This window comes from Ensifer sp. ENS06, from assembly GCF_014852205.1.
Classification (GTDB): domain Bacteria; phylum Pseudomonadota; class Alphaproteobacteria; order Rhizobiales; family Rhizobiaceae; genus Ensifer; species Ensifer adhaerens.
Genome location: NZ_JACVBC010000006.1, coordinates 54,840 through 109,950, shown reverse-complemented (window position 1 = coordinate 109,950; position 55,111 = coordinate 54,840). Strand labels below are relative to the sequence as shown.

At 63.3% G+C, this 55,111-nt stretch carries 55 protein-coding genes (2 of these 55 only partly in view); 28 read left to right on the top strand and 27 right to left on the bottom strand.

The genetic code is table 11. The features are described from left to right. Both IB279_RS21490 and IB279_RS21485 read left to right on the top strand, forming a co-directional pair. Window positions 1-369, top strand: the 3' end of a protein-coding gene (locus IB279_RS21490) for a glycoside hydrolase family 9 protein (RefSeq protein WP_112772285.1). The gene continues 1,884 nt to the left of window position 1, outside the view; 369 of the gene's 2,253 nt are visible here — the last part of the coding sequence; its start codon lies beyond the left edge, outside the window; its stop codon occupies window positions 367-369. A gap of 12 nt (window positions 370-381) precedes the next feature. Continuing rightward, a complete protein-coding gene (locus IB279_RS21485) occupies window positions 382-1,518 on the top strand; it encodes a Gfo/Idh/MocA family protein (RefSeq protein WP_082566321.1) in 1,137 nt (378 codons plus the stop codon). A 44-nt stretch (window positions 1,519-1,562) separates the two neighbouring features. Here IB279_RS21485 and IB279_RS21480 read toward each other — a convergent pair whose 3' ends face one another. The 6 genes from IB279_RS21480 to IB279_RS21455 form a co-directional block, all read right to left on the bottom strand. Beyond that, window positions 1,563-2,600, bottom strand: coding sequence for a Gfo/Idh/MocA family protein (locus tag IB279_RS21480; RefSeq protein ID WP_112772284.1), 1,038 nt, complete (start codon window positions 2,598-2,600; stop codon window positions 1,563-1,565). A 190-nt stretch (window positions 2,601-2,790) separates the two neighbouring features. Further along, window positions 2,791-3,135: a helix-turn-helix transcriptional regulator gene (locus IB279_RS21475; RefSeq protein ID WP_034788940.1), complete on the bottom strand. Its 345-nt coding sequence runs from the start codon at window positions 3,133-3,135 to the stop codon at window positions 2,791-2,793. 119 nt (window positions 3,136-3,254) lie between these two features. Next, window positions 3,255-3,998 (bottom strand): HugZ family protein, encoded by a 744-nt coding sequence (locus tag IB279_RS21470; protein ID WP_060518950.1) that lies wholly within the window; start codon window positions 3,996-3,998, stop codon window positions 3,255-3,257. Between the two features lie 93 nt (window positions 3,999-4,091). Beyond that, on the bottom strand, window positions 4,092-5,141 hold the full coding sequence (choV, locus tag IB279_RS21465; RefSeq protein WP_034788932.1) for a choline ABC transporter ATP-binding protein: 1,050 nt from the start codon (window positions 5,139-5,141) through the stop codon (window positions 4,092-4,094). Then, window positions 5,138-5,983: a choline ABC transporter permease subunit gene (gene choW / locus IB279_RS21460; RefSeq protein ID WP_034788930.1), complete on the bottom strand. Its 846-nt coding sequence runs from the start codon at window positions 5,981-5,983 to the stop codon at window positions 5,138-5,140. Before choW ends, choV begins: the two co-directional genes overlap by 4 nt. 82 nt (window positions 5,984-6,065) lie before the next feature. Next, window positions 6,066-7,022 (bottom strand): choline ABC transporter substrate-binding protein, encoded by a 957-nt coding sequence (locus IB279_RS21455; RefSeq protein ID WP_034788927.1) that lies wholly within the window; start codon window positions 7,020-7,022, stop codon window positions 6,066-6,068. Window positions 7,023-7,271: 249 nt separating this feature from the next. Between IB279_RS21455 and IB279_RS21450 the strand changes: the two genes are divergently transcribed. The 8 genes from IB279_RS21450 (at window position 7,272) to IB279_RS21415 (ending at window position 17,144) form a co-directional block, all read left to right on the top strand. Beyond that, window positions 7,272-7,859 carry a thymidine kinase gene (locus IB279_RS21450; RefSeq protein WP_034788924.1) on the top strand — a complete coding sequence of 196 codons (588 nt, stop codon included), beginning with the start codon at window positions 7,272-7,274 and terminating at the stop codon, window positions 7,857-7,859. 77 nt (window positions 7,860-7,936) lie between these two features. Continuing rightward, window positions 7,937-8,323: a cytochrome c family protein gene (locus IB279_RS21445; protein WP_112772313.1), complete on the top strand. Its 387-nt coding sequence runs from the start codon at window positions 7,937-7,939 to the stop codon at window positions 8,321-8,323. A 221-nt stretch (window positions 8,324-8,544) separates the two neighbouring features. Beyond that, window positions 8,545-9,633: a hypothetical protein gene (locus IB279_RS21440; RefSeq protein ID WP_060606673.1), complete on the top strand. Its 1,089-nt coding sequence runs from the start codon at window positions 8,545-8,547 to the stop codon at window positions 9,631-9,633. A 58-nt stretch (window positions 9,634-9,691) separates the two neighbouring features. Beyond that, window positions 9,692-10,840 carry a hypothetical protein gene (locus IB279_RS21435; protein ID WP_034788914.1) on the top strand — a complete coding sequence of 383 codons (1,149 nt, stop codon included), beginning with the start codon at window positions 9,692-9,694 and terminating at the stop codon, window positions 10,838-10,840. A 2-nt stretch (window positions 10,841-10,842) separates the two neighbouring features. After that, complete coding sequence (locus IB279_RS21430) at window positions 10,843-12,759, top strand: AAA family ATPase (protein ID WP_192339792.1); 1,917 nt, start codon at window positions 10,843-10,845, stop codon at window positions 12,757-12,759. Between the two features lie 19 nt (window positions 12,760-12,778). Continuing rightward, the gene (locus IB279_RS21425) at window positions 12,779-14,068 is read left to right on the top strand and encodes a DUF6638 family protein (protein WP_112772282.1); all 1,290 of its coding nucleotides are present in this window, start codon (window positions 12,779-12,781) and stop codon (window positions 14,066-14,068) included. A gap of 3 nt (window positions 14,069-14,071) precedes the next feature. After that, window positions 14,072-15,298, top strand: a complete 1,227-nt coding sequence (locus IB279_RS21420; protein ID WP_034788906.1) for a DUF2333 family protein — start codon at window positions 14,072-14,074, stop codon at window positions 15,296-15,298. Window positions 15,299-15,464: 166 nt separating this feature from the next. Further along, window positions 15,465-17,144, top strand: coding sequence for a formate--tetrahydrofolate ligase (locus tag IB279_RS21415; protein ID WP_112772281.1), 1,680 nt, complete (start codon window positions 15,465-15,467; stop codon window positions 17,142-17,144). An 85-nt stretch (window positions 17,145-17,229) separates the two neighbouring features. On the opposite strand, the gene IB279_RS21410 is transcribed toward IB279_RS21415, so the two are convergent. Further along, a complete protein-coding gene (locus tag IB279_RS21410) occupies window positions 17,230-17,739 on the bottom strand; it encodes a DUF1993 family protein (protein ID WP_089045023.1) in 510 nt (169 codons plus the stop codon). 210 nt (window positions 17,740-17,949) lie between these two features. Between IB279_RS21410 and IB279_RS21405 the strand changes: the two genes are divergently transcribed. Further along, the gene (locus IB279_RS21405; RefSeq protein WP_090298418.1) at window positions 17,950-18,432 is read left to right on the top strand and encodes a thioesterase domain-containing protein; all 483 of its coding nucleotides are present in this window, start codon (window positions 17,950-17,952) and stop codon (window positions 18,430-18,432) included. On the opposite strand, the gene IB279_RS21400 is transcribed toward IB279_RS21405, so the two are convergent. After that, complete coding sequence (locus IB279_RS21400; protein WP_090298421.1) at window positions 18,429-19,337, bottom strand: extensin family protein; 909 nt, start codon at window positions 19,335-19,337, stop codon at window positions 18,429-18,431. The genes IB279_RS21405 and IB279_RS21400 overlap by 4 nt on opposite strands. A 296-nt stretch (window positions 19,338-19,633) precedes the next feature. Here IB279_RS21400 and IB279_RS21395 point away from each other — a divergent pair, with 296 nt between their 5' ends. The 3 genes from IB279_RS21395 (at window position 19,634) to IB279_RS21385 (ending at window position 24,206) form a co-directional block, all read left to right on the top strand. Next, on the top strand, window positions 19,634-21,736 hold the full coding sequence (locus IB279_RS21395; RefSeq protein ID WP_112772280.1) for a TonB-dependent hemoglobin/transferrin/lactoferrin family receptor: 2,103 nt from the start codon (window positions 19,634-19,636) through the stop codon (window positions 21,734-21,736). 124 nt (window positions 21,737-21,860) lie between these two features. Next, entirely contained in the window at window positions 21,861-21,905 is a 45-nt protein-coding gene (gene trpLE, locus IB279_RS21390; protein WP_178385070.1) for a trpE operon leader peptide TrpLE, read from the top strand. A gap of 111 nt (window positions 21,906-22,016) precedes the next feature. Further along, window positions 22,017-24,206: an anthranilate synthase gene (locus tag IB279_RS21385; RefSeq protein WP_060518756.1), complete on the top strand. Its 2,190-nt coding sequence runs from the start codon at window positions 22,017-22,019 to the stop codon at window positions 24,204-24,206. Between the two features lie 88 nt (window positions 24,207-24,294). Here IB279_RS21385 and IB279_RS21380 read toward each other — a convergent pair whose 3' ends face one another. Continuing rightward, window positions 24,295-25,221 (bottom strand): LysR substrate-binding domain-containing protein, encoded by a 927-nt coding sequence (locus IB279_RS21380; protein ID WP_060581726.1) that lies wholly within the window; start codon window positions 25,219-25,221, stop codon window positions 24,295-24,297. Between the two features lie 179 nt (window positions 25,222-25,400). Here IB279_RS21380 and IB279_RS21375 point away from each other — a divergent pair, with 179 nt between their 5' ends. The 3 genes from IB279_RS21375 to queF all read left to right on the top strand — a co-directional run bounded on the left by IB279_RS21375 (window position 25,401) and on the right by queF (window position 28,630). After that, the gene (locus IB279_RS21375) at window positions 25,401-26,975 is read left to right on the top strand and encodes an MFS transporter (RefSeq protein ID WP_112772279.1); all 1,575 of its coding nucleotides are present in this window, start codon (window positions 25,401-25,403) and stop codon (window positions 26,973-26,975) included. A 123-nt stretch (window positions 26,976-27,098) separates the two neighbouring features. Continuing rightward, the gene (locus IB279_RS21370; RefSeq protein WP_370689595.1) at window positions 27,099-28,019 is read left to right on the top strand and encodes a cation diffusion facilitator family transporter; all 921 of its coding nucleotides are present in this window, start codon (window positions 27,099-27,101) and stop codon (window positions 28,017-28,019) included. A gap of 146 nt (window positions 28,020-28,165) precedes the next feature. After that, window positions 28,166-28,630, top strand: coding sequence for a preQ(1) synthase (queF, locus tag IB279_RS21365; protein WP_034788869.1), 465 nt, complete (start codon window positions 28,166-28,168; stop codon window positions 28,628-28,630). A gap of 16 nt (window positions 28,631-28,646) precedes the next feature. On the opposite strand, the gene IB279_RS21360 is transcribed toward queF, so the two are convergent. Together IB279_RS21360 and IB279_RS21355 are read right to left on the bottom strand one after the other, a co-directional pair. After that, on the bottom strand, window positions 28,647-29,168 hold the full coding sequence (locus IB279_RS21360; RefSeq protein WP_034788866.1) for a chloramphenicol phosphotransferase CPT family protein: 522 nt from the start codon (window positions 29,166-29,168) through the stop codon (window positions 28,647-28,649). Window positions 29,169-29,180: 12 nt separating this feature from the next. Further along, window positions 29,181-29,759, bottom strand: a complete 579-nt coding sequence (locus tag IB279_RS21355) for a HupE/UreJ family protein (protein ID WP_112772278.1) — start codon at window positions 29,757-29,759, stop codon at window positions 29,181-29,183. A 239-nt stretch (window positions 29,760-29,998) separates the two neighbouring features. Between IB279_RS21355 and IB279_RS21350 the strand changes: the two genes are divergently transcribed. Further along, the gene (locus IB279_RS21350) at window positions 29,999-30,583 is read left to right on the top strand and encodes an ATP-dependent Clp protease proteolytic subunit (RefSeq protein WP_034788862.1); all 585 of its coding nucleotides are present in this window, start codon (window positions 29,999-30,001) and stop codon (window positions 30,581-30,583) included. Between the two features lie 410 nt (window positions 30,584-30,993). After that, window positions 30,994-32,703: a 2-isopropylmalate synthase gene (gene leuA, locus IB279_RS21345; protein ID WP_060518745.1), complete on the top strand. Its 1,710-nt coding sequence runs from the start codon at window positions 30,994-30,996 to the stop codon at window positions 32,701-32,703. A gap of 83 nt (window positions 32,704-32,786) precedes the next feature. Here the strand turns inward: leuA and IB279_RS21340 are convergent, their stop codons facing one another. Together IB279_RS21340 and IB279_RS21335 are read right to left on the bottom strand one after the other, a co-directional pair. After that, complete coding sequence (locus IB279_RS21340; protein WP_112772276.1) at window positions 32,787-33,614, bottom strand: anti-sigma factor; 828 nt, start codon at window positions 33,612-33,614, stop codon at window positions 32,787-32,789. Between the two features lie 3 nt (window positions 33,615-33,617). Then, window positions 33,618-34,136: an RNA polymerase sigma factor gene (locus tag IB279_RS21335; protein ID WP_034788854.1), complete on the bottom strand. Its 519-nt coding sequence runs from the start codon at window positions 34,134-34,136 to the stop codon at window positions 33,618-33,620. 285 nt (window positions 34,137-34,421) lie between these two features. On the opposite strand from IB279_RS21335, the gene IB279_RS21330 reads away from it, so the two are divergent. Next, window positions 34,422-35,441, top strand: a complete 1,020-nt coding sequence (locus tag IB279_RS21330; RefSeq protein ID WP_112772275.1) for a DUF3313 domain-containing protein — start codon at window positions 34,422-34,424, stop codon at window positions 35,439-35,441. Window positions 35,442-35,513: 72 nt separating this feature from the next. Here the strand turns inward: IB279_RS21330 and IB279_RS21325 are convergent, their stop codons facing one another. Together IB279_RS21325 and IB279_RS21320 are read right to left on the bottom strand one after the other, a co-directional pair. Next, window positions 35,514-36,062 carry a tetratricopeptide repeat protein gene (locus IB279_RS21325; RefSeq protein WP_082566327.1) on the bottom strand — a complete coding sequence of 183 codons (549 nt, stop codon included), beginning with the start codon at window positions 36,060-36,062 and terminating at the stop codon, window positions 35,514-35,516. 183 nt (window positions 36,063-36,245) lie between these two features. Further along, window positions 36,246-37,148 (bottom strand): metallophosphoesterase, encoded by a 903-nt coding sequence (locus IB279_RS21320; RefSeq protein WP_034788848.1) that lies wholly within the window; start codon window positions 37,146-37,148, stop codon window positions 36,246-36,248. 110 nt (window positions 37,149-37,258) lie between these two features. On the opposite strand from IB279_RS21320, the gene IB279_RS21315 reads away from it, so the two are divergent. Then, entirely contained in the window at window positions 37,259-37,726 is a 468-nt protein-coding gene (locus IB279_RS21315) for an NUDIX domain-containing protein (RefSeq protein ID WP_112772274.1), read from the top strand. Between the two features lie 26 nt (window positions 37,727-37,752). Here IB279_RS21315 and IB279_RS21310 read toward each other — a convergent pair whose 3' ends face one another. Continuing rightward, window positions 37,753-38,730 carry a glutathione S-transferase family protein gene (locus tag IB279_RS21310; RefSeq protein ID WP_112772273.1) on the bottom strand — a complete coding sequence of 326 codons (978 nt, stop codon included), beginning with the start codon at window positions 38,728-38,730 and terminating at the stop codon, window positions 37,753-37,755. A 260-nt stretch (window positions 38,731-38,990) separates the two neighbouring features. Here IB279_RS21310 and IB279_RS21305 point away from each other — a divergent pair, with 260 nt between their 5' ends. Beyond that, window positions 38,991-39,536: a GNAT family N-acetyltransferase gene (locus IB279_RS21305; RefSeq protein WP_060518737.1), complete on the top strand. Its 546-nt coding sequence runs from the start codon at window positions 38,991-38,993 to the stop codon at window positions 39,534-39,536. Between the two features lie 9 nt (window positions 39,537-39,545). On the opposite strand, the gene IB279_RS21300 is transcribed toward IB279_RS21305, so the two are convergent. From IB279_RS21300 to IB279_RS21275, 6 genes are read right to left on the bottom strand one after another with little or no spacing between them, the layout of a single operon-like run. Beyond that, on the bottom strand, window positions 39,546-39,968 hold the full coding sequence (locus IB279_RS21300) for an N-acetyltransferase (RefSeq protein ID WP_090298447.1): 423 nt from the start codon (window positions 39,966-39,968) through the stop codon (window positions 39,546-39,548). Further along, a complete protein-coding gene (locus tag IB279_RS21295; RefSeq protein WP_375292957.1) occupies window positions 39,968-40,453 on the bottom strand; it encodes a GNAT family N-acetyltransferase in 486 nt (161 codons plus the stop codon). The genes IB279_RS21300 and IB279_RS21295 overlap by 1 nt, the downstream gene beginning before the upstream one ends. Beyond that, a complete protein-coding gene (locus IB279_RS21290; RefSeq protein WP_112772271.1) occupies window positions 40,450-42,519 on the bottom strand; it encodes a hypothetical protein in 2,070 nt (689 codons plus the stop codon). The genes IB279_RS21295 and IB279_RS21290 overlap by 4 nt, the downstream gene beginning before the upstream one ends. A gap of 10 nt (window positions 42,520-42,529) precedes the next feature. Continuing rightward, window positions 42,530-45,358, bottom strand: a complete 2,829-nt coding sequence (locus tag IB279_RS21285; RefSeq protein ID WP_192339790.1) for a DUF4159 domain-containing protein — start codon at window positions 45,356-45,358, stop codon at window positions 42,530-42,532. After that, window positions 45,355-46,275 carry a DUF58 domain-containing protein gene (locus IB279_RS21280; RefSeq protein WP_034788827.1) on the bottom strand — a complete coding sequence of 307 codons (921 nt, stop codon included), beginning with the start codon at window positions 46,273-46,275 and terminating at the stop codon, window positions 45,355-45,357. The genes IB279_RS21285 and IB279_RS21280 overlap by 4 nt, the downstream gene beginning before the upstream one ends. Window positions 46,276-46,278: 3 nt before the next feature. Next, complete coding sequence (locus IB279_RS21275) at window positions 46,279-47,292, bottom strand: MoxR family ATPase (RefSeq protein ID WP_112772269.1); 1,014 nt, start codon at window positions 47,290-47,292, stop codon at window positions 46,279-46,281. A 273-nt stretch (window positions 47,293-47,565) separates the two neighbouring features. Between IB279_RS21275 and IB279_RS21270 the strand changes: the two genes are divergently transcribed. The 3 genes from IB279_RS21270 to IB279_RS21260 are packed head-to-tail and all read left to right on the top strand — an operon-like array spanning window position 47,566 to window position 50,074. Continuing rightward, window positions 47,566-48,189: a DUF1285 domain-containing protein gene (locus tag IB279_RS21270; protein WP_034788824.1), complete on the top strand. Its 624-nt coding sequence runs from the start codon at window positions 47,566-47,568 to the stop codon at window positions 48,187-48,189. Further along, window positions 48,186-48,818 carry a CoA pyrophosphatase gene (locus IB279_RS21265; protein WP_034788821.1) on the top strand — a complete coding sequence of 211 codons (633 nt, stop codon included), beginning with the start codon at window positions 48,186-48,188 and terminating at the stop codon, window positions 48,816-48,818. Before IB279_RS21270 ends, IB279_RS21265 begins: the two co-directional genes overlap by 4 nt. Next, window positions 48,815-50,074 (top strand): CCA tRNA nucleotidyltransferase, encoded by a 1,260-nt coding sequence (locus IB279_RS21260; RefSeq protein ID WP_060581746.1) that lies wholly within the window; start codon window positions 48,815-48,817, stop codon window positions 50,072-50,074. The genes IB279_RS21265 and IB279_RS21260 overlap by 4 nt, the downstream gene beginning before the upstream one ends. Window positions 50,075-50,119: 45 nt before the next feature. On the opposite strand, the gene IB279_RS21255 is transcribed toward IB279_RS21260, so the two are convergent. Beyond that, window positions 50,120-50,305: a DUF1059 domain-containing protein gene (locus tag IB279_RS21255; protein WP_034788815.1), complete on the bottom strand. Its 186-nt coding sequence runs from the start codon at window positions 50,303-50,305 to the stop codon at window positions 50,120-50,122. Between the two features lie 194 nt (window positions 50,306-50,499). Between IB279_RS21255 and IB279_RS21250 the strand changes: the two genes are divergently transcribed. Continuing rightward, window positions 50,500-51,045, top strand: a complete 546-nt coding sequence (locus IB279_RS21250; protein WP_034788812.1) for an adenine phosphoribosyltransferase — start codon at window positions 50,500-50,502, stop codon at window positions 51,043-51,045. Window positions 51,046-51,090: 45 nt separating this feature from the next. Here IB279_RS21250 and IB279_RS21245 read toward each other — a convergent pair whose 3' ends face one another. The 3 genes from IB279_RS21245 to IB279_RS21235 all read right to left on the bottom strand — a co-directional run bounded on the left by IB279_RS21245 (window position 51,091) and on the right by IB279_RS21235 (window position 52,364). Further along, window positions 51,091-51,303, bottom strand: a complete 213-nt coding sequence (locus tag IB279_RS21245) for a hypothetical protein (RefSeq protein WP_060518722.1) — start codon at window positions 51,301-51,303, stop codon at window positions 51,091-51,093. A 138-nt stretch (window positions 51,304-51,441) separates the two neighbouring features. Then, on the bottom strand, window positions 51,442-51,912 hold the full coding sequence (locus IB279_RS21240; protein WP_089045006.1) for a MaoC family dehydratase: 471 nt from the start codon (window positions 51,910-51,912) through the stop codon (window positions 51,442-51,444). Continuing rightward, entirely contained in the window at window positions 51,912-52,364 is a 453-nt protein-coding gene (locus tag IB279_RS21235) for a MaoC family dehydratase (protein ID WP_034789044.1), read from the bottom strand. Before IB279_RS21235 ends, IB279_RS21240 begins: the two co-directional genes overlap by 1 nt. A gap of 188 nt (window positions 52,365-52,552) precedes the next feature. On the opposite strand from IB279_RS21235, the gene IB279_RS21230 reads away from it, so the two are divergent. Continuing rightward, entirely contained in the window at window positions 52,553-53,659 is a 1,107-nt protein-coding gene (locus IB279_RS21230) for a hypothetical protein (RefSeq protein ID WP_226020611.1), read from the top strand. A gap of 59 nt (window positions 53,660-53,718) precedes the next feature. Here the strand turns inward: IB279_RS21230 and ychF are convergent, their stop codons facing one another. Further along, window positions 53,719-54,822 carry a redox-regulated ATPase YchF gene (ychF, locus tag IB279_RS21225; protein ID WP_112772268.1) on the bottom strand — a complete coding sequence of 368 codons (1,104 nt, stop codon included), beginning with the start codon at window positions 54,820-54,822 and terminating at the stop codon, window positions 53,719-53,721. Between the two features lie 189 nt (window positions 54,823-55,011). Between ychF and IB279_RS21220 the strand changes: the two genes are divergently transcribed. Continuing rightward, window positions 55,012-55,111: the start of a hypothetical protein gene (locus IB279_RS21220; RefSeq protein ID WP_112772267.1), read on the top strand. It continues 467 nt past the right edge of the window; the window shows 100 of its 567 coding nt (coding positions 1-100); its start codon is at window positions 55,012-55,014; its stop codon lies off the right edge, out of view.

The window sequence follows — 55,111 nt, the reverse complement described above, 5'->3', positions numbered from 1 at the left end:
GCCGCCTACGATCTCTCCGGCGACAGGGTCTTTCTTGACGGCGCGCGCGAGGGCATGGACTACATCCTCGGGCGCAATGCGATGGGGCTTTCCTACATAACCGGCTATGGCAGCCGCTCGCCGCAGAACCAGCACAGCCGCTGGTATGCCCGTCAGCGCGATCCGCAGCTGCCAAATCCGCCCGTCGGTTCGCTTGCCGGCGGTCCGAACTCGACCTTTGTCGACGACATCGCCAGGGAGCGGCTGCGCGGTTGCGCGCCGCAAACCTGCTATGTCGACGATATCGAAGCCTATGGGTCCAACGAAATCGCCATCAACTGGAATGCGCCGCTCGTTTACGTCGCGTCGTTCCTGGCCGACGCGCGATAGGAGACTGAAAGCGTGACCGGGATTGCCTTTGTCGGAACCGGCTTCGTCGCCGACTATTACATGACGACGCTTGCCAACCATCCGGAGCTGCGGCTCACCGGCGTCTGGGACCGCGATGCCGAGCGCCTCGACGCGTTCGCACGCTACTGGAAGGTTTCGCCCTACGCCTCGCTCGACGCCGTGCTTGCCGATCCCGCGGTGTCGATCGTCGTCAATCTGACGACGCCGGAGAGCCACTATACCGTAAATTTCCGGGCGCTTTCGGCCGGAAAGCACGTCTATTGCGAAAAGCCCCTGGCGATGACGGTGGAGCAGGCGAGCGAACTCGTCGACCTGGCAAGGGCCAAGGGGCTTGTTCTGGCCGGTGCACCGGCCAATGGGCTCAGCGACGCGCAGGCGCTCTGCGCCCGTCTGCTTGCGGACGGTGCCATTGGCACGCCGCGGCTTGTTTATGCCGAGATGGAAGATGGTCCGGTGTTCAAGGCCAACTGGCGCGCCTGGCGCAGCCGCTCGGGCGCCCGCTGGCCGGGCGTGCATGAGTTCGAGGTCGGCTGCACGCTCGAACATGCGGGTTATGCAGCAAGCTGGCTTGTCTCGCTCTTCGGCCCGGTCGCCGAAGTCAGTGCCGTCTCGGCGCTGACCTTTCCGGACAAGGGGCCGGGAACCGAGACGCTGGCGCTCGGGCCCGATTTTTCCGTGGGTTGCCTGACGTTCCGCTCCGGCCTGACGGCGCGGGTCACCTGCGGCCTGGCGGCGCCGCGCGACCGCTCGCTGACGATCATCGGCGAAAAGGGCATGATCGCCGTTCGCGATCTTTGGGACAATCGCTCGCCGATCCATCTGGAGATCTTCGGGGCGAAGCGGCCGCTCCTGCATCGCGGGCTCGACTGGCTGGAGTGGAAACTCGGCCGCAAGCTTCCGCTTCGGCTCTATCCCGGAACCAAGATGCGCTATCCGACGGCGCCATCGGCAAGTGCGCTTCCGGCCTTTCCGTCGCAGATCGATTTCGTGCGCGGCATTGCCGTGCAGGCGCAGGCGCTCAAAGGCGGTGAAACACCGTTCTTCTCCGGCGCGACCGCGCGACATCTGACGGAGGTGGTGTTGGCACTCAACGGCGGCTGGCGGGACTACCGTCCGCTCGACCTCTAGAGGCGCAGCGTCGGCCACGTTTTGCGTTCCGTTTCGAGGTAGAACTAGCCTGCCTCAGGTGTCCTTGAGCGGACCGTCTCGATGATTTCCAGGGCCTTTATGCTGGCCGATAGCGGCATCAACGGATGTTCGCTGCGGCCCTCGAGAATCGCCGCGCTTGCTGCCTCGATCTCGAATTGCAGGCCGCTCCCGGGGAAGTGATGATCGTGGCGGGTAAGGCCGGGCAGTGGGATATGCCGGGCCAGCCGGTAGGCCGTTTTTCCGTTGAAAGCCAGTAGCTTGCGCGCCGCGCCGCCGGTGGAAACGAAGAGGCGGCTTGCCTTCAGAAACGGTGTGTCGATAACCAGCGTGCCGCGCTCGCCCTCGATAACGAAGCGATTGTGCCCGTTTCGATCGAAGCCGCAGCCGAGTTCAGCGTCAAAGCCGTCATAGGCCAGCTTGATCTTGGCTGAACTGTCGACGCCGGTCGGCGCGCGCTTCCATGTGCCATCGACGGACCCGGGGTGCCCGAACAGATTGAGGCAAAGGGCGATCGGATAAATGCCGAGGTCGAGCATCGACCCGCCGCCGAGCGCCGGATCGAAGAACCGGCTGCCGGCATCGAAGGGTTTCTCGTAGGCGAGGTTCGCCCGGACATGGCGGATCGCGCCGAGCGTTCCGGCCGCGAGCAGTTCGCGAACCCTGGAAATCGCCGGAAGGAAACAGGTCCACAGTGCCTCCATGGCGAAGGTGCTGCCGGCGGCAGCGGCGTTTGCAAGCGTGCGCGCGTCGGCCGACGACGTCGTCAGCGGCTTTTCGACGAGAACGGCTTTGCCGGCGGCCAAGGCGAGGGTGGCCTGTTGAAAGTGCTCAGCATTGGGTGAGGCGACGTAGATCGCGTCGATATCGGGAGAGGCCGCCAGTGCCTCGATGCCCTGATAGCCGCGGATGCCGCCGAAACGCCCAGCGAAGCTCTCGGCCTTCTGCGCGCTGCGGGACGAGACGGCGACGAGGCTCGCATGGGTTGCGAAGCGGAAGTCCGAGGCAAAACTGTTTGCGATCGTGCCGGTTCCGGCGATGCCCCAGCGGACCTTGTCACGCATATCCCGATGTCCGCTTTCCGGCTGATTCTGTCGCGGCGCATCGTGCCCCGGAAGTCTCAAGGCTCGGTAAATGCCAGCAAGCGCCGGCACCTTTCGCGTGCAAACTGGGAAGACTATCCGCCAAAGAATAAGCCCCGCGCGATTTCTCGTGTGGGGCTGTTCGAACGGGTCCGCAGATGCGGACCGAATATCAGGCCGATTTACGGACCGGAGTCTTTTCTGCAGTGGCGCTCTGGTCGTCACCGTAGATTTGATTGAGCGTGCCTAGAATCCGCATGACCGCGTCGGATGAGCTCGAATAGTAAATCGTCTGCGCATCGCGACGGGTGCTGACGAGATTCTGAGCACGGAGCTTAGAAAGATGCTGGGAGAGAGCCGACTGGCTCAGCCCAACCTTGTTGGCCAATGCGCCGACTGCCATCTCTTCCTTCACGAGGGAATCGAGGATGAGGAGGCGCTTAGGATTTGCCATGGCCGAGAGGAAACCGGCTGCTACCTCGGCTTCATCGTGTTTTTCAGGCGAAAGTGGCTGCATTGCGTGCTCCATGCGAAAATTACATCACACGTAGTTATGGTTGACGAAGCAAGATAATTAGTCGTGATGCATAAAAGGGCAACCACCTACTGCAAGAAATGGGGGTAGCTCTCCAGCGATTAACCGTTAAGTTCACGCAAAATTGCCCGTAAATTGGAACTATCTTCGATAGGTGTCGGGAACTCAAGGCGTTTTAGCTGATCGCCATCTGCAAGATCGAGCCCCGCGGCGTCGATACCCACGACTTTCCAGTTGCCTTCCGGTGCCTTGCAGAGCTTCACCGCATAGCGCTGAACTGCGTCAGAATGATCCGTATTCATGTGATCGATCGCGTTCGCCTCCATCGCGGCGAGCGAGGCGATGGCAGGCGTGTCGATCAGAAGGTCTTCGGCGGTCAAAACATAGGCGCGGCCGAAGCCGCCGTTGAGACTGGCACGCAGCGGCGACAGCCGGAAGAAGCCGAAATCGGGAAAATCGACGTAGAGTTTCGACTTGGGGTGGCGGCGGACGAATCGCTCGCGGATGCGGATATGTGCTTCGCTGTCGCGCGCAACCTGTTCGGCGGTGCATTGCACGGTCAGGCGAGGATGGGCGAGGGGGTCGCCCTTGCCAGGCTCGCCGGTCAGGAGCGAGGCCCTGGCGTCGGCCAGCAGCGCCTGCGTGTGTGTCGACAGTTTCGAGATCAGGATGACAGGCACCCCGTCGACATCCATGCCGACGAGCACGCGGCTGACGAAGGGGAAGCCGCCGCTCTCCGGCTCGATCGCCGCAAGCGATGCGCTGCGCGCGCCCCGCAGAAGCGTGCGGGCCAGCGTGCGGGCTTCGTTATCGGTGTCGCGCAGAACGTTCGGCTTGTCGCTCATGGTCTTTCCCTTTTCCTGCCATGCGGTCGTTGCCGGGACGAAAAAAGCCCGGAACGACGCTCCGGGCTTTTATTGGCTTGTTGAGCGGCTTCGTCAACTTTTGTTGCGGTGGCGCGTCAGTCCCTGGACGATATCCTGGGCGTCGATCGTACCGACCACGGAACCGTTGTCGACGACCCCGATGCTGCCCGGCTGGCGGGACATGGCGTCGAGGATGTCGACGAGCGGTGTCGTGGGCTTGGCCGTCGCGGTCACGCCGGCAACAGTCACTCCGCGCTGGACGCCGGTCTGCATCACGTCTTTCGCCGTCAGCATGGTGATCGGGTTCATGTGCTGGACGAAATCGGCGACATACTGGTTGGCCGGGTTCTTGACGATATCTTGCGGCGTGCCGCACTGGATGATGCGCCCGCCCTCCATGATGGCGATGCGGTTGCCGATGCGGAAGGCCTCGTCGAGATCGTGGCTGACGAAGATGATGGTCTTCTTCAGCCGCCGCTGGAACTCCAGCAACTCGTCCTGCAGGCGGGTGCGGATCAAGGGGTCGAGGGCCGAGAACGGCTCGTCCATCAACAGGATCGGTGCACCGGTCGCAAAGGCGCGGGCAAGCCCGACGCGCTGCTGCATGCCGCCTGAAAGCTCGTTGACCTTGCGACCCGCCCATTTCGAGAGATTGACGAGTTCGAGCTGTTCGCCGACGCGCGCCTTGCGTTCGGCGTCCGGCATGCCGGCAAGCTCAAGCCCGAAGCCGACATTGTCGGCGACGGTGCGCCAGGGCAGAAGCGCGAACTGCTGAAACACCATCGAGACCGTGTGCATGCGGAAGTCGCGCAGCGACTTCGGATTGGTTCGATAGGGATTGAGCGCACCATTTGCGGTCTTCACCTCGACGTCGCCCCGCACGACCGGGGCAAGGCCGTTGACCGCGCGAAGCAGCGTCGACTTGCCGGAGCCCGAAAGCCCCATCAGCACGAGGATCTCGCCCTCGGTGATTTCGAGCGAGGCGCCGGCGACGCCGAGCACGAGGCCGGTTTCGGCGCCGATCTCGTCGCGGGTCTTGCCCTGGTCGACCATCTGCAGCGCGACTTGAGGGTTGTTGCCGAAGATGATGTCGACATTCTTGAAAACGACGGCGTTGGTCATGCGCCTTCTCCTTCGTCGGACGAGCGGAAAAGGCGGTCGAGAATGATCGCCAGGATGACGATGCAAAGGCCAGCTTCGAAGCCCTTGGCGATGTTGACCGTGTTCAAGGCTCTCACGACCGGAACGCCGAGGCCGCTGGCGCCGACGAGCGCGGCGATAACCACCATCGACAGCGACAGCATGATGGTCTGGGTGAGGCCAGCCATGATCTGCGGCATGGCAAAGGGCAGCTCCACCTTGCGCAATACCTGGCCGGGCGTCGCGCCGAAGGCCTGTGCGGCTTCCACCAGCGACGGCGGCGTCGAGATGATGCCGAGGCGCGTCAGCCGGATCGGTGCGGGAATGGCGAAGATCACGGTCGCGATCAGACCCGGAACCATGCCGAGGCCGAAGAGGATCAGCGCCGGGATCAGATAAACGAAGGTCGGGATCGTCTGCATCAGGTCGAGGATCGGCCGCATGACGGCGTAGACCCATGGGCGACGGGCGGCTGCGATGCCGAGCGGCACGCCGACGGCCATGCTCACGGCGGTGGCAGCGAGCACAAGCGCCAGGGTTTCCGTCGTTTCCTTCCAGTAGCCCTGGTTGATGATCAGGAGCAGGCCCAGGCCGGTGAACAGCGTTATGCCGATCGAACGGCGGAACCACCAGGCGAGCCCGGTGATGACGGCGACGACGATCAGCGGGTGCGGGGCATAAAGCACCCAGAGCAGCGAGTCGGCGACGGCCTGAAGGAAGCGGGCGAGCTGGTCGAAGAAGAAATCGAAATTCGTCGTCAGCCAGTCGACGAATGCCTTGGCCCAGCCGCCGATGGGGATGCGGTTATCGGTCAGATATTCCACGAAGGTAATCCGTCTCGTCAGGTCAAAAAGGAGCGCATGACGCGGTGAAAAAAGGCGGGGTCATTCCCCGCCTTGATGCCGATCAGAGGCCGAGCGCGGCCTTGACTGCGGCCAAGCCGTCGCCGCCATCCTTGGCGGTCACGCCGGCGAGCCACGGGTCGACGGCAGTCGGGTTGGCCTTCAGCCATTCCTCGGCCGCCTTGTCCGGCTCCTGGCCGTCGTTCAGGATCTTGCCCATGATCTCGTTTTCCATCTGGAGCGAGAACTTGAGGTTGGTCAAAAGCTTGCCGACGTTGGGGCACTCGGTGGTGTAGCCGGCACGCACATTGGTGAAGACTTCCGCGCCGCCGAAATTGGCGCCGAAGATGTCGTCGCCACCCGAAAGGTAGGTCAGCTTGAAGTTGGCGTTCATCGGATGCGGTTCCCAGCCGAGGAAGACGACCGGCGCGCCGTCCTTTTCGGCACGGGCGACCTGCGCCAGCATGCCCTGCTCGGAGGATTCGACCACTTCGAAGCCCTTGAGGCCGAAGGTATCCTTGTCGACCATGTCGATGATCAGGCGGTTGCCGTCATTACCCGGCTCGATGCCGTAGATCTTGCCGTCGAGTTCGGTCTTCTTGGTGGCGATATCCTTGAAGTCCTTGATGCCGAGCTCGGCGCCCTTGGCGTTGGTCGCCAGCGTGTACTTGGCACCGACCAGGTTCGGCCCGAAGGATTCGACCGACTTGTCGTCGAGGAAGGGACGAACATCGTTTTCCTGGGTCGGCATCCAGTTGCCGAGGAAGACGTCGATGTCCTTGTTCTTGAGCGAGGTGTAGGTGACCGGAACCGAGAGAACCTTGATGTCGGTCTGGTAGCCGAGGCCCTTTAGAACGGTGGAAACGGTGGCAGTGGTCGCGGTGATATCCGTCCATCCGACGTCGGAGAAACGGACGGTGCCACAGCTTTCCGGCTCGGCAGCTGCAGCCTGCTGAGCGGTGATGGCGACGACCGAAACGGCGCCTGCCAGTATCAGTTTGAGAGAGAGTCGTTTTTTCATCGTTGTCGTTCCCCTGCCTCGATTATTGTTTTAGCCAAACACCATTGGATAGCGAATTCAAGCGCTTTGATGTCGGAGGAAGTGTATTGCGTCAATATGCTGGCGGGGTGCACGATGCGACGCTCGATGTCGCAATGTCCACGAAATAGTCTAGTCCGCCGAAAAACTGTGGGTGCTGCAAACGGGCTCTGGCCTTCCCGGCCAAGCCTCGTCATTACCCAAAAAACGGAAAAACCGGACGCGGTGACTATGGCCAAACTCTATTTCAGCTATGCGACGATGAATGCGGGCAAGAGCACGATGCTCCTGCAAGCCTCCTACAACTACCAGGAGCGCGGCATGCGCGTGGTGATGCTGATCGCCGCCCATGACGACCGGGGCGGCGTCGGCCGCATTTCCTCGCGCATTGGTCTTGGTGCGGACGCCATTCCCTTTCACGGCGACGACGATCTCTATGGGCTGATCGATCGGTTGCACTCGGATGGCGAAGGCGAGATCGCCTGCATCTTCGTCGACGAGGCGCAGTTCCTCAATGAGGGGCAGGTCTGGCAGCTCGCCCGCGTCGCCGACCGCATCGGCATTCCGGTCATGGCCTATGGTCTGCGTACGGATTTCCAGGGCAAGCTGTTTCCGGGCTCGATGGCGCTGCTGGCGATTGCCGACGAGCTGCGCGAGGTGCGCACCATCTGCCATTGCGGCCGCAAGGCGACGATGGTCGTGCGCCTGGACGGTGAGGGCAAGGTCGCGCGCGAGGGCGCCCAGGTCGAGGTTGGCGGCAACGAGAAATATGTCTCCTATTGCCGGCGCCATTGGGACGACCTGATGCGCTGCGAGTGAGTGCGGCGTCGTGGCGGCTTGAAACCGCAACGCGCGCGATGCCATTCTTCGCCTCTATCGCACGCCAGGGGTCTTCGATGTTGCGTCTCGTCACCAGCCTTTCCATCACGCTCTGTCTTGGCGCAACGGTCGCCCATGCCGGCGGCGACGCTACGGCTGGCGCTGCCGTCTTTCGCAAATGCGCGGCCTGTCACACGGCAAGCGAGCCGACAAACCGCGTCGGCCCAAGCCTCATGGGTGTCGTCGGACGCCCGGCCGCATCCGTCGCCGACTACAACTACTCCGATGCAATGAAGGCCTTCGGCGCTGAGGGGCGCGTCTGGGACGAGGCGACGCTGAGCGAATATCTGCTGAGCCCCAAGGCAATGGTCGGTGCCACCAAGATGGCTTTTGCCGGTCTGAAGAAGCCGCAGGACATCGCCGACGTGATTGCCTACCTGAAGGCGCCGCCGGCTGCCAAATAGGGACGACGCAAACCCCGGACGGAAAGCCGTTTCCCATCTTTCCTGGACCTGCGCGCGGCAATGCCGTCGATATCTCAAGCACTTCGCTGTGGTGGCTGATCAAAAAGCTGCCGGGAAAGGCTTGTTCTCTTTCGGTAAACACCCTTTATATAACTGCAATCGAAGGCTGAATAATTCAGCCGGGCTGGCGGATATCGCCGCGGTGGACCGAGGGGCAGGACATGGCGACTCTTCAGAATTTTGACGCGGAGATCGAAAAGACGAAGGGCGTCGTTGAGCAGATGCGCGGCAAGCTCGAACAATCAGGTGTCGTGCTCGAACAGTTCGCCAAGGCCGAAACCAAGCTCGGCGACGTCAACTTCGACATCGAGAATGCCCGCATCCAGGACGTGATCAACCAGCAAAAGGTGATGGAAGCCAACATCGCCGACCTGATCATCGGCCTTGAGGACGCGACCAATGTCTTCGGCTCCGAATTCGAGAGCATGAAGAACTATACGGGCTACGAGAAGTTCATCGGCATCTTCTCCAAGCAGAAGATGCAGCGCATGCGCACCGACCGCGTGCGCAACATGTCGCTTGCCGGCAACCTGCAGGAACTGCTTTCCAAGTCCGACATGATCGTCGGCATCCTCAAGGAACAGAAGTCGATCCTCGACCAGCGCTACAAGACTTCGGAGCAGAGCCTGATCCAGGTGATCGAGCGCCGCAAGGGCACGATGGCGAACCTCGAAGCGGTGCAGAAGCGCATCGAGGAACTGAACCCGCTGCTGCTCGACATCGAAAACCGCATCGCCGCCTCGACCGAGCAGAAGGTGCGCACCGAGCTCGAAGGCGAGCGCTCCGCGCTTGCGACCGAATATAACGAGAAGCAGGCCAAGGAGCAGGAACTGCTGGCCGAGAGCCAGACGCTCGAGCGCTATACCTCGATGTTCCAGACCTTCGTCGATTCGCTCAACAACCAGATCGCCGCGCAGAACACGCTGATCAACAAGCTGACGATCGATACGGAGCAGCGCATCGTCCTCTACAAGGCGCTGGAAGATTCGCTGAAGACCGCCGCCCAGCAGGACGTCGCGCACAAGATCAACACGCTCGGCAGCCAGGTCGACACGGCCGCCGAGGAGACGATGGCCGGCATCGGTGCCGCAGCGCAACGCCACATCGGCGATCTCCTGGAAATGCATGAAAAGAACATGCTTTCAACGCAGGATATCCAGCGCCGCAAGAAGCTGGCAGACGATGCCTTTGCCCGCCGCTTCCAGGCTGTCATGGACAAGCACAACACTGCCAATTACGTGAAGCAGTGAACGGGCGGCGCATGATCCGAACCGAGTTTGCCTTTCGGCACGCGCCACGGGGATTTGCATGAAGGTCGCGGCTTCATCCGCTGTCGCACAGTATTTCGCGTCGATCCACGCGGCACTCGCCGGGCTTGAGCTCTTTCTCGGCGACCGCAACTCGCCGCTCTATCGCAACACCGTCGTCGGCGAAGTGATCGTTCCCTATCTTGGCCGGCTGAAGGCCTCGATCGACTGCTGGGAGAACCGGATCGGCTTCGTCGACCAGTTCCGGATTTCGCGCGCCGAAAGCGGCTTTCCGGTCTTTCAGAACGTGCTGGAACTGGAGAACGATCGCCAGACGGCGACGAAGCGCCTGGCCGATATTCCATCGGCCGATGCGCTGCGTGACGAAATGGTCGACTTCATCTTGAGGCAGAAGGCTTTTCCAGAAGCGCTGCAGACGCGCATGGCCGAGCGGCTCTATCTGGAGCAGATTGGCAAGGGCGAGATCTTTTCACCCTTCATCCTGCCGGAGACCATCCGTGTCGCCGTCAATTCCAAGACGATGCGGCCCTATTACATCGTGAGCTGGGGCGCCTTCGACGGAGCCAATACTCTGCCGATGGTCTACATGGCGACGATCGAGGATTCCTCGGAAAAGATCGTCGACATGCTGGTGACCGCTGATGGCAAGCTCAACCCGCAGGTGGAAATTCCTCTGCCGGTTGGCGGCCTGCTCAATCCGGAGCTTGCCAGCCGCTTTGACGATTTTGCGTCCAAGAACAGCAGCTATTCGCTGACACCGGTGACGATCGCCACCAATCTCGACAAGGATTTTGACGAGCTGCATCCGAAGCAGTTGCGCCGCATCGTGCTAGGGCCGTTCTACTCGGCCGGGATCACCGAGAACAATGCGCGCATCAACGACATCCTCTCGAAGGTACGCAAGACCGAGAACGCCTGGCTCCTGACCTGGACGGTGCAGGAGGTCTTCTCGAAATCGGAGCGGCCGGCCAAGCGCGGCTTCTGGTCGTCGACCCCGGCGCAGGAAGAATTCCACATCGACACCGCCAATCTGGAAGCGACGCGCATGGGGGTTTCTTCCTACGAGAAGCACGCGCTGGTGCCGCACGACGCCTATCAGGCGCTCTATGCCGCCGGCGAGGCGGAACAGGTGTTCGGCGACTACAAGGTCCACGTCATTTCGGGCAATCAGGTCGTGAGCGAGGTTTGACGATGACACTCAATACAGGCCTGACGACGCTGCACGAGGACGATATCGCCAAGCACCAGGCGGTGGCGCAAGGGTTGGTGACGAAGCTCATTATCCTGGAGCGGGAAGATGCCGCCGCCGGAACGTCGCTTGCCGGCACCGGCCGGCGCTTCGTGTCGACAGTTTCGACTGGCGGCCAGCGGCGCACGCGCGAGGTGGAACTGACGAAGACGATCCAGGCAGTGCGCCAGGGCGACCCGATGTTCTCTCCGGCCCAGCACGCCGTGCTCTACCGGACGCGGCGCGGCATCCAGGTGGCGCTGGCCGTCGTCGATGTCTTTGCCCGCCAGACGAGCCTCGAACAGCTGCAGGCGAAGAACGCCACCTCGCCGCTTGGCGGAGAGGAGGCGAACCAGTTCAAGGCGCTGCTGTCGGCTTCGGCTTACGTCGCGGCCTTCACACTCGCTGCCTATCTCGGCGCGACCCTGGCGGGCGAGGGCGAGCCGGTCGACGATGCTGTCGAGCCCGACTTCCTGTTCGACACGCCGCAGGACGCGCTGAAGAGCCTGATTTCGGCGCTCGATCGCGGTCTTGCCGGGGCCCCCGATGATCTGGCGCTGACCGCCCGGGCGCGGGCCTTCTCGCGGGTGGCGATCGAAGGGCTGATTGCCCGCAAGGCGCGCTTTACCGGGCTGCAGAGCTTCGAGACCGTGCATATCCGGCTCGACCAGGACGATTTTACGCTGAACGGTTTGGACGTCGCACCCGGCCAGAAGCGCAAGCCGCTGGTCATGACCTTCAAGAAGCCCGAGGAGATCATCGGCAACCACATCGCCAAGTATCAGGCGCTGAAGCTTGCCAAGATGCTGATGGCCTACGACTTCGACCGGCAGATGAACCCGTTCGTCGAGCTCGGCGGCTTCCTCTTCACCTTCATCGGCGACGGCATGCCGGGCACCGGCAAGACGATCCTGATCCAGATGCTGGCCGGCATGCTCAACGACTATTGCGAGATCGCCGGCTACGCCTTCCACTACGAGAACTTCGGCGTCGACCAGATCTCCTCCTATCAGGGGAAGTCCGGGCAGAACTGCAAGGAGTTCGTCAACAACGTCATCAATCCGCGGGCGATCGGTTTCGGCACGATCGACGATGTCGACCAGGTGGCGGCGAAGCGCTCCGACGATCGAGCCTCTGCCGGCCAGCACGAGGTGACGGCGGTGTTGATGGAGAGCTTTGCCGGCGCCTCTACCGTGGTGCGCGGCAACTGCACCTTCGGCATGTTCTCCAACTACCCGGAGAATGTCGACGACGCGCTGCGCCAGCGCGCTGGCGCCCGCTGGCTGGTCGACGGGCCGCAGACCGAAGACGACTACATCGACATCTTCGCGCTGCTCGTCGGCAAGAACCACAAGATCCCGCTTGGCGAGCACCAGCTTTTCGAGGGGCAGGAGATCAAACGCGCGGTTGCTCAGTCCTATGCTGAGCACGCGCGGCCGAAGGAAGATGGCCTCGTCGCTGTCTGGGAGCGTTACGAGAAGGAGAAGGGCGCGATCGCCTCGCTTGCCGATGTCGGCGCCTATCTGCACATGATCAAGGAGGCCGAGCCGCGCTTTACCGGTCGGGCGATCAAGAACATCACCGACGCGATCAAGCTGAGAGCAATGGACGTGGAACTGCCGGATGACTGGTTCAAGGACGCCGGCTCCTTCATGCACAAGGGCTATGACGAGAAGAAAGCGATGATCGAGGCGCTGCGTGGCCCGATCACCGTCGACATGGTGTTGCAGGAGATCAACCGCTACGCCGACAGCGAATTCCGCTACACCGACAAGTCGGACGATGCGGCCGTCACCGACATCATCCGCCGCGAGCGCCAGCGCGAAAAGGCGATCCGCGAGATCGAGGCGATGAAACGCGACGGCCGGTGGCAGGGGTGATGCTAGGAAAAACTGACCGATGAAACGCCTGCTTGAAGCGGAACTCATCTATGGACGGCTGCTCGATATCTCCGAGCCGCATCTGATCGCGCGCTACAACAAGGCGCTCGAAGGGTTTGGCCTGCGACCGACGGCGCTGACCCAGTTCAGCATCGACATGACCGGCTTTTCGCCCGAGATCGCCGACGAACTGGGGGATCGTGACTACCTCGATCCGAACCGGGTCAACCGCCGCTTCATCATCATGACGCCGGAGCAGGCGGAGCTGCCGGTCGTGCATACGAGCTTTTCCAACACGGCCGCGCTGATGCACGAGTTCTTCAACGCCAACAGCCGTGCGATCAACGCGATTACCATCAAGGATGCGCTCTATGGCGAGATCGAGGATTCGGTCTCGGTCGTAAACGACATCGACGATCTCTTGTCGATCAACGAGGTGCGGTTCCGGGTGCTTTCGGCCGAGGACATGCTCGGCAAGGCGGCCGAACTGCGTGGTCTGGTCGACCGCTTGAAGAAGGTGCCGACGGCCTGGGCCGACGACGAGATGCTGACGCGTATGGTCGAGCTTGCCAAGCAGACCGGCGATATCCGCCAGAACGCACTGGTGCCGGATCAGCTCGTCTTCCATCACGAAGCCTTCTGGGCCAATCATTTCGGCGGCGTCTATGTCTTTCTCGACGACAAGACGACGACAGTCATCTGCGACCCCTCGGTGCCAGGCTTCCGCCGCTCGCGGCCCTGGCAGGTGAGCTATGTCGCCATAAACGATCACGCCCGGATCTACGATTTCCTCGCCTCGACCAAGCGGCTGCAACTGCCGCAGGCCTCCTGGGTCGAGGATTCCGGGCTCTATCAGCACCGCGCAGACATGGTGGTGCGCGGGCTGATCAACGAGAGCGACCCGACGGCCGATCTTGCCAATGCCGACCGGATCTGGCTGCAGACCTGGATGCACCGATATGCCGCCGCGGTCGCGAAAGACGGCGCCTATCCGTTCCTGCAGGAGATGATCCGCACGGTCGCTGCCACCGGCACGATCAGGATGCAGGACGTGGCGCCGGCAAATCGCTTCATGTTGGTGCGCGCAGCACCCACCCATCCGGACCAGTGGCTGGTCAACCGGTTGATATCCCAGCTCGTGCCCCGCGATTTCGTCTCGCGCTTCGTCTTCGACAAGCAAGGTTTCTACGACGCCTACGAGCGTTATAGCGAAACCTTCAAGGAGTATGTTGTGGCGACGCTGACCGGCACATATCTGAAAGACAAGGCGGCCTTCCGCCACAAGCTCTATGGGCTCAGAGAGGAATAGGACATGTTCGATCCGATCGTTGCGTTTTTCCAGCGTGTCTTCACCGCGATCGGGCGCGGCATCGGGCTCGTCGTTGCCTGGCTGCTTTGGCCCTTCGTGGCGGCGGGCAACTGGTACCGGCAGCGCAGCTGGCTGCTCAAGGGGCCGATCGGCCTCATCCTCATCGGTCTGGTCCTGTTCTACGGCTACTTCATCTGGCAGACCCAGGCCTGGACGAACTTCAACGAAGACTACATCGACCAGTACAAGCTGGCAGAGCGCAAGGTGCCCGCCGGCTCGCCGATGAGCGGCCCCGGTGCGACGTCGACGGGACAGTCGACGACCGGCGGCACTGCCAACAACCTTGCGGGTGTCGCAACGCAGCCGATGGAATCGACGCCGGAGGCGCTCGCGGCCGTTCAACTGCCGGCCGGCACCGTGTGCCAGACGTCGGCGATCGTCGATGTCACCGCCGACCTCATCGATTTCAATGTCAACGAGAATGCCTGGATCTCGTCGATGCTGCTCTACAAGGTCGGTCTCTTCGGGCTCGACTGGGACGACACGCCCTGGCTCGACAACAAGGCGTCGTTCCAGCGCGGGGTCAACCAGGCGATCCGCCGTACTTCCGTGGAGCTCGTCGACTCGCTCGGTCGCATGCGCGGCACCTCGGGCATCAACAACGCCCTGCAGAGCGCGCGCGGCAACATGCAGTTCGATGAAGAGACCTGGTACTTCGGGATCAACCCGTTCGGTCCGAAAACTCCGACGCCGAGCTTCTATCGCGCGGCGATGAAGGATCTGAGGTCTTTCAACACCTCGCTCAGCAAGTGTGAGGCGATTTTCGACGGCCGCTCCGATAACCTCGTCGAGTTCCTCGACCGTGTCGCCAACGACCTCGGCAACACCTCGGCGATCCTGCGCGAGCGCTCGGAAAACCACAATGGCGGCTGGTTCGACACGCGTGCGGATGACCGCTTCTGGTTCGCCTATGGCCAGCTCTACGGCTACTACGGCATCCTTTCGGCTGCCGGTGCCGACTTCGACAACGTCGTCGCCCAGCGCGGCCTGTTGCCGATCTGGACGGAAACGATCAAGCAACTGCGGGCAGCACTCCGCATCCAGCCATGGATCATCTCCAATGGCGAGGAAGCCGGCTGGATCATGCCGACGCATCTGGCGACGATGGGCTTCTATACGCTGCGCGTCCGCTCCAACATCGTCGAGATGCGCGACATCCTCGCGCGCTAAGACCGAACGGTAAGGTGGCGCCCGAGTATCCGGGCGCTGCCGATTACTTGAGTTCAAGCGGGACGCGGGTCGAAAACCGCAGACGCGTTTCCTCATCCCGCTCCGGTATCATGAACTGCGCCTTGAAAGGCGCGGGTAAAAACGAGACCCTGGGGAGGGGACTGTCATGGCGGAGGTCAAGTCCGATATCGAGATTGCGCGCGCGGCGAAGAAAAAGCCGATCCTGGAGATCGGGGCCGCACTCGGCATACCGCCGGAGGACCTGTTGCCCTACGGCCATGACAAGGCGAAGATCAGCGCTGATTTCATCGCCCGCCAGCGCGGGAAGAAGAACGGCCATCTGATCCTGGTGACGGCGATCAACCCGACGCCGGCAGGCGAAGGCAAGACGACAACGACCGTGGGCCTCGGCGATGGGCTGAACCGCATCGGCAAGAAGGCGATCATCTGCATCCGCGAGGCGTCCCTCGGGCCCTGCTTCGGCGTCAAGGGCGGTGCTGCCGGCGGCGGTTATGCGCAGGTTGTGCCGATGGAGGACATGAACCTCCACTTCACCGGCGATTTCCACGCGATCACCTCGGCGCACAATCTGCTGGCGGCGCTGCTCGACAATCACATCTACTGGGGCAACGAGCAGAACATCGACGTCCGTCGTATTTCGTGGCGGCGGGTGATGGACATGAACGACCGCGCACTGCGCAACATCGTCGGCTCGCTCGGCGGGATCGCCAACGGTTATCCACGCGAGACCGGCTTCGACATCACCGTTGCCTCCGAAGTCATGGCGATCCTATGCCTTTCGGCGGATCTTAGGGATCTCGAGCAGCGGCTTGGCAACATCATCATCGGCTACCGCCGTGACAAGAGCCCGGTCTTTGCGCGCGACATCAAGGCCGATGGGGCGATGGCGGTGCTGCTCAAGGATGCTATTCAGCCGAACCTGGTGCAGACCCTCGAAAACAACCCCGCCTTCGTCCATGGCGGCCCCTTTGCCAACATCGCCCATGGCTGCAACTCGGTGATTGCGACGACGACGGCACTGAAGCTTGCCGACTATGTGGTGACCGAAGCCGGCTTCGGCGCCGATCTCGGCGCGGAAAAATTCTTCGACATCAAGTGCCGCAAGGCCGGGCTGAAGCCGGATGCCGCGGTGCTGGTCGCGACCGTCCGCGCGATCAAGATGAACGGCGGCGTCAAGAAGGACGACCTCGGGAAGGAAAATCTGGAAGCGCTGCGCAAGGGCTGCGCCAACCTTGGCCGGCATGTGCAGAACGTCAAGAAGTTCGGCGTACCCGTCATCGTCGCGATCAACCACTTCACCTCCGATACCGAGGCCGAAGTGCAGGCTATCAAGGATTATGTGGCGACGCTTGGCGCCGAAGCGGTGCTCTGCCGCCATTGGGCCGAGGGCTCCGCCGGCATCGAGGAGCTGGCGGTGAAGGTGGCGGCACTTGCCGAGGGGGGACACTCGCAGTTCTCGCCGCTTTACCCCGACGACATGTCGCTCTTCCACAAGATCGAGACGATCGCCAAGGACATCTACCATGCGAGCGAGGTGATTGCCGACAAGTCGGTGCGCGACCAGCTGCGCAGCTGGGAAGATCAGGGTTACGGCCATCTGCCGATCTGCATGGCAAAGACGCAGTATTCCTTCTCGACCGATCCGAACCTGCGCGGTGCGCCGACAGGCCATGCTGTGCCGATCCGTGAAGTGCGGCTGGCCGCCGGCGCCGGCTTCATCGTGGTGATCACCGGCGAGATCATGACGATGCCCGGCCTGCCGAAGGTGCCTTCGTCGGAAAAGATCTTCCTCAATGATCAGGGCTACATCGAAGGGCTGTTCTAGGCGCTTCCTGCCTGCCTGAAAAACAATGCCGCGCATCCGGGTGGATGCGCGGCATTGCTGTGTCCGGGGTCTCCCGCGGCGGAAATCAGGCGGTGAGGCTGAGGAAGTCTGCCTTGCCGAGCGGCACGCCCTTGTGGCGCAGGATGTCGTAGGCGGTCGTCAGGTGGAAGTAGAAGTTCGGCAGCACGAATTTTTGCAGGTATTCCTCACCCGTGAGCGTCACCTTCAGGTTCGGGAAATTCAGCACGACTTCGCGACTGTCGCTGTCTTCGAGATCGACAGGGCGCACCGTTTCAAGGAAGGCGACGGACTTGGCGATGCGCTGGCGCAGTTCGTCAAACGTCTTTTCCTCGTCCGGGAACCGGGGCACTTCGATCGACGTCAGCCGGCCGACCAGGCCCTTGCTGGTGTCGCTGACACGCTGCACCTGGCCGGCGAGCGTCAGCATATCGGGCGCCAGCCGGGCGTGGAAGAGATCATCCGTGGGGATGCCCTTTTCCTCAGCGAAAGCCTCTGCCTTGTCGAGCAGCTTGGTGAGGACACCAAGGCCGCGAACGAGTGCGGGAATGGAGAGCTGGTACATCGTCAATGCCATGACAGATTTCCTTGAGATTAGGCGCAAAAACGGGTGGATTTTCCTCGCGCCGTATTTGGGAGCCGGGGCGGGCTCCTGCAAGGCGCGCAGCCCGGTATCTTTTGGGCTACGGGAGGCTTGCGGGAGACGACAGGACGCAGGCGCCTTGCTCTGGTCAGGACACGTGGTCTCGTGCACTGATCCGCGCAGGAACGCATCAGGGATGCCACGATGACGCCAGAGGAACTCCAGTCCTATCTTCATAACCACATCCCGCTGTCAGCGGCGATGCAGGTCCGCGTGGATGCGGTGAGCGACGATCATGTGCTGCTCTCGGCGCCGCTTGCGCCCAACATCAACCACCGTGACACGGTGTTCGGCGGCAGCGCCTCGGCGCTCGCGATCCTGTCGGCCTGGTCGCTGCTGCATGTGCGCATGCGCAAAAGCGGCGTTGTCGCGCGCCTGGTGATCCAGAGCAACCGGATGGATTATCTGAAGCCGGTCGCCGGCGCTTTCGCCGCACGCTCGTCGCTGGCGGACGCCGGGCAATGGCCGGGCTTTCTGCGATTGCTCGAACGTCGGGGCAGGGCGCGCGCCGTGGTCGTTGCCGACCTCCTCGACGGCGACACCTTGGCCGGTCGCTTCGAGGGCGAGTTTGTCGCCCTGGCTACGACAACGCCTGACGAGCGCCAGCGCAAGGAGGCTCATTCCTAGCGGCAGTAGCGGTAGTCGTTGCGGCGCTCGATGACGTCGAGATGCAGGTGGGTTTCGTGGGCGGCGTCGCTGCCGGGGTCGAGCACAGTCTTGAAGTAGAGGCAGGCGGACGCAGTGACCGCGCGCTGGAAGGCGCCGTCCATGGTGCCATCCTCGTCGCGCGGCTGGATGGCGATCGTCGTGCCGTTGCTTAACGTGAAGGACGCGATGTCGACGGCGTTGCCGTGCGCATGCTCGGAGATTTTGCCCGTCGTCGCATTGTTGCGCAGGCGGCAGATATAGGTCGATGCCTGGTTCAGCGCCTTGATCTTGATGGTCTTGTCGAAGGCGACTTCGGCGGCCGGCTGTGCGGTCTCCTTGGTCCAGCGTGCAAGCGCCAGCGCCGTTTCGCACCGCATAAGCCCCTTGGGCGCGAGTGTGACGGCGGGCAGGATGCTCGTGACCTCCAGTGGCTTGTCGATGCCGCAGCCCTTGCCGTCGTCGATGCGTTTGGCTTCGACAAACGTCGCTCCGATCGCCTTCAGGTCGGCGACACACTTTGCGTAGTCGGCGGCGTCCTCCGCTTCGACCGGCGGATAGACGATCGGTGCCGGCTTTTCCTCTTTCTTGTCGTCGGCGGGCTGGTCCTTTTCGCCTGTGGCCGGCTTTTGATCCTTCGCCGCTCCTTCACTCCCGTCCTTGGGCTTTGGCTGCGGCACGGGCTGTTCGTCGCCAGTCGGCACCTCTGGCTGATCGGCCTTGCCACCGTCCGTAGGCGTCGCCGGTTTCTCTTCGGGTGTGGGAGCAGCCTCTTTCTCTCCCGCTTCGCTCGGCGGCTTTTTTAGCGGGATCGGTCCGGATTTCGGCAGGCTGGCGCCGGTGAGGATCAGGAGTGACAGCAGGATCAAGGGAAAAGAGCGACGCATCCGGGTCCTTTCGCATTGCCCCCGCAGCGGGGCCTGGAAGGGAGGGAACGCACGGAACCGGATCTGGTTTCATCCGGCCTTCGGCAAAAGCGTTGCAGTTTAGCAACGCCTCGAATTGGCACGACCCCATAAATTGTGGGGACTGCCTTTGTATGTTGACAAGAACACTCATGTTTTTTATGCGGCTTAAATGAGGCGACGACATGTCGCGCCGCTCTAGAATCTACCGCCCAGCCAGCCCCTTGAGTTTGCCGCTCAACAGCAAGCCCGGCCTCCGAAAATCAAAGGATTGGTCCATGCTCACCCGGCATCGTCGCCTGGCTTTTTTGGCTTGCACGACAACTCTTGCAATTTCAGTCGCTACCGTCGCATTCGCGCAAAGCGCAACAACCCAGGCTAAGTCGGAAGAGAAGGCCGAGGAGACAAAGAAGGGCGAAACTTACCTCTCGCCGATCGTTGCCAAGGGCGCGCGCACCGCTGACCCCTATGCCAAGCCCGGCCCTGTCAGCGTCGTCACGACGGACCAGATCGATCTGCAATCGGGGCAGGAGACTGACGACCTGTTGCGCAGCGTTCCCGGCACCTCGACCGCGAACAACCCGCAAAACCCGGGCGTCGCGGTCAACATCCGCGGTTTCGAGGGTTCCGGCCGCGTCAACATGATGATCGACGGCGTGCGCCAGAACTTCCGCTTCACCGGCCACGAAGCCCAGGGTTTTGCCTATTTCGATCCGGCATTCCTTTCCGAAATCGATGTGACCCGCGGCGCCGTGACCGGGGTTGGCGGCGGTGCACTGGCTGGTTCGGTCAACTTCCGGACCTATGATGTCGAAGACCTGATCCAGGACGGCAAGAACTACGGTGGCATTGCTTCGGCTACGTACGGCACAAACGGTGCCGGCTGGTCGGAATCACTGATCGGCGCCTACCGTTTCAATGACGTCTTCTCCGTGCTCGGTGGCATCAGCAAGGCTGATCCCGGCAACTATGACAACGGCAACGGGGTCGAGGTACCCTTCACCGAGGAGGACCTTCTGTCGGGCCTGTTGAAGTTCGAAGTGACGCCGGACAAGGATCACACCTTCAAGCTCACCGGCCTCACCTATGACAACGACTTCTTCGCGAACTCCTACTTCCAGAACGTGAAGAACCAGACGGTTTCTGCAAGCTATTCCTACACGCCGGACAACGAACTCATCGATTTCCGTGCGAACGCCTACTGGAACCGGCTAAAGATGAAGTACGACACCGACATTCGCGGTGGCGGCACGGCGGCCGGTCGGCGCATCACCGACACGGGTAAGGGCTTTGACATCTCGAACACCTCTCTGTTCGACCTTGGCGACGTTGCCGTCAAGGCGAACTACGGCGTCGAGTATTTCCGCGACGACTACGATGTCATCAACAGCACGGCCCGGCCGGGCGCCGGCGTCAACGGCAGCGGCACCAATGCCACCACCGGCGTCTTCAGCAATACGACCTTCACCTATGGCATGCTGGATCTGACGGCAGGCCTGAGGTGGGATCACTTCAGCCTCGATGGCTCCGGCGCTGTCGTTGCCGGCAACCCGATCGGTCTGCCGGCCGGCCCCTACACCGTCGATAAGTCCGAAGGTCGCCTCAACCCGAGCATCACGGTCGCGCTCAACCCGACGGAGTGGTTCCAGCCATACGTTACATACGCGGAAACCTCGCGTTCGCCGACGGTCAACGAGACCTTCGCCGGCGGCACACATCCGGGACCGTCGGGCCAGTCGTTCTTCCCCAATCCGTTTCTTGAGCCGGAAACCTCCAAGGGCTGGGAAATCGGTGCGAACTTCGCCTTCGACGGGCTGCTCGATCCCAGCGACAGCCTGCGGGTCAAGGCCAACTACTTCCATAACCGCGTCGACAACTACATCACCGCAGCGATGCTCAACGGCGGTCGTCAGATCTTCTTCGTCAACAATCCCGGGATCTCGACGGTCCAGGGTTTCGAGCTGCAGGCGGCGTATGACGCCGGATACGTCTTCGGCGACCTTGCCTACACCTACACCGAGAGCGATCTGCCGTCGCAGATCAATGGTTTCGGCGTGCAGAGCTACCTGCCTGAAAACATTGTCAGCGCAACGCTTGGCGCCCGCTTCCTCGAAGACCAGCGCCTGACGGTCGGTACGCGCCTCTACGCCGTTTCGAACGCGTTTGTCGGCGAAATCAATCGTACGCCGCCGACCGTTCCGGGCTACGGTCTCGTCGATCTCTTCGCCAACTACAAGTTCGAAAACGGCTTTGAAGTCACGGCCCAGGTCACGAACCTGTTCGACAAGACCTATACGCCTTCTTCGAGCACCATTGCCGGAAGCACGATCGATACCGGCCGCGGCCGCACCTTCCTGGTGACGGCGAAGGCGAAGTTCTGATAGGATCAGATCAATTCCAGTCGGGGTGGCTCTTCGGGGCCGCCTCTTTTTTTGGCGCAACCGTGACGATGCGCGCCGCTTTCCCGCTTGCGCAAGTCCGCAACCCAAGCTAACACTTTCGCCCATGGAAAACGCACGCAACATTTCGATCTGGTGGTGGGCTCGCTGAAGCGGCCTTGACCAGTCATGCGTGATTGAGAGATGAAGCCGCCCGGAGATTTCGAGGCGGCTTTTTTGTATCCAGGCCGCTCAAGGACCGGGCTTTTACGGAGCGAGGCGAATGGCAACGGTAATTCTCGAGGACGGCTCGGAGAGCTACACCACCAAGGGCGGCATTACGGTGACGCGCCGGCGGCGGGAAGCGTCCTATGGCCAGGCGATCGCGAGCTATGTGGACAAGCTCGACGAACGCCGCGGCGCAGTGTTCTCCTCCAACTACGAATATCCCGGCCGCTACACTCGTTGGGACACGGCTGTCGTCGACCCGCCGCTCGGCATCTCCTCCTTCGGCCGCTCGCTCTGGATTGAAGCCTATAACGGCCGCGGCGAAGTGCTGCTTGCGATCATCGCCGAGCATCTGAAGACCGTCGCCGACATCACGCTCGGCGCTTCGACCAGCCGACGCCTCGACCTGACGATCAACGCGCCGGATCGCGTCTTCACGGAAGAAGAGCGCTCGAAGATGCCGACGGTGTTCAGCGTGCTGCGCGCCGTCACCAATCTTTTCCATTCGGCCGAGGATGCGAGCCTCGGGCTCTACGGTGCCTTCGGCTACGATCTCGCCTTCCAGTTCGATGCGATCGACCTGAAGCTGAAGCGTCCCGACGACCAGCGCGACATGGTGCTGTTCCTGCCGGATGAAATCCTCGTCGTCGACCACTATGCAGCCAAGGCCTGGATCGACCGCTACGATTTCGCCAAGGACGGCAAGACCACCGAAGGCAAGGCGGAAGAGATCGCCAGCGAACCCTTCAAGACCGTCGACAGCATTCCGCCGCATGGCGACCATCACCCGGGCGAATATGCCGAACTCGTCGTCAAGGCGAAGGAGAGCTTCCGCCGCGGCGACCTTTTCGAAGTGGTGCCCGGCCAGAAATTCTTCGAGCGCTGCGAGAGCAAGCCGTCGGAGATTTCCAACCGGCTGAAGGCGATCAATCCGTCGCCCTATTCCTTCTTCATCAACCTCGGAAATCAGGAATATCTCGTCGGCGCCTCGCCGGAAATGTTCGTGCGTGTTTCCGGCCGCCGCATCGAGACCTGCCCGATCTCGGGCACGATCAAGCGCGGCGACGATCCGATCGCCGACAGCGAGCAGATCCTGAAGCTGTTGAACTCCAAGAAGGACGAATCCGAACTCACCATGTGCTCGGACGTCGACCGCAACGACAAGAGCCGGGTCTGCGTGCCGGGCTCGGTCAAGGTCATCGGCCGCCGCCAGATCGAGATGTATTCGCGCCTGATCCATACGGTCGACCATATTGAGGGACGCCTGCGCGACGACATGGACGCCTTCGACGGCTTCCTCAGCCACGCCTGGGCGGTGACCGTCACCGGTGCGCCGAAGCTCTGGGCCATGCGCTTCATCGAAAGCCATGAGAAGAGCCCGCGCGCATGGTATGGTGGCGCGATCGGCATGGTCGGCTTCAATGGCGACATGAACACGGGCCTGACGCTGCGCACGATCCGCATCAAGGACGGTATCGCCGAGGTGAGGGCAGGGGCGACGCTGCTCTACGATTCAAATCCGGAAGAAGAAGAAGCCGAAACCGAACTGAAGGCCTCCGCCATGATCGCTGCCATTCGCGATGCGAGATCCGCCAATGCCGGCAAGGCCGGTCGCGACGTTGCCGCCGTTGGCGCCGGCGTCAACATCCTCTTGGTCGATCACGAGGACAGCTTCGTCCATACGCTTGCGAACTATTTCCGCCAGACGGGGGCAACCGTCACGACGGTGCGCTCGCCGGTCGCCGAGGAGATCTTCGATCGGGTGAAGCCGGATCTCGTCGTGCTTTCGCCCGGACCTGGCAATCCCAAGGATTTCGACTGCAAGGCGACGATCAAGAAGGCGCGGGCGCGCGACCTGCCGATCTTCGGCGTCTGCCTCGGGCTGCAGGCGCTTGCCGAAGCCTACGGCGGGGATCTCCGCCAACTCGCGATCCCGATGCACGGCAAGCCGTCGCGCATCCGCGTGCTGGAGCCGGGCATCGTCTTCTCCGGCCTCGGCAAGGAAGTGACCGTCGGTCGTTACCATTCGATCTTTGCCGATCCGGCGAGCCTGCCCGCGGAGTTCATGATCACCGCCGAAAGCGAAGATGGCACGATTATGGGCATCGAGCACACGAAGGAGCCGGTGGCGGCGGTGCAGTTCCATCCGGAATCGATCATGACGCTCGGCGGCGACGCCGGCATGCGGATGATCGAGAACGTCGTGGCGCACCTCGCCAAGCGCGCCAAGATCAAGGCCGCCTGATTAGCCCGGCAATCCCCTATTCCGGGATGGAGCAGATGTTGGCGAAGACAAGGTGCCGCTTCCACCGTGGAGGCGGCCCTTTCTGTTCCTACTGTGCCGCCTGAATGGCCGGCACATTCTCGCAGCGATCGGCAAACAGTCGCTCGCTCAGAAAATCGACGAAGACGCGGACCTTGGGGGAGAGGTGACGGTTCGACGGCCACAGCAGGTGGAACTGTCCGGGCGCGTCGAGATGGGCGTCGAGCACTGTGTGCAGTCTGCCGTCGCGAAGATGGTGGCGGGCGAGAAAGTCCGGCAGGCAGCCGATGCCGAGGCCGCTAAGCACGGCGCCGCCGAGCGCTTCCATGTTGTTGCAGTTCAGCACGGTCTTGAGGCGCGGCTCCTTTCCCTCAGGCGGCAGCGTGATCGGCCATTCCTGCAGCTTGCGGCTGTTGGGAAAGCGGAAGCGAACCGCATGGTGTCCTTCGAGGTCGCGGGGGCATTCGGGCCTGCCATGCTCTCGAAGGTATGACGGAGCAGCGCAGAGCAGAAGCTGGAACGGCCTGAGCGCGCGCGTCATCAGTCGTGAATCCGGCAGCACGCCGCTGCGGATCGCGACATCCACTTCCTCGTCGATCAGGTCGACGATGCGGTCGTTGAAGTCGAGGTCGAGTTCGATTTCGGGATAACGCCGTACGAACGCCGGCAGCACCGGCAACAGCAGGTGGTAGCTGACGATCGGCACGCTGACGCGCAGCCGACCGCGCGGCGTCGCCACGGCGTCCGCCAATGACGCCTCGGCGTCATCGAGATCATCGAGGATGCGGCGGCAGCGCTCGTGAAAGAGGCGTCCCTCCTCGGTCAAGCGGATACTACGGGTCGAGCGCTGCAGCAGGCGGACGCCGAGTTCTCGTTCGAGAGTGGTAACAGCCTTTCCGACCGCGGAAGCGGACAGGCCGAGCACGCGACCGGCCGCGACGAAACTGCCGAGGTCGGCGGTGCGGACGAAGGCGGTCAAGCCGCTCAAGCGATCCATGCTACCTCCATTCGAGCGTTTTGTTCCGGTATGATCGGAGCGTTGATGCCGTTCTCATCGAATTATGTCGAAACTATCCTGCATTCGTCAATCGATACCCGGCAAGTGCCGACCTCAAGACGCAAGGTCCTACCGGGCCTGCGCGGGTATCCCCTTTGCTCGAACGGATGGAACGGGGAATGAGAACCGAAATTCAAGAACCACGCGGGCGCCGGCTCGTCCTTCTTGCGGTCTGTTGCGCCGCGGCGGCAATGCCGCTCACCTTCACCGGACCGGCGGTGGCGCTGCCGTCGATCAGTCGCAGCCTCGGCGCCGATCCAGTTGCCCTCAACTGGGTCACCAACGCCTTCATGCTGACCTTTGGCAGTTCGCTGATGGCGGCCGGTGCGCTTGCCGACAGTTTCGGTCGCAAACGCGTGTTCCTGGGCGGTCTTGCGGCCTTCCTGCTGTTTTCGGCCGGGCTCGCCTTCGCTCGGGATATCCTATGGTTCGATGCCCTGAGAGCGCTTCAGGGTATTGGGGCAGCCGCCGCCTTTGCCGGCGGTATGGCTTCGCTTGCGCAGGAATTCGACGAGAACGAGCGGCTCCGGGCCTTCAGCCTGGTCGGCGCCAGCTTCGGTGTCGGCCTTGCCTTTGGGCCGATCGCCTCCGGCCTGATGGTCGAGGCCTTCGGCTGGCGGGCGATCTTCGTCCTGGTCGTGGCGCTCGCCGGCCTGTCTCTGGCACTCGGTGCGGTCTTCCTGCGGGAAACGCGCGATCCGGACGCTGCTGGCCTCGACTGGAAGGGAGCGGCAAGTTTCACGGCGGCGCTCACCGCACTCACCTTCGGCATTCTGCAGGGTCCGGAAAGCGGCTGGAGCCATCCGCTCGTGCTCGCGATGCTCGCGGCATCGGTGTTCTTCTTCCTGGCCTTCTGGCGGATCGAGCGTTCGGTCGCGCGGCCGATGCTGGATCTGACGCTGTTTCGATATCCGCGTTTTGTCGGCGTGCAATTGCTGGCGGCAGCCCCCGCCTACGGCTTCGTGGTGCTGCTCATCCTGCTTCCGGTCCGCTTCATCGGTATCGAAGGCATGAGCGCCGTCGCGGGCGGGCAGATGATGATCGCCATGTCCGCGCCGCTTCTGATCCTGCCGATCGCGGCGGGCCTTCTGACGCGCTGGTTCACGCCGGCGGTTATCTGCGGTGTGGGCTTGCTGATATCGGCGGCCGGGCTCCTCTGGCTCAGTCTGTTTCCGGCGGGGTCCGGGCCGGCCACGCTGCTTGCACCACTGATGATGATCGGTCTCGGCATCAGCTTGCCTTGGGGGCTGATGGACGGGCTTGCGGTCAGTGTCGTGCCGAAGGAGCGCGCCGGGATGGCGACGGGCATCTTCAGCACCACGCGCGTGGCCGGGGAGGGCATTGCGCTGGCGATCGTGACCGCCATCCTCTCCGCGCTTACGGCCTGGAACCTCGGATCGGAAGCCGGCGCCACTGCGGCTCCCATGGCGCAGCGCATCGTCACCGGCAATCTGCCCGCGGCGATGCAGCTTGCCCCTGAGACATCGCACGCCGCGCTGCTGCAGGCCTATGGCGACGCGTTCAGCGTCCTGCTTCTGGTTTTGACCGGCATCACTGTCGCAACTGCGGCCGTGGTATTCTTCTTCATCGGCAGGGGCGATAAGGCCGCCGGTGATGCGGAGATCGAAGCCGGTGCTCTGCCTTTCGAGGCGATTGCCTGCGGAGAAACCGGAACCGGCCGATCCAATCTTTGACAAGCGCCGCTTAATCCAGCATATGCTTGTCCATCGACCGCCTGCGCGAAAATTCGCGCGGGCGGTTTTGCGTTTGAATGGGCTTGCGTTTGCAACTCGTTTGCATCTGCACGAGGAATGACAATGACGACTGGAACCGAAAACCGCACCGTGCTCCGCCTTGCTTTCTGGGGCATACCGCTCTCGCTCGCTGTGCTCGGCCTGAAGCTGCTTGCCTGGTGGCTGACAGGCTCGATCGCGCTTCTCTCCGACGGGCTGGAGTCGACCGTCAACGTGATCGCGGCGGTCATCGCCTATCTGATGATCGGCTATGCTTCCAAGCCGGCCGACGCCGGCCACCCCTTCGGTCACCACAAGGCGGAGTATTTCTCGGCCGTTATCGAAGGCGTTCTGATCGTCGTTGCGGCACTGCTCATCGTCTGGGAGGCGGTGCCGGCAATGATGGCGCCAGTGTTGATGGAAGCACCGGCTCTGGGCCTGGCGATCAACTTCGTCGCCGGCGTCATCAACGCCATCTGGGCCTATGTGCTGATCACCGCCGGCCGCAAGCACCGCTCGCCGGCACTCAGCGCCGACGGCCACCACATCCTGTCGGACGTCGTCACCTCGATCGGCGTTCTCGTCGGCCTCGTGCTTGCGATCGCCACCGGCTACGCGATCCTTGATCCGCTGCTGGCCGTCATTGTCGCCTGCAACATTCTTTACCAGGGCTGGATGGTGATCTCGCGCTCGATCGACGGGCTGATGGACCGGGCCGTCTCGGGTGAGGAAGAAGAAGCGATCAAACAGGCGATCGCCGCCAACGCCGCGGGTTCGCTCGGCGTGCACGATCTGAAGACCCGTCAGGCCGGTCCGGCGATCTTCGTCGATTTCCACATGGTCGTGCCGGAGTTGATGCCGGTCGGCGAGGCGCATGACATCTGCGACCGGATCGAGGATGCGATCCGGGACGTGCATCCCGGTGCCAAGATCGCGATCCATGTGGAGCCCGAAGGTGAGAAGGCGCATGGTGTGCGCGTCAAGACGACGGTCGGGCGCCACTGATTCAAGGTCGACGGCACTTCAACCGTGACGAGGTTTCCTTCTTGAGGCAGTTCTGATTTAAGGGCCGCAAATGGAGCGGGTCGGCGAGGGCAGAGGCCAGCGTCGACCGCACCCACGCGCGGATGTTCTCATGGAGCAACAGGCAAATGAGCAAGACTGACGTATCCGGCCTTTCGCAACTGGGCGCAAAGGTCGACCTGCCGCAGAGCCCGGAAGACGCGGTGCTGGAGCGGGTCCCGAGCGGCAACAAGGGCAAGGACTATCTGGTGCGCTTCACCGCGCCGGAATTCACCTCGCTCTGCCCGATGACCGGCCAGCCGGATTTCGCCCATATCGTCATCGATTATGTGCCGGACGAATGGCTGGTGGAATCGAAGTCGCTGAAGCTGTTCCTGCATTCCTTCCGTAACCACGGCGCATTCCACGAAGACTGCACCATCGAGATCGCCCAACGGCTGGTGTCGTTGCTTCAGCCACGCTGGCTTCGCATCGGCGCCTATTGGTATCCGCGCGGCGGCATCCCGATCGACGTCTTCTGGCAGACCGGCAAGCCGCCCGAGGGCCTGTGGCTGCCCGACCAGGGCGTGCCGACCTATCGAGGCCGCGGCTAAAGCGGGAGATCCCCCGCTACGGCCTGAGTGACTGGCGTTTGAGCCAGGCGTCAACGATGCGCGCGGCAACCTGATCGGTCGGGTCGCGCGTGTCCACTTCTAGGTCGTAGGCGCAGTAATCGTGCGTCTTCAGGTGAAAGCGGGCTTCGCCGATCGTGCGGTCGCCGCGCTCGCGCTCGCGACGCTCCAGGTCTTCGATGGGCGCGTGCACTCCGACCCAGAAGATGTCCAGATGCGCGGTTTGCCTTCTGATATCGTCGGCCCAGCTCTTCTCCTCGACGATGTGCTCGACGATCAGGTCGTTGCCGGCCTCGGCGAACGCTGCGATCGAGCGATGAAATCCGTCGAAGAACCTCGCGCGCTCGCCGCGCATTCCAGGATGCATGCCGCGCCTAAGGACCCGAAATCCGGCGTCGGCAAGCTGGTCGGAGGCATAGTAACAAAAGGGCTCCGGGAGGATTTCCCGGAGCGCCTTTGCCAGCGTTGACTTTCCGGCACTCGACGTGCCGTTCAGAAAGATAATTCGTCCGTGCTGCATGCCCGTTTGATTTCAGCTGAAGATCAAGGCAGCGCCGGCTATAGCCGTGAGACCGCCGAGGACGCGGGCAAGCAGGCCGCCGCCGGAGAGGCGCTGAAGGGCGATGCCGAGGCCGATGCCGGCCACGTGCAGCGCGGCGGTGGCGAGGATGAAGCCGACCGAGAAGGCAAGCGCCCCGGCGCTACCGAGTTCGCCGCCATGGGCATGGCCGTGGAAGAGGGCGAAGACGCCGACGATCGCAGCGGATGCTGCCGTGTCGAGCCGCACCGCCATGGCAACAAGCAGGCCGAGTGCCACCACCGAGGCGAGGATCGCCGGCTCGACGAAGGGCAGGCCGACACCGGCAACCGCCAGCGCGAAGCCCGCTGCCATCATCGCGACGAAGGCCGCCGGCACGACGACGAGCGCCCGGCCGCCGATCTGCGCCGCCCAGAGGCCGACGGCGACCATGACGAGGATATGGTCAAGTCCGAACAGCGGATGCGAGAAGCCGGCGGCAAACGAGCCGTGCTCTGCCGGATTGAGATGGGCGAAGGCGGGTGCGGCGGAGGCGATCAGCGCCGCAGTGGCGATCAGGATGCGTCTGTTCATGCGTGTCCCCATGGATCGGCGGGACCTGGGAGGCTGGCCCCACTCTTGAGTGTTTGACGCGACCGATCTTATTGGCCTCCGTCCCCCTGTCTATACGGCATTTGGCGGTAGGTGTTTTTACCATAAGCATAGTCGACCTTGCTGCTTTGTCGCCGCTTCGGTTTGTTGCATTGTCTTCGGCGTCGAGTCGCATTATCTGACTTTGACTGAAGACTTCATGAGATGCCGGAGAAAAACGGATGATGAACGACGACGAGGACGACAAGAAGACCGAATTGCCGCTCGGCAAGGAAACGGAGGCGAACCTTTTCAAGTCGCGTTCGATTTTCATCTACGGGTCGATCAATCAGGAACTGGCGCAGAAGGTCTGCTCGCAGCTCGTGGCGCTTGCCGCCGCCAGCGACGAAGACATCCGCATCTTCGTCAATTCGCCGGGCGGCCATGTCGAATCGGGCGACAGCATCCACGACATGATCAAGTTCGTGAAGCCGAAGGTCTGGACCATCGGCACCGGCTGGGTCGCTTCCGCCGGCGCGCTGATCTTTGTCGGCGCTCCCAAGGAGCGTCGCATTTGCCTGCCGAACACCCGCTTCCTGCTTCACCAACCGTCGGGCGGCACCCGCGGCATGGCGTCGGACATCGAGATCCAGGCACGCGAAATCATCAAGATGAACGATCGCCTGAACAAGATCTTCGCCGACGCAACCGGCCAGCCGGTCGAGAAGATCGCCAAGGACACGGACCGCGATTACTGGCTTTCCGCTGAGGAAGCGAAGTCCTACGGCCTCGTTTCGCGGATCATCTCGTCTGCTGCGGACATCTGAGTTCGCAAGCCAGTCAAGGAATTGGAGGGCATCGGCATTTCGCCGGTGCCCTTTTCTTTTTGCGGTGATCCTTGCCATCGCGTGGCTTGCTCCACTCTGGCAAGCCGTGTATAGGCTTTGAGCATGACCAAGGCTGACGCATATCGGATCGCCTCGATCCCCGCCGGACACGATACCAATCGTGCGCCGTCGCGCGCCTTTGCCTCGCTTCTTCTTCTCGGCCTTACTCGCGGTTGCCGGGTTCGCTGAGGAGCGCCCGGCGGCCGAAAAGCCACGCCGGCGGATGCTCCTCGACCCCATCAAGTGTTTTAGGATAAAGGCGCGTTCGGCGCGGCATTAGCCATCGCAATCCGATCCCCGATCGGGTATGGCAAGGCGGCCAGGACGTCCAGTGATGAAGAGAAGCTGCAATGATCCAGAAATCCCATCCCGTTAAGATTGGCATGCCGGAAGCGGCGGTGAAGTACCAGGCCTATCCGCAGATCGCGCTCACCGACCGCACCTGGCCGTCGAAGACGATCACCAAAGCGCCGATCTGGTGCTCGGTCGACCTGCGCGACGGCAACCAGTCGCTGGTCGACCCGATGGGGCACGATCGCAAGGCCCGCATGTTCCAGCTGCTGCTCGACATGGGCTTCAAGGAAATCGAAATCGGTTTCCCCTCGGCCTCGCAGACCGATTTCGATTTTGCCCGCTGGTGCATCGAGGAAGGCAATGTCGCCAAGGATGTGTCGCTGCAGGTGCTGGTGCAGTGCCGGCCCGAGTTGATCACCCGCACCTTCGAAGCGCTGGAAGGCGCGCACCAACCGATCGTGCATTTCTACAATTCGACGAGTGAACTGCAGCGCCGCGTGGTGTTTGCCAAGGACGTGCGCGGCATCAAGCAGATTGCGACCGACGCCGCCAAGATGATCACCGACATGGCGGCCAAGGCCGGCGGCGGCTACCGCTTCGAGTATTCGCCGGAAAGCTTTACCGGCACCGAGCTCGAAGTGGCCTTGGAGATCTGCAACGCGGTCACCGAGATCGTCAAGCCGACGCCAGACAACAAGCTGATCCTGAACCTGCCCTCGACCGTCGAGATGGCGACGCCGAACATCTATGCCGACCAGATCGAATGGATGTGCCGCAACCTCGACAACCGCGAAAGCCTGATCATCTCGCTGCACCCGCACAACGACCGCGGCACCGGCATCGCCGCCACCGAATTGGGCCTGATGGCTGGCGCCGACCGCGTCGAAGGCACGCTGTTCGGCAATGGCGAGCGCACCGGCAACGTCGATGTCGTGACGCTGGCGCTGAACATGTTCACGCAGGGCGTCGATCCGCAGCTCGACTGCTCCGATATCGAGCGGATCAAGGAAGTCTACGAATACTCCAACCAGATGGTCATTCCCGAGCGCCATCCTTATGTCGGCGAACTGGTCTACACGGCCTTCTCCGGCTCGCACCAGGATGCGATCAACAAGGGCATGAAGGCGATCAAGACCGCCAACAAGCCGCTCTGGGAAGTGCCGTACCTGCCGATCGATCCGCGTGACGTCGGCCGCTCCTACGAGGCGATCATCCGCATCAACTCTCAGTCGGGCAAGGGCGGCATCGCCTACATCCTGCAGGAAGACTACGGCATCAACCTGCCGCGCAACCTCCAGGTCGAGTTCCGCGAGGACATCCAGCGCATCACCGACGAGGAAGGCAAGGAGCTGCCGTCCAAGCGCATCTACGAGCGCTTCATCGAGCGCTACGTCGAGCAGCCGGGCGCGCGCATCAAGTTCGTCGACCATCACACTTATCCGGTGGGCGAGCACAAGGGCGTGCGCGTGGTGGCGGCCGAGATCACCGACAATGGCGAGGTCAAGCGCATCGAAGGCAAGGGCACCGGCCCGATCGACGGCTTCATCAATGCGCTGTCGATCTATCTCGGCATCGACCTCTCGGTTGCGGATTACTCCGAGCACTCGCTGCAGCACGGCTCGAACGCAGCCGCGATCGCCTATGTCGAGATGGAGCACCCGGGTGGCAAGCTGTTCGGCGCCGGTATCAACACCAACATCGTTGCCGCCTCGCTCGAAGCGATCGTTTCGGCGGCAAACCGCGTACTCGAGATGAAGCGCGGCTGATACACTTCAGCGTTACGAATGAAGCCGCGTCGGGGAAACCCGGCGCGGCCTTTTCGTTTCAGGGGTAGGGGATGCCGTCGATCTCAGATCGTCGCGGCGACGGCTTCGGCGATGTCCTGCATGCCGACATGCGAAGACGGGCCGACGAGCACGAAAGAGGCGCCGCCTCGCTGCCAGGAGACCATGCCGAGATCGTCGCGGATGCTCTCGTCGAACTGCTCCGCCTGCGGGCCGGTGGTGTTCTTGAGGAAACAGATCGCGAAGATTTCGCCTTCGGTGCTTCGGTAGACGAGCTGCGCCACGGGCTTGCCGTTGGCGACGAGCAGCCGCGCGCCCTCGAAGGTCAGGCCCTTGCCGGAAAGCTGCGGGACCTTGAAGGGAACGCCGACGCTTGCGGCAAGCCAGGTCTCGATCTTCGGTCCCTCTGTCGCCGGGACCTCGACCAGATGCTCCTTCTGCCGCGAATAGATGCGGTGATAGTCGGCGATGTCGTCGAGCCAGCCACGCGCCGCGGCGAGCTTGGTCGGCTCGCTCCCGGTGTTCGCCGTCCCGACGATGAAGCCGGCGCCGCCGCCGAGCAGCAGCAGGGCCACCGATGCGGCAACCATGCGCGGCCAGACCCGCGCGTGCCGGACAGTGGTCGTCGTTGCCGCAATCCGCTCGGTCTTCGGATTGACCCCTGGACCCTGCTTGATTTGCCGGACAAGAGCGAGCGGCACGGGATCGTGCAGGAAATCTTCGAAGGCGGTATCGCCGAAGCTGCTGCCGGCCTTCAGCCTCTCGAACAACGCCTTTGCGTCCTCGTCGCGGGCGAGAATCGCGTCGAGTTCGGTTCGTTCAGCTTCGCCGATCTCGCCGTCGATATAGGCAGAAAGGCGCACTTCGAGCGCTTGACCCCTTGTCTGTTGCAACGGTCAGGCCCTCCTTTCGGTATTCTCTGAGATCATCGCCGCGAGCCTGAGGCGCGCGGTCGACAGTCTGCTCATGACGGTGCCGATCGGAATGCCCAGGATATCGGCGGTCTCGCGATAGCTGTGGCCTTCGACATTGACCAGCAGGAATACGCTCGCCAGCCCCTCGGGCATCGACAGGATCATCTTCTGCAACTGATTGGCGTAGACGGCTTTTTCGGCCGACGGCTCGATGCTGAGTTCGTCATGTCCGAGCGCATCGACGGTGCCGCTGCCGGTGCGAACCTTGCGCTTGCGGATTTCGTCGACCCAGAGATTGCGCGTCATCGCGTAGACCCAGCTTTCCAGCCGGCCCTCTCCGTTCCAGAGGTGGCTGCGGGTGATCGCGCGCTCGCAGGCTTCCTGGACGAGGTCGTCGGCGTCATTGGCATTGCGCGTCAGCGTCATCGCGAAACGGCGCAATTTGGGCAGCAGGCTGACCAAATCGCGTCTGAAGTCCTTCGTTTCTGCCGCTGGACGCATTTCTCTTCCAATGAAACGTGCCGGATCATGCATTTATTCGCCGTGCTGCGCACGAGCGGATGATATGAAACATTTGCTCCTTAGTCTGCAAGGGAAGTCCCGGAACGGAAAGCAAATTCTGCTGCTTCATGGCGCCTTTTCCCAAAAAGCTTTCGCTTGCCCGCGGCCGTTAATCACGCGCTTCGTTACCGTTAACTGCAATGGTGGCCGGAGATCGCGTCAAAGTTCGGCCCGAATCTGGCCGGACCTCATGCACAACTGCAGGTCGACGTCGGGGACACGCCAATGAACGCACAGCATCGCAATGGCATGAGTATTGTCAGGTTTGTCGGGAGACATTGTGGCGGACGCCGCATTCGGGGAGGTGCGGCCGTCATTCGCACGGCTGCGCTGGTGCCTTTGTTTGCGGGGCTCGCCGCCTGCCAGAGCGCCCAGGTCATGGAAACGGGGTCTCTATCCTCCTACAAGGATTTCGTTGCCAGCGACGGGATGGTGACCAAGACGAAGTACCGGGTGGATTCTGCTGCCACCAAGAACGTCAAGACGGTGCATGTGATCCCGACGACCTTTGCCGCCACCGCGGATCTCGACAAGCTCGGGGATCCGCAAAAGAAGCTGGTGGCCACGGCGATCGACCGGTCGCTCTGCGAAGCCCTGAGCGAGCAATTCGACGTCGTGCCGATCTCCAAGCCCGCCGACATGGCGGTGCGCTCCGTGATCAGCAAGGTCAAATCGACCAATGCAGTCGTCGCCGGCGTGTCGACTGTCACCTCGGCCGTCGCTCCGATCCCGGTTCCGCGCATTCCCATCGGCCTTGGAAGTCTCGCGGTCGAGGCGGAGGCATTCGACCCGATGGGCAAGCAGATCGCCGGGCTGGCATGGGCGCGTGGCGCCAACATCCTCACCAACGGGTCCCGCGCCTCGACGGCTGCCGACGCCTTCGAGCTTGCAGGCGACTTCTCAAGCGACTTCAGTGCGCTGCTCGAAAAATCGGGTGACCCGATGAAGTCCGATTTTGAGCTGCCGTCGATGAAGAACGTCAAGAACAGCGTCGCCTATGCGGTCACCGGCAAACCCACCGATCCGGATTGCGCCGTGTTCGGCAAGGGATCCGGTCTCGGCGGCATCGCCGGCGGCGCGCTCGGCCTGCCGCCGGAATGGTCGGAGAAGAAGAACGAGGCAAAGTCGATTGCTGACGACACGACGGGAAGCGGTCCCTCAGCAGGCGGGGCGAAGGGAAATGCAGCCAAGGCAAGCGAGCCCAAAAAGAACGGGCCGGCGGCAAGCGGGTCGAAGAAAACCTAGCGTCCCAGTCCGTGTCCGTGGAACGTCGGATCGAGGCGGCGCCTGGCGCCGCCCGTCCATGTTACCGCCCGGTCAGTACTGGCGGACGCCGCCGAGCGACTGCAGCAAGGCGCGGTAAGCCCAGGTGTTTTCGCCGCCGCGGTCGCGGATCTCGACGAGTTGCACACGCGCTTCCTCGACGCGGCCCTGTTCGATCAGCGCCTGGCCCATGTAGGAGCGGGCGAGGATGTAGTTCTCGTCGGCCTGGAGCGCGCGTTTGTAGTACTGCATGCCGAGTTCCATGCGCCCGGCCTTGCGGTTGGCATAGCCGAGGTAGTTGAGCACCCGGGCGCTCTGCTGGTCCTTGACGGCGCCGAGCACCCTGATCGAATTTTCATACTGGCCGGCATAGGCGAGTTCGCGGGCAGCCTGGAACAGGATATCGTCGCCAAGGTCGCTCTTCTTGGCGTCAACGCAGGCCTTTTTCTTGGCGTCCCACACCTTGCCGTCGGTGCATTCGCTGGTCGTCTTGGTTTTCTTCGGCGGTTCGCTCGTATCCTCGCCGGCGGCCATCACCGCATGCGCCATGAAGCTGGTTGCCCCGGCGGCAAACAGGGCGAAAACGAGGTTCTTGTGGTTCATCATGCCATCTCCCATTGCTGGCGCATGACCGCGAAAGCCTCGCGCTGTTTCAAACGACTGCGTGTCCTGCATTCGCGCAGAGGCGGGCGCGCTGCCATGCGGCGGCGGACCGGAGTATGACGCAGCAGGGCCGGGGTTTATTCGCCGGGCGATGAATTTTCTGCGGAGGGAGGCTGCGTTCGCCTAGAAGCGTGTGGTTTCGGCGAGCGACACCGTGGTGGCATCGTCGTTCAGGGCGTAGCGCTCGCGCGTCAGGTGCCAGTTCCCGGCTTCACCGGCGACGGTGAACAGGTTGTAGGCTGCCGGCGGCTTGTGGCCGCCAGGACCTTGCGAGGCCGAGGCGATGCCGACAACCGGGACAGGGGCATGCTGGCCCTTCAGCCAATAGACAGTGTTGAGGTGCGTGTGGCCGTGGATCACGAGTTCCGCGCCGCCGGAGGAGATCGTCGCAGCAAAGCGGCGAATGCCGATCATGCGCTTGTGCATCGAGGTCGCGCCGCGGATCGGCGGATGGTGGATCATGACGATGCGGAAGAGGCCAGCCTCGCCGGCTTGTCTCAGCAGGTTGACGGTGGCGCGGGCCTGGCGTTGGCCGAAATAGCCGCTGGCGGCAAAGGGCGGGGTCGCAACGGCGGTCGAGCAGCCGATCAGTGCCACCGGGCCGCGCACGCGCATATAGGGAAAGCAGCGGTGCCGGTCATGCCAATGCGCCGGCGCATCGTCGCCGCGCATATAGGGATACCAGGCACGAGTGGTCTTCTCGTAGGCGCCCGGAACATAGGCGTCGTGGTTGCCCGGAACGACGGAGATGTTTTCCGGCTTGCCCGCATCCTCCAGCCATTCTGTCACCGCCTTGATCTCGAGCGAAGAGGCGAGATTGACGAGATCGCCCGTCATCGCCAGATGGTCCGGATCCTTCTTCTCGATGTCGGCCAGCAGGGTGTCGAGCGTACCGGTGAAGAGATGGCGGCTGCGGTTGCGGTGCCAGTTGACGAAACCGGTGATGCGCTTGGAAGCGAGTTCCCTGAGGGATAGCTCGGGCAAGGGCCCGAGGTGGACGTCGGAAATATGGGCGAGTTTGAACATCGACCCCGTCTAGCGCATATTCCGGCCGAGGGGAATCAGGTCGCCCGATGAATCGCGTGTGGCCGGGACGAGGAAGGAAAAAACGCCTGGAACAAGATCGGCCACCGGAGATGCGGCGCTGGTATCTCCGGCTGCTGATGTGGCTTGCGCATGGCTATTACGCTGTTGCGCGTGGCATGACGATGGGTGTGCGGGCGGCCTGTTTCGATGGCGAGGGCCGCGTTTTCCTCGTCCGCCACTCCTACCTGCCGGGCTGGCACCTGCCGGGCGGAGGGCTCGACCGCGACGAGGCCTCGATCGACGGCTTGCTGCGGGAGTTGCGCGAGGAGGGGAACCTCGAAGTTTCGGCGCCGCCGGTGCTCATCCAGGTCTACTACAACAGGCGCACGAGCCGCCGCGACCACGTCGTCTTCTACCGCTGTGACGGTGTCAGCCAGAGCGCGCCGAAAACGCCCGATCTCGAGATTTCCGAAAGTGGCTTCTTCACACTGGACGCGCTGCCTGACGACACCACGCCGGCAACACGCCGCCGGCTTGCGGAACTTGCCGGCGGCATCGCAATCGATCGCTACTGGTAGCGATCAATTGCCCTTTCAGTGCAGTGTTACAGCGCCTCGCGGCCGTGCGGGGCGGTGAGGTCGAGCACCGGGCCCACCGGCACGACGCCGGTCGGGTTGATGGTCGTGTGGCTGCGGTAGTAGTGCTCCTTGATGTGGCGCATGTCGACCGTCTCGGCCACGCCCGGCACCTGATAGAGTTCCCGCAGATACCCTTGGAGGTTCGGATAGTCGGCGATCCGGCGGATGTTGCATTTGAAATGGCCGACATAGACAGGATCGAAGCGCACCAGCGTCGTGAATAGCCGCCAGTCGGCCTCGGTGAGGCGGCTGCCGGTGAGGTAACGGTGCGAGCCGAGGCGCTCTTCCAGCTTGTCCAGCCGGGCAAAGAGTGCCGTCACACTTTCCTCGTAGGCGGATTGCGTGGTGGCAAAGCCTGCCTTGTAGACGCCGTTGTTGACGTCATTGTAGACGTCGGTGTTCATCGCATCGATCTCGCCGCGCCGCTCTTCCGGATAGAAATCGAGCGTCGAGCCGGTCAGGCCATCGAAGGCGGAGTTGAACATCCGGATGATCTCGGAGGATTCATTCGAAACGATGGTGTTCTGCTTCTTGTCCCAGAGGACGGGCACGGTCACGCGGCCGGAATAGTTGGCATCGGCGCGGGTATAGACCTGCCACAGCGCCTTCGAGCCGAAGAGATGATCGCCGGTGCCGATGCCGCCGTCCTTGAATTCCCAGCCCTGGGTGAGCATCAGCGGATCGACCACGGAAACGGAGATCAGGTCCTCGAGCTTTTTCAGCTTGCGGAAGATCAGCGTACGATGGGCCCATGGACAGGCGAGCGAAACATAGAGGTGATAGCGATCGGCCTCGGCCTTGAAGCCGGCGTCGCCGCTCGGGCCGGCCGACCCGTCCGCCGTCACCCAGTTGCGGAACTGCGAAGCGCTGCGCTTGAAGTGGCCGTTCGTTGCCACCGTGTCGTACCAGACGTCCTGCCAGACGCCATCCACCAACCTGCCCATCGGACAAACTCCTTCGTGATCGTTGCGTCAATAGATAGCGCTTCCAGCGACATTCGATAGGTGGCGAAATCGGAACAGTGCGTTTTAGGCTTTGACAGAGGGCAAATTTCTGCTATCGGCGATTTCACAACTTTTTTCGTGTCTGGAAGAATCCGCACAGATGATGTTCTCGGGAAACCTGCGACGACGCTGATGCTGCCAACGCCCTCATCGGGCGAAGCCATCCCTATGTCTGTTCGCATGCCTGGTTTCTCGATCTCATGAAAAAGCACGATCTCGTCTATCTGACCGAAGACGCGTCCCATGACGCAGCCATCGAAATCATCAACGAAGAAGCTTTCGGCCCCGGCCGGTTTGCCCGGGCGGCCGCGCGCATCCGCGAGCAGGGGCCGCATGACCGGTCGCTGTCCTTCATCTGCGCCGACAATGGCGAGACGATCGCATCGGTCCGGATGACGCCGGTCATGGCGGGCTCGATCAAGGGCCACCTGCTCGGACCGCTCGCCGTCAGGCCGTCGCACAAGAACCAGGGCATCGGCCGGGAACTGGTGCGCATCGCGGTCGAGGCGGCGCGGCGCAAGGGCTCACACGCGGTGATCCTTGTCGGCGATCCGCCCTATTACCAGCCGCTCGGCTTCGAGAAGGTGCGTTACGCGGCACTCGAGTTCCCTGGGCCGGTCGACCCGGCGCGGGTGCTCGTCGTGCCGATGGCAGAGGGTGTGCATGCCGGACTTGCCGGCGTTATCGCCTGGCGGGATGATAGGCTGATGCAGGCGGAGCCGATTGCGTTGCCGCTGGCCGTCTGATCCCGGACCTTATCGCGCGACGAGCGATTTCTTCAGAAACACCCGGGTTCGGCCAACAGGGAAATCCGGCAGTTCACCGAAGGCCGCATAGCCCTGACGCTCGTAGGCGCGCAGGGCCTGCGGGTTGAAGGTGTCGATCCAGGCGCTGTGGCAGCCGCGATTGCGCGCTTCGTCCTCGGCCGCCTGGAGCAACTTGCCGGCAAGCCCCTGTCCGCGAAGATCTTCCGGTAACCACAGCCATTGCACGAATAGCCAGCCCCAGCCGGTGTAGCCGTTCAGGCCGCCGCGGGCTCCCTGTGCCTCGGGGCCGCCGACAAGGACGGCGAGGGGGCGCCGCTCCGACGGGCCGACGTCGGCGGCGTTGAAGGCTGCAAGACCGTTGCCGATTGCTTCGATCGCCTCGGGCGGCGGGGCGTCGGTGACGACGAACATCAGCCTTTACCTTTCGACACGGCGCATGCTGAAGACATCCAGGCGGTCTTCGCCGACATCCGTCTCGTCGAGCCGCCAGCCGAGACGCTCGTGAAGGCGCGCTTGCCCGAGAGGGCGCAAAGATGCACGGCTTCGGCGCCGGTATCGAACGCCGCCTGCGCTGCCTTCAGCACGATGTCGCCGCCGATACCTGCCCCGCGGAACGGCGGATCGACCCAGACGGCAGCAACCCACGGCGTGAGATCCGGTCGCTCCTCAAGATCGGAGGCGATGACCGAGGCGGTGCCGACGAAACGGTCGCCGGCATGCGCCACCAGACACAGCGGCTCGGCATCGTCGGCAAGGCTCGCCTGAAGCAGGCCGGTAATATGTTCCAGCGGAAAGCCATGCGGTTCCCACCAGGCGCGCCAGACGCGGTCGGCCACGGCATCGAAGAAATGCGGTGCGTCGCGAAGGTCGCTGACGACCATGGTGCTGTCGCTCATCGTCCCTCGCGATACCAGGTGGCGGAAATCAGCAGCAGCAGCGCCGCAAGACCAAGGAAGCCGGTAAACAGCGGCACTGAATTGACGCCCTTCAGCACGGTTTCGTCGGTCATGCGGATCGAGAGCCGCTGGTCGTCTGCCGCTCGGATCGAGCCCCTGACCGGCAGAACCGTGGGCAGGTCGAGCGGTCCATCGGCACTTGCGAGGCGCCGCACGATGCCCTTGGTCTTTTCCGCCCAGGGACGCAGCTTGTCCTCGGTCGAGATCGCGGCCTTGAATTCCGGAGCGTTCGGGTCGCCGACATGGGCAAGAGCCGTGAGGTCGCCGTTCGACATCTCGAAGAGCCCGGTTTCCGTGGTGGCGACTTCGGCCGAGTAGAGGCCCGGCTGGCGTTCGGTCAGCTTGACGTCCTGCTTCGCGCCGGAGGGAGCGACCAGCGTCACCGGACCCGGATCGCCATCAATCGTCTGGCGGGTGATTTCGAGCGTCCGGCCGCGCGCGCGTGCCGTCAGCGCCTCTTCTTCGAGCGAGGGCTCCTGCATCAGCCAATGGGCGGTGCGGCGATAGAGCGACACGTGGGGTCCGCCGCCTTCGAAGCCGCGAGCCCAGAGCCAGCCCTGATCGGAGAGCAGCATGGCGACGCGGCCCTTGCCGACACGGTTGAGCACCAGCAGCGGTTTGCCGTCGGCCGCTTCCATGACCGTATGGCCCTGCGGTCGGTTGACGTCGACGGTGCGGAACCAGCGGCCCCAATGCGGCGGCTCGCTGTCGGAGCCTTCCAGACCGCGGGTCACCGGATGCTTCTTTCCTTCCTCCGACAGGCGCGGGAAGAAGGCCTTTTCGTTCATGACGCCCGTCGGCGCGGCCGGCAGCACTGCCTCAAGCGGTGTCGCTGCAATCGAATCGTCGCCGGCATGTTCGGGACCTGCCGCGATCAGCAGCGCGCCGCCGTTCTCCACATATTGCGCGATGTTGTCGTAGTAGAGGATCGGCAACAGACCGCGGTGCTGGTAGCGGTCGAGGATGATCAGATCGAACTCGTTGATCTTGTCGACGAAGAGTTCGCGCGTCGGGAAGGCGATCAGCGATAGCTCGTTGATCGGCGTGCCGTCCTGCTTTTCCTGCGGACGCAGAATGGTGAAATGTACGAGATCGACGGCCGCATCGGATTTCAAGAGGTTGCGCCAGGCGCGTTCGCCGGCATGCGGCTCGCCGGAGACCAAGAGCACGCGCAGGTTCTCGCGAATGCCGTCGAGCACGTGGACCGCGCGGTTGTTGGCCGTCGTTACTTCGCCGGGAACGGCGTCGACGGCGAATTCGAGCACGTTGTTGCCGCCGCGCGGAACGTTGAAGGCGAACGGCACGTCCGTGCCGGGCTCGGCCCGCTCGCGGGCGATCTCGTTGCCGTTGAGGCGGATCGTGACTTCGGCGCTGCCGCCGGGTGCCGCCCCGTCGTCGACCACCCGGAACGAGAGCTTCTGTTCCTCGCCGACAATGCCGAAGCGCGGCGGGTTGATCAGTTCGACACGCCGGTCGAATTCATCGGGCTTGCCGGTGATCAGCCCGTGCACGGGCGCGTCGAAACCGAGCGCGCGAGCGACATCGGGCACATCGTGGATCTGGCCATCGGTGACGAAAATGGCGCCGCCGATGCGCGCCGGGGGAACGTCAGACAGCGAGGAGGCAAGCGCGCCAAAGAGATTGGTCGACGGTGAGACATCTGCCGGATCGGTGTTTGCCTCGATGATCCGCGGCTCGATCAGCGGTATGGCCGCCAGCCGTTCCTTCAGGCCCTCGACGGCGCGATCGGTCTGCGCGGTGCGGTCGCCGTTCTGCTGGCTCTGGCTGCGGTCGACGACGACGGCGACGATGGTCGAGAGCGGATCGCGCAGCTCCACGAAAATGGAGGGGTTGGCGATCGCCAGTCCGAGCGCTGCGAGTGCGGCCAGGCGCAGCCAGGCGCCGCGCACCTTCTGCCAGAGGCCATAGGCGATGAACAGCGCCGCGATTGCGAGCAGCGGGACGAAGTAGATCCACGGGATCAGCGGGGCAAAGCCATAGGTCATCGATCGGCCCTCACTGTCCAAGCCTTTGCAGAAGGTCCGGCACGTGAACCTGATCGGCCTTGTAGTTGCCCGTCAGCATATACATCATGATGTTGACGCCGGCGCGGTAGGCATATTCGCGCTGCATCTCGTCCGGCGGCACTGTCGGCAAGAGCGGCGCGCCGTTGACGTCAACGGCCCAGGCACCGGCAAAATCGTTGCCGGTGATCATGATCGGCGTGACGCCGTCGCCGCCGCGCACGGGGCGATTGCTGCGGTCTTCGTCGTCATTGGGGGCGGCCTCGACCCAGAGCCGGCTTTCCGCATAGCGCCCGGGGAAGTTCGAAAGCAGATAGAAGGCCTTCGTCAGCACGTGGTCGGAGGGCACCGGCTCCAGCGGCGGAATGTCGAGCCCGCTCAGCATCGCCTGCAGGCGCTGCACGTTGGGACTGTCGCCGGCGTCCGACGGTGTCAGCGAGGAAAACTGGTCGCGCGTGTCGAAGAGCACGGTGCCGCCGTTGCGCATATAGGCGTCGATCCGGCTCATGACCCGGCTGCTCGGCATCGGGGCGGTGGCCGAAACCGGCCAGTAGATGATCGGATAGAAGGCCAGTTCGTCCTGTTCGAGGTCGACGCCGACGGGCGCTCCTGGTTCGAGCGCCGTCCGGTAGGTCAGATAGTTGCTGAGGCCGATGAGGCCCTGTTCGGAGAGGCGGTCGACCTCCTGCTCGCCGGTGATGACGTAGGCGAGATGGGTCGTGTCCAGCCGCTGCAGCGTCTGCTCGTCGCTCGGCTGGCTGTCCTGCGCATGTGCGATCGCCGGGGCGAGAGCGGCTACAAGGCCGAGCGTCGCAAGGCCAAGGGTTGCGACCAGTGCCGCGGCCGCGGCGCCGCGGCCTGCGCGCCGGCGCAGCCCGGCAAGACCGCCGGCCATGTAGAGAACGATCAGCGTATCGAGGACGAAGAGCGCCAGCGCCAGCCCGAAGAGGTAGGGTCGGATCGAGAAGGGCCGGGCGCCCTCCAGTCCTTCGGCCCGCGCTCCGACGAGATTGCCTGCAATCGGGGTGAGCTTGCCGCCGTCAGGCAGCAGATTGTTGGCGACGAAACCTTCCTCCGAGCCGTAGAGGCCGGGGGGCGTGTCGGCGGAAACGGTGGGCGCGATGCCGGGTGCGATTTCGAGCGGTCGAGCGCTGCCGGTGTCGCCGGTCAGTTCGCCGCGGGCGCTCACCAGGCGATAGGGGGGCAACGTCTGCGCCTTGCTTGGCTGATCGCCGGCAACGCCGCCGGCGCGCGACAGCTGGATGGAGCGGCGCAGCATGTCGACGAACGAGCCGGAGATCGGCAGGTTCGACCAGTTCGGATCGGCGCTCACGTGGAAGAGCACGATGCGGCCGCGGCCGCGCTCGGCGGTCGTCACCAGCGGTGTGCCGTCGGCGAGGTTGGCCCAGGTCCGCTCCGTGAGATCGGGTGTCGGTTGCGCCAGCACCTGGCGCTTTACCAGCACGTCACGCGGGCGTTCCAGTCCGGCAAAGGGGCTCGAGGACGGATAATCGGCAAGCGGCTGCGGTTCCGACCAGGAAAGCGCGCCGTCGAGCGTACGCTCGCCCTGCCGGAGCACGACCGGTACGAGCGGGTCGTCGGCGGGCGCGCCGGCGAGCCTCGGGCCGGCGAAGCGCACCAGCATGCCGCCATTTTCCAGCCAGCGCGTGACCAGCGGGTAGCTTTCGTCCGGCAAACGGCCGACGTCGGCCATGACGAGGATCGACGGATTTTGCGCCAGAAGCTCGGCGATTGCCTTCCCGACCGCCTCTTCGCGGGGTTCGATCAGGTCGGCATGCGGCTCGAGCGCGCGCTTGATGTAGTAGAGCGGCGAAAGCAGCGGCTGCGACTGATGAACCTCGCCGCTGAGCAGCGCGACCCGGCGGCGGCGGTTGCCGTCATCCAAGAGGTGGATGGCGCCGGCCGTCGCCTGGCCTTCGATCGTCAGGCGCGTAAAGTCGTTGCGCAGCTCGAAGGGCGCTTTCAACAAGGTATCCGCCGTGGCGGCGCCGGTCGCGAAGCGAAGCTCGCCTTCGGCGATCGCGGTGCCCCTGATGTCACGGGCGAGCACGTAATAGGCGCGTGGTTCGCCGAGCGGCAGGCGCGAGGCGGTAACCCGCATTCCGTCGTTTTCGTTGGTTGCGGCGGTCAGCGCGATGGCGCTTTCCGCGTTGCCTTCGACCCGGCGGACATTCGCAGCACCGAGCTCTGCGATCTGCTGCATCGTCCCGCCATTCGAAGCTTCGATGCCGTCGCTGAGGAAGGCGAGGGTTCCGGGCGGAGTGCCGGCAAGTGCGGTCTTCATGGCGGCAAGTGCCCGGCCGCGGTCGGCCGGCAGTGGCTGCGGCTGCGCGGCGGCCAGGCGGTCGCGCGCCGTGGCGGCCGAGGCCGGCGTCGCGTCATGCTGGCGGTCGGTGGTAAAGACGATCGAAACCGGAAGCTCCTTGGCTTCGGCATCGTCGATCAGCGCACTGGCGGCTTCGACCCGCTGGTTCCAGTCGGAGATTGTCGCCCAGCTGTTGTCAACGACGAGCGCGAGCGGACCGGCTGCCGAAAGCGTGTTCTGCCGCGGGTTGATCACCGGATCGGCGATCGCAAGGATAAGGGCGGCGGCCATCAGCATGCGCAACAGCGTCAGCCACCACGGGCTTTGCGCCGGGGTCTCCTCACGCTTCATCACCGACGCGAGGATGCGCAGCGGCGGGAAGACTTCGGCCGACGGCCTTGGCGGCGTCATGCGCAGCAGCCACCAGATGACCGGCAGGGCAACCAGGGCGGCAAGGATGGCCGGATTGGTGAAGAGGAAGGCGAGGCCGCTCATAGCTGGCCTCCGTGGGTCGCGCGTCCCGGCATGCCGGAGAGATAGGTGTGCACGGCGACGAGCGCCTCGGAGGCGGGCCGGTCGGTCTTGTGCGGGGTGAAGGTCCAGCCGAGATGGCGCAGCGTCACGCCCAGCGTGTCACGGCGGCCAATATAGGCGCGCTGATAGTCTTCACGCAGCACTTCGGCGCGGCCGGCGGTCAGCTTCTCGCCGGTCTCCGGGTCGGTGAATTCGGTCCGGCCGGAATAGGGAAACACTTCTTCGGCCGGGTCGGCGATCTCGACCACATGGCCGCGCAGGCCGCGTCTGGCCAGCGGGCCGAGGCGGTCCATGATCTTTTCGGCAGGATCGAGAAAATCGCCGATCAGCACGAGGTCGCTGGCGCTGCGGATCATTCCGGTTTCCGGCAGGCCCTCGGCAAGTGGGCTCAGCATGATGGCGGTCGCCAGCCGTTCGGCGGCGTTGCGCGCCGAGACCGGCTCCATGATGCCCGGGCAGCCGATGCGCTCGCCCGAGCGCGCGAGGATTTCGGCGAGCGCCAGCATCAGTACCAGCGCACGGCTCTCCTTGGACACGGTGCCGAGCTTCGACTTGTACATCATCGACGGCGAAAGATCCGCCCACAGCCAGATGGTGTGGGCGGCTTCCCATTCGCGGTCGCGCACATAGGTATGGTCGTCACGGGCAGAACGTCGCCAGTCGATGCGCGACATGCTCTCGCCGTCCGAATAGGGCCGGAACTGCCAGAAATTCTCGCCGATGCCGCGCTTGCGCCGGCCATGCCAGCCGGAAATTACGGTGTTGGCGATCCGTCGCGCCTCGACCAGGCAATCGGGTACGAGCATGGCGCGCTGCTGCGCTCGTGAAAGCACTTCACTGGCGGGGGTACGCGAGACTATGTGCCCGACGGTGGCCATGCGTCAGCCTCTGGCCTGCTTCACCAGATCGGCGACGACGTCGCGCACGGTCATGCCTTCGGCGCGGGCGGCGAAGGTCAGCGCCATGCGGTGCTGAAGCACCGGTTCGGCCAGCGCCAGGATATCGTCGATCGAAGGCGCCAGACGGCCGTCGTAGAGCGCGCGGGCACGGGCGCAAAGCATCAGCGCCTGGCCGGCGCGCGGGCCTGGACCCCAGGCGACGTTCTTGTCGGTCGCAGCATTACCGTTGCCCGGACGGGCGGAGCGCACCAGCGAAAGGATCGCGTCGACCACCTTCTCGCCGACCGGCATCTGGCGGATGAGGCTCTGGATCTGCAGCAGCCGGGTGGCGTCGATGACCGGATGGGCGGTCGCTTCGCCGACACCTGTGGTTTCGAGCAGGATCTGCCGCTCGGCCGTGAGGTCCGGATAGCCGACGTCGACCTGCATCAGGAAGCGGTCGAGCTGCGCCTCGGGCAGGGGATAGGTGCCTTCCTGCTCAAGGGGGTTCTGGGTCGCGAGCACATGGAAGGGCGCCGGCAGGTCCTTGCGGGCGCCGGCAACCGTGATGTGGTACTCCTGCATGGCCTGCAACAGTGCCGATTGGGTGCGCGGCGAGGCGCGGTTGATTTCGTCGGCCATCAGCAACTGCGTGAAGATGGGGCCGGGAATGAAGCGGAACGAGCGATGGCCGGCCCCGTCCTGGTCCATCACTTCGGAACCGAGAATGTCCGACGGCATCAGGTCGGGCGTGAACTGTACGCGGCTGGAATCGAGCCCCAGCACGGTGCCGAGCGTGGCAACGAGCTTCGTCTTGGCAAGGCCGGGAACGCCGACGAGCAGCGCGTGACCGCCGGAGAGGACCGCGAGCAGGGTCTGCTCGACGACGCTTTCCTGGCCGAAGATGACTTTGCCGACTTCCGCACGCACCCGGGCGATTTCGCCCAGCGCACTTTCGGCCGCAGCGACAATCGCCTTCTCGTCGATCGCGTCAGCCGCGCCCTTCATCACACTCATGGTCATACTCCCCGGTCGCCCGTTGTTAAACCGAATCGCCCCTACAGCGCCGCGCGTCCTTATAGAGCGCGCCAGGCTCGCTGTAATATTGAGCCGCCGCATGACGCCTGTCCTTAGATCGATCCCGATTCAAGGAATCATGCGGTAGCCTGGATTTCAGTCGCCAAAATCCAATTTAGACCCTGCCGGACGGCTGACAAGTCGGCGCCGACGCACTATCTCGTGAGATATCAAAGGTCTCGATGCAAAATCGAGGTCAAACGGGACGGAACAATGGCAGAAGCCGAAATTCAGCAAACCGGCGATGCGGCCGGACTGGCGGCCCTGATTGCGCGTGCCGCCGGGCAGACCGGCGAAAAAGCGCGCGGCCTGCCACCGGTGGACCGCTGGAATCCGCCGTTTTGCGGTGACATCGACATGGAGATCCGCGCCGACGGAACCTGGTTCTATCTGGGCACGCCGATTGGCCGGCAGCCCTTGGTGCGGCTGTTTTCCACCGTTTTGCGCAAGGACGAGGATGGGCGCACCTATCTCGTCACGCCTGTGGAAAAGGTCGGCATCCGCATCGTCGATGCGCCTTTTGTCGCCGTCGAGATGAGCGTGACCGAGGGGGAGGAGGGGCAGGTCCTGACCTTCCGCACTAATGTCGGCGACGTGGTCGAAGCCGGGCCGGAGCATCCGCTGCGCTTCGTCATCCATGGCGAGAACCGCGAGCTGAAGCCTTACCTGCATGTGCGAGGGCGGCTGGAAGCCCTGGTGTCGCGGCCGGTCATGTATGACATCGTCGAGCTCGGCGAGACGGTTGCGATCGACGGCACGGAGATGTTCTGCGTGCGCTCGGGCGGTGCGGTCTTCCCGATCATGCCGGCAGCCGAGCTGGAAGCGCTTTCCCGATGAATGCGCATCCCTTCTCAGCCGACGAGTTTCGTCGTCGGGCGCTGACCCAGATGGGTGGGCCGATCGAGACCTCCTGGCGCGAGCACGGCGACTTCCTGCTCAATCCAGGCATCGTGCCCTATCTGGAGACGCTGAAGCTCAAGGATGCCGCGGTCCTGGTGCCTGTCGTCGATGATGGCGACGATGCGACGGTTATCCTGACGCAGCGCACCACTAGCCTGCGCAAGCATTCCGGCCAGGTTGCCTTTCCGGGCGGTGCCGTGGACCCCGAAGACCGGTCGGTCGAAGTGGCGGCGTTGCGCGAGGCGCAGGAAGAGATCGGGCTCGATCCGCGCTTCGTCGAAACTATCGGCCGGCTTCCGCATTACATGGCCATGTCCGGTTTCCGCATCACCCCGGTGCTGGCGGTGGTCAAGCCGGGTTTCGAGCTCGTGCCCAACCCGGAAGAGGTCGAAAGCGTCTTCGAGGTGCCGCTGTCGTTCCTGATGAACCCCGGCAATCACGATCGCGGCAGTGGCCACTGGCAGGGCGAGGAACGGCATTTCTACCGGATGCCCTATGGCGGCCGCAACATCTGGGGTATCACCGCCGGAATTCTGCGCATGCTCTATGAAAGGCTTTATGCATGACCTCGGTTGCTGGCGAAGGCTGGTTCTCGACGCCTTCTCTGCGTCGCGTTTTCGATGTGCTCAATGTCGACGGCGGCGAAGTCCGGGTCGTCGGCGGCGCAGTGCGCAACAGCTTGATGGGCTTGCCGGCCGGCGATATCGACATGGCGACCACCTGGCGCCCCGACGAAGTCGCCGAGCGGGCGAAGGCGGCCGGCATCAAGGTGGTGCCGACCGGCATCGACCATGGCACGGTGACGCTCGTCATCGACGGCACGCCCTATGAGGTCACGACGCTTCGCCGTGACGTTGCGACCGATGGCCGCCGTGCGGAAGTGGCCTTCGGCACCGACTGGAAGGCCGATGCCGAGCGGCGGGACTTCACCATCAACGCACTCTACGCCAACGACCGCGGCGAGGTCTTCGACGATGTCGGGGGGCTCGCCGACATCGAAACGCGGACGCTGCGCTTCATCGGCGATGCCAGCGAGCGTGTCGCCGAGGACTATCTGCGCATCCTGCGCTTCTTCCGCTTCTTCGCCCATTACGGCCGCGGCCGGCCGGATGCCGACGGCTTGCGTGCTTGTGCCCGTGCGCGCTCGAAGCTTGCAACGCTTTCGGCCGAGCGGGTCTGGGCGGAAACGAAGAAGCTGCTTTCGGCCGATGATCCCGGCCGCGCGCTGCTCTGGATGCGCCAGGCCGGCGTGCTCACCGAAATTCTGCCGGAAACCGAGAAATGGGGCATCGACGCAATCCCGGAACTCGTTGCCGCCGAGCGAGCCTTCGGCTGGAAGCCGGACCCGCTTCTGCGCCTTTCCGCGATCGTGCCGCCGGATGAGGAGCGTCTGGAGGCGATGGCAGAGCGTCTGCGTGTCTCGAAGGCGGAGGCTGCCTATTTCAGCCGCTGGGCGAAGGCGCCTGCGGTCCCGGCGACGACCGTCGACACGGCATTCGATCGGTTGCTCTATCGTCATGGCGTGGAAGGGATCGTCGTAAGACTGCGACTGGCGCTCTCAACAGCGCGGCGCAAGTCGGAAGGCGACCCGGCGTTTTTGTCCGAGACCGCTTCGCTGCGGCGGCTCCTGGCGCGGGCCGAGGCCTTCAAGCGGCCAAGCTTCCCGCTGAATGGCGGTGACGTGCTGAAGGCCGGCGTGCCGGCCGGCCCGCGTGTGGGGGAAATCCTCGGCGAACTCGAAAATGTCTGGATCGAGCGCAACTTCAATCTCGACCGGGCAAACCTCGTCGCCCGGCTCGAAGCCATGGTGCAGCCGTCCTGATCAGGCCGCCTTGGCCGGACGGCTTAAGCCGCCTTGGCCGGACGGCTAGGCCGCCTTGGACTCGTCGGTGATCCGGGCCTTGATGTTGTCGATCATGTTTTCGCGGATGACGGTCTCGCCATGCGTTTCACGCATGTGGTCGACGACGCGGCGCACGATTTCGGCATCGTTGTCGGCGCGGGTGTGCCATTCGCAACCCGGGACGAGGGAACCGCATTCAAACAGGCGCATGGTTGCTTCCTTCCCTGTGTAAGTTTGATGCGAGAGCGCGGCGCGCCGGTCGGGCGACCGCACGGTCAGAGTAGCATCAACCCCCGGCACGGCCAATTGTTCCCGCCGAACGCGCGACAAGAAACCGTTATAGACAAGCGGGCCGATGGTGTTATGGGTTTGCGGTAACAAGAGACGCAAAGGCCCTTTTGCCCATGACCTCCACCGTTCAATCGGAACTGATTGCCGCCATCCGGAACATTCCTGACTATCCGAAGCCGGGCGTGATGTTTCGCGATATCACCACGTTGCTCGGCAATCCGCGCGCCTTCCGCCGCGCGATCGACGAACTGGTGCATCCCTATGCCGGCACCAAGATCGACAAGATCGCCGGCATCGAGGCGCGTGGCTTCATCCTCGGTGGTGCGATCGCGCATCAGCTCTCGTCGGGCTTCGTGCCGATCCGCAAGAAGGGCAAGCTGCCGCACGACACCGTACGTATCGCCTACAGCCTGGAGTATGGCGTCGACGAGATGGAGATGCACAAGGATGCGATCCAGCCAGGCGAAAAGGTGATCCTGGTCGACGACCTGATCGCGACCGGCGGCACGGCGGAAGCGGCCACCAAGCTCTTGAAGCAGATGGGCGCCGAGATCGTCGCCGCCTGTTTCGTCATCGACCTGCCTGAACTCGGCGGGCGCAAGAAACTCGAAGCGCTCGGCGTCAATGTCCGCACGCTGATCGAGTTCGAGGGCCACTGATTGGTCGTTGCGGGATGGGTGCGGGAACCGCGCCCTTCCTTTGGCCTACATGCGGTTGATCGTCCGCAGCATCAATTGCACTTCGCGCTGGGCTGCCGGCGACAATGTCTCCACTTCGGTGAGCCAGAATTTTTCGGCTTCCGGCGGCTCGTCTTCCCAGCTTCTGACCGATGTTTCGTTATCATCGATGACGACGCGACGGTGACCGCCAAGACGCAGATATTCGTCCGCCAGTTCGCGGGCGTGGGTTTTTTCCATAGCCGCTCCTCCGCTAGCAATGGTCGCTGCCCGCAAGCCGCTTGAGCGCGGCCAAGGGCGCGCAACCTGTAGCCCGAGAGTGTACACCCGGCGAAAGGCGATTTTAAGAAATGATGGTGTTTGGCCGGTTTCGTCCGGTTAGACGAACTCGATGACCTTGCTCTCGAAACGGATCACCGCCTCGCCGTGCTGGTTTTCGCCTTCGCACAGGATCGTGTTGACCCGCCAGCCGGGCTTTGAAGCAAGCGACCGGCTTTCAAGAAACGTGACGAAGTAGGTGACCGTGTCGTCGGCATAGACGGGCTTCAGCCATTTCAGGTCACGAAATCCGGGTGAGGGGCCGAGGTTCGGCGCCTTCAGGCCTTCCGCGGCAAGCCGCCGCTGCTCGTTTCGCCAGAACTTGACGAAGCACTGCATCCACCCGGCGCAGGTATGCCAGCCCGAGGCACAAAGGCCGCCAAACAGCGAATGCCGCGCCGCTTCCGCATCGAGATGGAAGGGTTGGGGGTCGAAGTCGGTGGCAAACCGGATGATGTCCTCGGCCGTAAAGGTCAGGCTGCCGATCACGGTCCGGCTCTTGGCCGCGTAGAATTCTTCCATCGTCATCATCAGGCTTTGCCCTTGTCGCGGCAGCGAAAGAGAACCGAGCATTCGGAAACCGCCACGGGTTCACCGGCCTGGTTATTGATTTCGTTTCGGAATTTGACGATGCCGAGATCGGGTTTCGACTTCGAACGGCGCGCCTCCAGCACGAGGCTGAAGCCCGAGAGCACGTCACCGGCAATGACCGGCTTCCTCCAATCCATGAAATCGATGCCGGGCGAGCCCTGGGACGTGGAATTTCCCATGAAGGCATCGAGCATCATGCGCATGCCGATGGCGCTGGTGTGCCAGCCGGAGGCGGCGAGACCACCAAGAATGCTGCGTTTTCCCGCTTCCTCGTCGAGGTGCATCGGCTGCTGATCGAATTCGTTGGCAAACGCGATCATCTCCGGTGGCTTCATCTCGACCGGCTTGTAGTCGAACCGCCGGCCTTCGGAAAAATCCTCGAAGTAGAGCATGCTTGCCTTGTCCCGTCTGATTTGTTGCCGCATTACCTACTGCATAATCTCCGGAAGCGGAATCGATTTGAGCGGAGATGCGCAACATCGCAGGTCGCTCGCGACGTTTCGCGGTTGCGCTTGGCTCTTGTCCATGCAACCAGCTGATAATCCGTCCCATCCGCTCGTGTCTTGACTGAGGAAAGCGCGTGACCGAACTGAACAGAGCGCTCGCGGGCGCAGCCGAAAAAGGCATCATATCCGCGCATCAGGTGCGCGATCTCGAAGTCTATCTGGCTGATCGCGGCTTCCGTTTCGGACCGGCGGCATCGGATGCCGCGGCCGACAGGGCCGACGCCGCGCTCGATGCGCGGGCGGCGGAAGACAGCGAACAGCCGCGCTTCATCAGAGGCTTTCACGACATCCTGATCACCATCGGCATCGTGGTCGTGCTCATCGGCCTGTGGGGCCTGACCGGTCCGCTTGCAACGCTGCCGGTCATTCTCGTGCTTGCGGAAATTCTCGTGCGGCGCCAGCGTCTGGCGCTGCCTTCGGTGGTGCTGACGCTCGCGCTCGTCCATTGGGTCGCAATGACGTCGATGTGGCTGGTGGACGATCATGAGGACACCTGGCACCCGCTTACCTTCACCCTGGTCTACGTTGCGACCTTCCCGATCCCGCTGGCGCTGTTCTACTGGCGCTATCGCGTTCCGCTTGCGCTGGCCGGTCTGGTGCTGTCGATCGCGCTCACCTGCGTGGTGGCGGTCCTGCTCGCATTCGAGAGGGCCCTCGGTATCGACGTGGCCAACCCCGATTACGTCCTGCTGCTTCCATTGACCCTGCTCGTCGGGGCACTGGCTGTCTTCGCGATCGCCATGCGCTACGACGTTTCGGACCCGCAGCGGCTCACCACCCGTTCGGACATCGCCTTCTGGCTGCATCTCGCAGCCGCGCCGGCTCTGCTTTACTCGCTGATGGGACTGGTGTTCCTGGTCAATGGCGGTGCAACGTGGTGGGACGGACAGGCGAGCTTCAATCAGGCCGCTTCCGCCATTGTGATCGTCGCCGTGTTCATGCTGGTCGGGCTCGTCATCGACCGCCGCGCCTTCGTCACATCGGGGCTGTTGTCGCTGGGCGGCGCGATCTGGACCGTGCTGAGCAAGACCAATGCATCGCTCGACAGTTACGTCTTCATCGCCCTTGCGGTCGTCGGGGTAACGGTCTTGTTCATCGGCATTTTCTGGCAGCGGCTGCGCCGCATGGTCATCGACCTCTTGCCGGAAACGATAACGGCGCGGTTGCATGCCGCGCCGTAGTATCAAGTTCTGATGCGCTCCGATCCCGCGCCTTGAGTGCGGGATCAGACCGACAGGTCTTACGTGTTGAAGCGGAAGTGGATGACGTCGCCGTCCTGGACGACGTATTCCTTGCCTTCGTCGCGGGCCTTGCCGGCTTCCTTGGCGCCCACTTCGCCGCCAAGTGCGATGTAGTCTTCAAAGGCAATGGTGTTGGCGCGGATGAAGCCGCGCTCGAAGTCCGTGTGGATGACGCCGGCGGCCTGCGGAGCCTTGGTGCCGCGCTGGATTGTCCAGGCGCGCGTTTCCTTGGGGCCGACGGTGAAATAGGTGATGAGGTCGAGCAGCTTGTAGCCGGCACGGATCAGTCGGTCGAGACCGGCTTCTTCGAGACCGAGCGCGCTCAGGAACTCCTTGGCTTCTTCCTCCGGCAGCTGCGCCACTTCCGACTCGATGGCAGCGGAGATCACGACGCTTTCCGCCCCTTGCGCCTTGGCCATTTCGGCAACCGCGCGCGTGTGTTCGTTGCCGTCGACGGCATCGCTTTCCGCGACGTTGCAGACGTAGAGAACCGGATGGGCGGTCAGGAGGTTGAGGCCCTGCAGGATGCGCAGTTCTTCGGCATCGAGCGTCGAAAGCAGCGTGCGGACCGGCTTGCCGTCCTGCAGAAGCTTCAGCGAGGCTTCCATGATCGGAAGCTGTGCCATCGAATCCTTGTCCTTGCCGCCGGCGCGCTTGCGGGTCTGCTCGGTGCGGCGCTCGAGGCTGTCGAGATCGGCGAGCATCAGCTCGGTCTCGATCGTCTCGGCATCGGCGACCGGATTGATGCGGCCTTCGACGTGGGTGATGTCGTCATCCTCGAAGCAGCGCAGCACGTGAACCACGGCGTCCACTTCGCGGATGTTGGCGAGGAACTGGTTGCCGAGGCCTTCGCCCTTCGATGCGCCGCGCACCAGGCCGGCGATATCGACGAAGGAGATGCGCGTCGGGATGATTTCCTTCGACTTCGCGATGTTGGCCAGCTTGCGCATGCGCGGATCCGGCACCGCCACTTCGCCGGTGTTCGGCTCGATGGTACAGAAGGGATAGTTGGCCGCTTGCGCGGCTGCCGTCTTGGTGAGTGCGTTGAAGAGCGTGGACTTGCCGACGTTCGGCAGTCCGACAATACCGCATTTGAAGCCCATGGGGTCTCGTCCGTATCTTAAAATTCCGTTGGCGTGGCTATGCGGGAAGGGCGCTCCCCGGTCAAGGGCGCAGGCCCTGTTCACGGTAAATAAGGGGTCGAGGCCGTTGAACGCGTGCTCTTCGGGCCGCATATGCGCTCGGATTTTCGCCGGCCCTGTTCGGCGGCCAAGAAATTGAGGAGCCCCGCATTGATCGACCAGAAGTTCTTGTTTCCGCGCGTGCCGGTTGCCGTCGTCGATATTGGCGACACACTCGAGGCGCTGTTGATCCGCGCGACGCTCGAAAGCA

What these genes read in the sequence shown, in the direction of transcription:
- IB279_RS21480 (WP_112772284.1), bottom strand. Translation starts at nt 2,600, where the DNA reads ATGCGTGACAAGGTCCGCTGGGGCATCGCCGGAACCGGCACGATCGCA.
- IB279_RS21475 (WP_034788940.1), bottom strand. Translation starts at nt 3,135, where the DNA reads ATGCAGCCACTTTCGCCTGAAAAACACGATGAAGCCGAGGTAGCAGCC.
- IB279_RS21470 (WP_060518950.1), bottom strand. Translation starts at nt 3,998, where the DNA reads ATGAGCGACAAGCCGAACGTTCTGCGCGACACCGATAACGAAGCCCGC.
- choV (WP_034788932.1), bottom strand. Translation starts at nt 5,141, where the DNA reads ATGACCAACGCCGTCGTTTTCAAGAATGTCGACATCATCTTCGGCAAC.
- IB279_RS21455 (WP_034788927.1), bottom strand. Translation starts at nt 7,022, where the DNA reads ATGAAAAAACGACTCTCTCTCAAACTGATACTGGCAGGCGCCGTTTCG.
- IB279_RS21450 (WP_034788924.1), top strand. Translation starts at nt 7,272, where the DNA reads ATGGCCAAACTCTATTTCAGCTATGCGACGATGAATGCGGGCAAGAGC.
- IB279_RS21445 (WP_112772313.1), top strand. Translation starts at nt 7,937, where the DNA reads ATGTTGCGTCTCGTCACCAGCCTTTCCATCACGCTCTGTCTTGGCGCA.
- IB279_RS21440 (WP_060606673.1), top strand. Translation starts at nt 8,545, where the DNA reads ATGGCGACTCTTCAGAATTTTGACGCGGAGATCGAAAAGACGAAGGGC.
- IB279_RS21435 (WP_034788914.1), top strand. Translation starts at nt 9,692, where the DNA reads ATGAAGGTCGCGGCTTCATCCGCTGTCGCACAGTATTTCGCGTCGATC.
- IB279_RS21430 (WP_192339792.1), top strand. Translation starts at nt 10,843, where the DNA reads ATGACACTCAATACAGGCCTGACGACGCTGCACGAGGACGATATCGCC.
- IB279_RS21425 (WP_112772282.1), top strand. Translation starts at nt 12,779, where the DNA reads ATGAAACGCCTGCTTGAAGCGGAACTCATCTATGGACGGCTGCTCGAT.
- IB279_RS21420 (WP_034788906.1), top strand. Translation starts at nt 14,072, where the DNA reads ATGTTCGATCCGATCGTTGCGTTTTTCCAGCGTGTCTTCACCGCGATC.
- IB279_RS21415 (WP_112772281.1), top strand. Translation starts at nt 15,465, where the DNA reads ATGGCGGAGGTCAAGTCCGATATCGAGATTGCGCGCGCGGCGAAGAAA.
- IB279_RS21410 (WP_089045023.1), bottom strand. Translation starts at nt 17,739, where the DNA reads ATGGCATTGACGATGTACCAGCTCTCCATTCCCGCACTCGTTCGCGGC.
- IB279_RS21405 (WP_090298418.1), top strand. Translation starts at nt 17,950, where the DNA reads ATGACGCCAGAGGAACTCCAGTCCTATCTTCATAACCACATCCCGCTG.
- IB279_RS21400 (WP_090298421.1), bottom strand. Translation starts at nt 19,337, where the DNA reads ATGCGTCGCTCTTTTCCCTTGATCCTGCTGTCACTCCTGATCCTCACC.
- IB279_RS21395 (WP_112772280.1), top strand. Translation starts at nt 19,634, where the DNA reads ATGCTCACCCGGCATCGTCGCCTGGCTTTTTTGGCTTGCACGACAACT.
- IB279_RS21385 (WP_060518756.1), top strand. Translation starts at nt 22,017, where the DNA reads ATGGCAACGGTAATTCTCGAGGACGGCTCGGAGAGCTACACCACCAAG.
- IB279_RS21380 (WP_060581726.1), bottom strand. Translation starts at nt 25,221, where the DNA reads ATGGATCGCTTGAGCGGCTTGACCGCCTTCGTCCGCACCGCCGACCTC.
- IB279_RS21375 (WP_112772279.1), top strand. Translation starts at nt 25,401, where the DNA reads ATGAGAACCGAAATTCAAGAACCACGCGGGCGCCGGCTCGTCCTTCTT.
- IB279_RS21370 (WP_370689595.1), top strand. Translation starts at nt 27,099, where the DNA reads ATGACGACTGGAACCGAAAACCGCACCGTGCTCCGCCTTGCTTTCTGG.
- queF (WP_034788869.1), top strand. Translation starts at nt 28,166, where the DNA reads ATGAGCAAGACTGACGTATCCGGCCTTTCGCAACTGGGCGCAAAGGTC.
- IB279_RS21360 (WP_034788866.1), bottom strand. Translation starts at nt 29,168, where the DNA reads ATGCAGCACGGACGAATTATCTTTCTGAACGGCACGTCGAGTGCCGGA.
- IB279_RS21355 (WP_112772278.1), bottom strand. Translation starts at nt 29,759, where the DNA reads ATGAACAGACGCATCCTGATCGCCACTGCGGCGCTGATCGCCTCCGCC.
- IB279_RS21350 (WP_034788862.1), top strand. Translation starts at nt 29,999, where the DNA reads ATGATGAACGACGACGAGGACGACAAGAAGACCGAATTGCCGCTCGGC.
- leuA (WP_060518745.1), top strand. Translation starts at nt 30,994, where the DNA reads ATGATCCAGAAATCCCATCCCGTTAAGATTGGCATGCCGGAAGCGGCG.
- IB279_RS21335 (WP_034788854.1), bottom strand. Translation starts at nt 34,136, where the DNA reads ATGCGTCCAGCGGCAGAAACGAAGGACTTCAGACGCGATTTGGTCAGC.
- IB279_RS21330 (WP_112772275.1), top strand. Translation starts at nt 34,422, where the DNA reads ATGAACGCACAGCATCGCAATGGCATGAGTATTGTCAGGTTTGTCGGG.
- IB279_RS21325 (WP_082566327.1), bottom strand. Translation starts at nt 36,062, where the DNA reads ATGAACCACAAGAACCTCGTTTTCGCCCTGTTTGCCGCCGGGGCAACC.
- IB279_RS21320 (WP_034788848.1), bottom strand. Translation starts at nt 37,148, where the DNA reads ATGTTCAAACTCGCCCATATTTCCGACGTCCACCTCGGGCCCTTGCCC.
- IB279_RS21315 (WP_112772274.1), top strand. Translation starts at nt 37,259, where the DNA reads ATGCGGCGCTGGTATCTCCGGCTGCTGATGTGGCTTGCGCATGGCTAT.
- IB279_RS21310 (WP_112772273.1), bottom strand. Translation starts at nt 38,730, where the DNA reads ATGGGCAGGTTGGTGGATGGCGTCTGGCAGGACGTCTGGTACGACACG.
- IB279_RS21305 (WP_060518737.1), top strand. Translation starts at nt 38,991, where the DNA reads ATGAAAAAGCACGATCTCGTCTATCTGACCGAAGACGCGTCCCATGAC.
- IB279_RS21300 (WP_090298447.1), bottom strand. Translation starts at nt 39,968, where the DNA reads ATGTTCGTCGTCACCGACGCCCCGCCGCCCGAGGCGATCGAAGCAATC.
- IB279_RS21295 (WP_375292957.1), bottom strand. Translation starts at nt 40,453, where the DNA reads ATGAGCGACAGCACCATGGTCGTCAGCGACCTTCGCGACGCACCGCAT.
- IB279_RS21290 (WP_112772271.1), bottom strand. Translation starts at nt 42,519, where the DNA reads ATGACCTATGGCTTTGCCCCGCTGATCCCGTGGATCTACTTCGTCCCG.
- IB279_RS21285 (WP_192339790.1), bottom strand. Translation starts at nt 45,358, where the DNA reads ATGAGCGGCCTCGCCTTCCTCTTCACCAATCCGGCCATCCTTGCCGCC.
- IB279_RS21280 (WP_034788827.1), bottom strand. Translation starts at nt 46,275, where the DNA reads ATGGCCACCGTCGGGCACATAGTCTCGCGTACCCCCGCCAGTGAAGTG.
- IB279_RS21275 (WP_112772269.1), bottom strand. Translation starts at nt 47,292, where the DNA reads ATGAGTGTGATGAAGGGCGCGGCTGACGCGATCGACGAGAAGGCGATT.
- IB279_RS21270 (WP_034788824.1), top strand. Translation starts at nt 47,566, where the DNA reads ATGGCAGAAGCCGAAATTCAGCAAACCGGCGATGCGGCCGGACTGGCG.
- IB279_RS21265 (WP_034788821.1), top strand. Translation starts at nt 48,186, where the DNA reads ATGAATGCGCATCCCTTCTCAGCCGACGAGTTTCGTCGTCGGGCGCTG.
- IB279_RS21260 (WP_060581746.1), top strand. Translation starts at nt 48,815, where the DNA reads ATGACCTCGGTTGCTGGCGAAGGCTGGTTCTCGACGCCTTCTCTGCGT.
- IB279_RS21255 (WP_034788815.1), bottom strand. Translation starts at nt 50,305, where the DNA reads ATGCGCCTGTTTGAATGCGGTTCCCTCGTCCCGGGTTGCGAATGGCAC.
- IB279_RS21250 (WP_034788812.1), top strand. Translation starts at nt 50,500, where the DNA reads ATGACCTCCACCGTTCAATCGGAACTGATTGCCGCCATCCGGAACATT.
- IB279_RS21245 (WP_060518722.1), bottom strand. Translation starts at nt 51,303, where the DNA reads ATGGAAAAAACCCACGCCCGCGAACTGGCGGACGAATATCTGCGTCTT.
- IB279_RS21240 (WP_089045006.1), bottom strand. Translation starts at nt 51,912, where the DNA reads ATGATGACGATGGAAGAATTCTACGCGGCCAAGAGCCGGACCGTGATC.
- IB279_RS21235 (WP_034789044.1), bottom strand. Translation starts at nt 52,364, where the DNA reads ATGCTCTACTTCGAGGATTTTTCCGAAGGCCGGCGGTTCGACTACAAG.
- ychF (WP_112772268.1), bottom strand. Translation starts at nt 54,822, where the DNA reads ATGGGCTTCAAATGCGGTATTGTCGGACTGCCGAACGTCGGCAAGTCC.